This is a genomic window from Reichenbachiella sp. (assembly GCF_965233835.1).
In the GTDB taxonomy this organism is placed as follows: Bacteria; Bacteroidota; Bacteroidia; order Cytophagales; family Cyclobacteriaceae; genus Reichenbachiella.
Map to the genome: position 1 here is coordinate 2,173,357 of NZ_OZ247585.1, position 57,671 is coordinate 2,231,027.

At 40.2% G+C, this 57,671-nt stretch carries 29 protein-coding genes (2 of these 29 only partly in view); 21 read left to right on the forward strand and 8 right to left on the reverse strand.

Annotated features, from left to right (window positions below):
• Positions 1-140: the 3' end of a type III pantothenate kinase gene (locus ACO6S2_RS09360; RefSeq protein ID WP_422362237.1), read on the forward strand. Its footprint begins 622 nt before the window's first position; the window shows 140 of its 762 coding nt (coding positions 623-762); its start codon lies beyond the left edge, outside the window; it ends in the stop codon at positions 138-140.
• Here the strand turns inward: ACO6S2_RS09360 and ACO6S2_RS09365 are convergent.
• Complete coding sequence (locus tag ACO6S2_RS09365) at positions 132-1,190, reverse strand: AMP-binding protein (protein WP_422362238.1); 1,059 nt, start codon at positions 1,188-1,190, stop codon at positions 132-134. The genes ACO6S2_RS09360 and ACO6S2_RS09365 overlap by 9 nt on opposite strands.
• 149 nt (positions 1,191-1,339) lie before the next feature.
• Between ACO6S2_RS09365 and ACO6S2_RS09370 the strand changes: the two genes are divergently transcribed.
• The 4 genes from ACO6S2_RS09370 to ACO6S2_RS09385 all read left to right on the forward strand — a co-directional run bounded on the left by ACO6S2_RS09370 (position 1,340) and on the right by ACO6S2_RS09385 (position 5,969).
• On the forward strand, positions 1,340-1,888 hold the full coding sequence (locus ACO6S2_RS09370) for an RNA polymerase sigma-70 factor (protein ID WP_422362239.1): 549 nt from the start codon (positions 1,340-1,342) through the stop codon (positions 1,886-1,888).
• Positions 1,889-2,002: 114 nt separating this feature from the next.
• Positions 2,003-3,337, forward strand: coding sequence for a carboxypeptidase-like regulatory domain-containing protein (locus ACO6S2_RS09375; RefSeq protein WP_422362240.1), 1,335 nt, complete (start codon positions 2,003-2,005; stop codon positions 3,335-3,337).
• A 75-nt stretch (positions 3,338-3,412) separates the two neighbouring features.
• A complete protein-coding gene (locus ACO6S2_RS09380; RefSeq protein ID WP_422362241.1) occupies positions 3,413-4,399 on the forward strand; it encodes a FecR family protein in 987 nt (328 codons plus the stop codon).
• 76 nt (positions 4,400-4,475) lie between these two features.
• On the forward strand, positions 4,476-5,969 hold the full coding sequence (locus tag ACO6S2_RS09385) for a NupC/NupG family nucleoside CNT transporter (protein ID WP_422362242.1): 1,494 nt from the start codon (positions 4,476-4,478) through the stop codon (positions 5,967-5,969).
• A gap of 65 nt (positions 5,970-6,034) precedes the next feature.
• Here the strand turns inward: ACO6S2_RS09385 and pckA are convergent, their stop codons facing one another.
• Positions 6,035-7,654 carry a phosphoenolpyruvate carboxykinase (ATP) gene (pckA, locus tag ACO6S2_RS09390; RefSeq protein ID WP_422362243.1) on the reverse strand — a complete coding sequence of 540 codons (1,620 nt, stop codon included), beginning with the start codon at positions 7,652-7,654 and terminating at the stop codon, positions 6,035-6,037.
• Positions 7,655-8,073: 419 nt separating this feature from the next.
• On the opposite strand from pckA, the gene ACO6S2_RS09395 reads away from it, so the two are divergent.
• From ACO6S2_RS09395 to ACO6S2_RS09420, 6 genes are all read left to right on the forward strand, one after another.
• Positions 8,074-11,331: a HEAT repeat domain-containing protein gene (locus ACO6S2_RS09395; RefSeq protein ID WP_422362244.1), complete on the forward strand. Its 3,258-nt coding sequence runs from the start codon at positions 8,074-8,076 to the stop codon at positions 11,329-11,331.
• A gap of 24 nt (positions 11,332-11,355) precedes the next feature.
• The gene (locus ACO6S2_RS09400) at positions 11,356-12,852 is read left to right on the forward strand and encodes a hypothetical protein (protein ID WP_422362245.1); all 1,497 of its coding nucleotides are present in this window, start codon (positions 11,356-11,358) and stop codon (positions 12,850-12,852) included.
• Positions 12,852-16,034 (forward strand): High-affnity carbon uptake protein Hat/HatR, encoded by a 3,183-nt coding sequence (locus ACO6S2_RS09405; protein WP_422362246.1) that lies wholly within the window; start codon positions 12,852-12,854, stop codon positions 16,032-16,034. Before ACO6S2_RS09400 ends, ACO6S2_RS09405 begins: the two co-directional genes overlap by 1 nt.
• Positions 16,035-16,036: 2 nt before the next feature.
• The gene (locus tag ACO6S2_RS09410; RefSeq protein WP_422362247.1) at positions 16,037-17,173 is read left to right on the forward strand and encodes a porin family protein; all 1,137 of its coding nucleotides are present in this window, start codon (positions 16,037-16,039) and stop codon (positions 17,171-17,173) included.
• Complete coding sequence (locus ACO6S2_RS09415; RefSeq protein ID WP_422362248.1) at positions 17,166-18,494, forward strand: hypothetical protein; 1,329 nt, start codon at positions 17,166-17,168, stop codon at positions 18,492-18,494. Before ACO6S2_RS09410 ends, ACO6S2_RS09415 begins: the two co-directional genes overlap by 8 nt.
• Positions 18,495-18,728: 234 nt before the next feature.
• The gene (locus ACO6S2_RS09420; protein ID WP_422362249.1) at positions 18,729-35,516 is read left to right on the forward strand and encodes an Ig-like domain-containing protein; all 16,788 of its coding nucleotides are present in this window, start codon (positions 18,729-18,731) and stop codon (positions 35,514-35,516) included.
• Between the two features lie 114 nt (positions 35,517-35,630).
• Here the strand turns inward: ACO6S2_RS09420 and ACO6S2_RS09425 are convergent, their stop codons facing one another.
• The gene (locus ACO6S2_RS09425) at positions 35,631-36,332 is read right to left on the reverse strand and encodes a LytR/AlgR family response regulator transcription factor (RefSeq protein WP_420579756.1); all 702 of its coding nucleotides are present in this window, start codon (positions 36,330-36,332) and stop codon (positions 35,631-35,633) included.
• A 35-nt stretch (positions 36,333-36,367) separates the two neighbouring features.
• Complete coding sequence (locus ACO6S2_RS09430; protein WP_422362250.1) at positions 36,368-36,955, reverse strand: riboflavin synthase; 588 nt, start codon at positions 36,953-36,955, stop codon at positions 36,368-36,370.
• A 132-nt stretch (positions 36,956-37,087) separates the two neighbouring features.
• On the opposite strand from ACO6S2_RS09430, the gene ACO6S2_RS09435 reads away from it, so the two are divergent.
• From ACO6S2_RS09435 to ACO6S2_RS09445, 3 genes are read left to right on the forward strand one after another with little or no spacing between them, the layout of a single operon-like run.
• A complete protein-coding gene (locus ACO6S2_RS09435) occupies positions 37,088-37,711 on the forward strand; it encodes a protein-L-isoaspartate(D-aspartate) O-methyltransferase (RefSeq protein WP_422362251.1) in 624 nt (207 codons plus the stop codon).
• 5 nt (positions 37,712-37,716) lie between these two features.
• Complete coding sequence (locus tag ACO6S2_RS09440) at positions 37,717-38,241, forward strand: acyl-CoA thioesterase (protein WP_422362252.1); 525 nt, start codon at positions 37,717-37,719, stop codon at positions 38,239-38,241.
• The gene (locus ACO6S2_RS09445; RefSeq protein ID WP_422362253.1) at positions 38,234-38,749 is read left to right on the forward strand and encodes a hypothetical protein; all 516 of its coding nucleotides are present in this window, start codon (positions 38,234-38,236) and stop codon (positions 38,747-38,749) included. The genes ACO6S2_RS09440 and ACO6S2_RS09445 overlap by 8 nt, the downstream gene beginning before the upstream one ends.
• A 3-nt stretch (positions 38,750-38,752) precedes the next feature.
• Here the strand turns inward: ACO6S2_RS09445 and ACO6S2_RS09450 are convergent, their stop codons facing one another.
• The 3 genes from ACO6S2_RS09450 to alaS are packed head-to-tail and all read right to left on the reverse strand — an operon-like array spanning position 38,753 to position 44,004.
• On the reverse strand, positions 38,753-39,856 hold the full coding sequence (locus ACO6S2_RS09450) for a peroxiredoxin family protein (protein WP_422362254.1): 1,104 nt from the start codon (positions 39,854-39,856) through the stop codon (positions 38,753-38,755).
• A gap of 52 nt (positions 39,857-39,908) precedes the next feature.
• Positions 39,909-41,360 (reverse strand): Asp-tRNA(Asn)/Glu-tRNA(Gln) amidotransferase subunit GatB, encoded by a 1,452-nt coding sequence (gatB, locus tag ACO6S2_RS09455; protein WP_422362255.1) that lies wholly within the window; start codon positions 41,358-41,360, stop codon positions 39,909-39,911.
• A gap of 7 nt (positions 41,361-41,367) precedes the next feature.
• Positions 41,368-44,004, reverse strand: coding sequence for an alanine--tRNA ligase (gene alaS, locus ACO6S2_RS09460; protein WP_422362256.1), 2,637 nt, complete (start codon positions 44,002-44,004; stop codon positions 41,368-41,370).
• Between the two features lie 160 nt (positions 44,005-44,164).
• Here alaS and ACO6S2_RS09465 point away from each other — a divergent pair, with 160 nt between their 5' ends.
• The 4 genes from ACO6S2_RS09465 (at position 44,165) to dprA (ending at position 47,956) form a co-directional block, all read left to right on the forward strand.
• Positions 44,165-45,148 (forward strand): M23 family metallopeptidase, encoded by a 984-nt coding sequence (locus tag ACO6S2_RS09465; protein ID WP_422362257.1) that lies wholly within the window; start codon positions 44,165-44,167, stop codon positions 45,146-45,148.
• A gap of 123 nt (positions 45,149-45,271) precedes the next feature.
• On the forward strand, positions 45,272-46,462 hold the full coding sequence (locus ACO6S2_RS09470; RefSeq protein ID WP_422362258.1) for a CapA family protein: 1,191 nt from the start codon (positions 45,272-45,274) through the stop codon (positions 46,460-46,462).
• A gap of 4 nt (positions 46,463-46,466) precedes the next feature.
• Positions 46,467-46,811, forward strand: coding sequence for a MerR family transcriptional regulator (locus ACO6S2_RS09475; protein WP_422362259.1), 345 nt, complete (start codon positions 46,467-46,469; stop codon positions 46,809-46,811).
• Between the two features lie 38 nt (positions 46,812-46,849).
• Positions 46,850-47,956 carry a DNA-processing protein DprA gene (dprA, locus tag ACO6S2_RS09480; RefSeq protein WP_422362260.1) on the forward strand — a complete coding sequence of 369 codons (1,107 nt, stop codon included), beginning with the start codon at positions 46,850-46,852 and terminating at the stop codon, positions 47,954-47,956.
• A gap of 6 nt (positions 47,957-47,962) precedes the next feature.
• On the opposite strand, the gene ACO6S2_RS09485 is transcribed toward dprA, so the two are convergent.
• A complete protein-coding gene (locus tag ACO6S2_RS09485) occupies positions 47,963-48,814 on the reverse strand; it encodes a hydroxymethylglutaryl-CoA lyase (RefSeq protein WP_422362261.1) in 852 nt (283 codons plus the stop codon).
• A gap of 293 nt (positions 48,815-49,107) precedes the next feature.
• On the opposite strand from ACO6S2_RS09485, the gene ACO6S2_RS09490 reads away from it, so the two are divergent.
• The 3 genes from ACO6S2_RS09490 to rpsA form a co-directional block, all read left to right on the forward strand.
• Positions 49,108-53,202 carry a response regulator gene (locus tag ACO6S2_RS09490; protein WP_422362262.1) on the forward strand — a complete coding sequence of 1,365 codons (4,095 nt, stop codon included), beginning with the start codon at positions 49,108-49,110 and terminating at the stop codon, positions 53,200-53,202.
• A gap of 149 nt (positions 53,203-53,351) precedes the next feature.
• Complete coding sequence (locus tag ACO6S2_RS09495; protein WP_422362263.1) at positions 53,352-56,723, forward strand: M4 family metallopeptidase; 3,372 nt, start codon at positions 53,352-53,354, stop codon at positions 56,721-56,723.
• A 237-nt stretch (positions 56,724-56,960) separates the two neighbouring features.
• Positions 56,961-57,671: the 5' end (the start) of a 30S ribosomal protein S1 gene (gene rpsA, locus ACO6S2_RS09500; protein ID WP_422362264.1), read on the forward strand. The gene runs 1,311 nt beyond the window's last position; only the first 711 of its 2,022 coding nucleotides appear in the window; the start codon lies at positions 56,961-56,963; its stop codon lies beyond the right edge, outside the window.

A 57,671-nucleotide genomic window follows, 5' to 3' on the forward strand; every position in this document is an offset into this window, starting at 1 on the left:
TAGAAATGGGAGGAAATTCAAAGGTAATAGCAACGGGAGGACTGTCTTTTATTTTCAAACCACTACACGATCTATTTGATGAGATGGATGTTAATTTGACCTTAGATGGCCTTCGAGTGATTTTGGATCGGCTAAAATAAGTTCAGTGCTTTTTTTCTTGTTGCTTCTCGCTTTATTTTACCAGAATCAGTTCTTTCAAACTCTTTTAATTCAATTATCTGTTTAGGTACATGGTATTTTGAAAAGCTTTCAACGATGATGCTTTCAATCTCATTTTGTTTTTCTTTCTGAATTGGCTTATCCTCAATGATGAGAATGCATGCACTGCCTAATTTCGGATCCGGCCTCCAGCTAATCATAAACTCCGTAGAGAAATGTCCTTCAATGGATTTTTCCAATTGTTCTGGGTGAATTTTAATACCTCCTGAATTGATCGCGTGGTCTCTTCGACCTAGCCACCTGAATTTGTTTTTGGCAAGCATCTCCACGATATCATTGGTCTGCACTTTTTTTCCTTCGGTGACTTTACCTGTGATATGAAGGCAACCATCCTCATCCTGTCCGATCCGAATGTCAGGGAGAACTTCATAATACGCATCTGAAAAACTTTCCCTTACGGGCATCAGTGCTACATGACTGACTGTTTCCGTCATGCCATAAGTGACAAAAATATTAGTGTTGATATTAGCAAGGGTTTCGAAGCCAGATTGAGTCAAGGGAGCACCCCCAACAAGAATGTTCTCAATTTTACTTAACTGAGTGATGGTTTTATTTTCCATCATTTTATAAATTTGAAAGGGCACAAAAGAAGCAAAGCTTATTTTTTTGTCGATTGATTTTAAAGGATCAGCACTGGGTCGGGCTAAAAAACAGTCCATATCGTTAACGAGGCATCTAGCAGCCATCATGATGGATGCCACAAAGTTGGGATCCAGACAGATGAGTGCGCGATGAGATTTGTTTAACCTTAGAAAGTTACTTGTGGCCGCCACACTTGCTATAATTTGTTCTCTAGAGATATGGATTTGTTTTGGGGGTCCGGTAGAACCAGAGGTTTGAAATTGAAAACGAGTATCCCCATTGACCCAGCATTTGATGAAATGCAAAAGCCTATCTGCTTCAGGATAAGAATCCTGCAGGTCGTTGAGTGCCTTTAGCGAGTAGTTGGTCTCTTCGAAAACTATTTCCATCAATTGAGAGTATTAGTATTACTTTTGTTAGCGTCAAATATCAAAAAAAAACCATTACCAATCTTGATAATTTTATATGCGTCAAGAATGTATTATGTTTGAAATTGCAACATAAGCTCAGGGCTTATCCAGTTTGGGAAAATTAGATAATGTTAGATAATCAGGTCAATTTACTCGTAAAGAGGATAATTAATAAAGAAAAGGCGGCCTTCGAAATTGTTTTTAATGAATACTATAAAGCATTATGCAATTATGCTTTTAGGTTCTTAGACGAATACGAGGAGGCAGAGGAGATTGTTCAGGATGTGTTCGTGAAATTTTGGGAGAAATGTGACACCATAGCAGAGGACTCATCCTTAAAGTCTTATTTATACCGTTCGGTTCACAATACTTGTCTCAATCATCTCAAACATTTGAAGGTTAGGGATTCTTACCGTCAGCACATCATAGATCAGATGGAGCATGCTGAGGAGGTGAAGTATGAGGCAGATGAAGAAATGAACGTTCAGGCAGAAATCCATAAAGCTATAGATGATCTGCCGCCACAGTGCCAGAAAATATTTAAACTCAGTAGATTTGAAGGATTAAAGTATCAGGAAATTGCTGATCACATGGGGTTGTCCATCAAAACTATTGAAGTACAGATGGGTAAAGCTCTGCGTGTTCTTCGAGAAAACCTGAAAGAATTTAGACGATAAATTACCCCAAAGTAAATGACCAAACGCCTGGCATATATGTTGAGCTTTGTACTGCCTATGGTGGTTGGTCTTATTGTTACTTCTAATAACTGCTTGGCACAAAAACGAGCGGTTATGAGTAAAAAGCTTCAAATCTCCCTTAGAGAAGTTACAATAGACAGCGCACTCAATCATATCAGTTATAAAACCAACGTCTTTTTTTCCTATAGTTCGGATATTGTTGATGAACGACAGCGATTCACTTTGTCGTATGAAGAAGCAAGTTTAGAAAGCGTATTGAATCAATTGCTGTTAGGGACAGGGGTTGAATATACGACGATTAACGGTCAGGTAATTCTCTTTAAATCTAGCGCAACCACCACCACTCAGTATTTCTTTGAAAAGATAAACATTAGAGGTAACGTTAGAGATGTTGATACGGGAGAACCCATTCCAGGTGTGAATGTTTATGTTGCGGGGACCTTAAAGGGAAGTTCGACGGATATTAATGGCAATTTTGTAATCAAGGGATTTACTCCCGGAAAATATGAAATTGTGTTTTCCCATATCGTTTACACCTTGGCCCACACAATGGTTACAGTAGAGGGTGATCAACAGTTCGTTCATATTCCAATCAAACTGGAACCTAAAACTACACAACTCAAAAATATAGAAATTAGAGCCAACAGTGATGCTCAAAAGAACTGGGATCGTGGCTTTAAGATTTTTAAAGAAGAGTTTTTAGGAAATACCCAAAATGCGACCAAGTGTACCATTGTCAATCCAGACGTATTGGATATTGATTACAATAGAGACACTGGTGAATTGAAGGCTACAGCGGCCCAGCCGCTGATTATTGAAAATTTAGCTCTAGGATATAGAATCAATTATATCCTCGAACTTTTCGAGCATACGCCGACGGTGACTAGACTCCTTGGAATCTCAAATTTTGAAGAACTTCCTGTTAATAGTAATGTGGAGCGCAAACGAATTATTAGGAATAGACAGAAAAGTTATGGAGGTTCCATGACTCATTTTTTAAGAGCATTGACTAGTGGGCGGTTGAAGAAAGAGGGGTTTGTTATTGATGAGGTAGATGAACTTCCGTCCAGTATTAACAATTCATATTTCGAATTGCCGGCCAAATTACATGCCGATCGAGAACAATTTGCGTTCGACAATACACTAAAATTTACTAAATATCTGTTAGTCATCTATACCAAAGAATATGAAAGTGCGGCATATGTTTTTGATCAATTACAAATGAATAACAACAATGCTTCAGTTCACAATGGAAGTATAACAACTGCTGGACGAAATGTCGGCCAGATGTCATTTATTAAATTAAATTTACCGGTGGTCACAATCAACTCAAAGGGCTTTTTTAATGAGCCATTGGCCGTTACGACGTATGGATACTGGTCTTGGGAGCGTGTGGCAGAATATATGCCTTTTGAATATACACCGTGATGTATAAATTTGTCATTGTTTGCTATAGGGGTACTTGTTTTTGTACTTGTTAAGTAGGCGATATAAACCGTAATTATGGAAGAGAAGTTAGTAAAATATTTTTCCGGAAACCTCTCGAAGGATGAGGCTAGAAAAATTGAAGAGTGGAGAAGTGAGAGTGATAAGAATGCTTCTGAATTTCTAGAATACCACATGGCTTGGAAGTTTAGTAACAAGCAAGATGTGAATAAATCAGCTGCCCTGAGTGCTGTGATGAATAGAATTGACGCTATTGAAGGGGCTAATGAAGAACTTCAATCTGGTGGTTTCAAAGCCTATCTAAAATACGCAGCCATAGCTGTATTGGGGATTGGATTGATTTTCTTTGGGAAAGACAAAATCTTTGATACCGATAACATAGTTGCTATTGAAGCTTCTGAAAACCTTGAAATTATCACCTTACCTGATGGGTCAGTTGTGACACTGAGCCAAAATTCTGTTTTAACTTATGATGAAGTGTTTGATGGAGAGACTCGAAATGTAAGTCTTCAGGGTAAAGCATTTTTTGACATAAGAAGAGATGAAACAAAGCCATTCATTGTGAATACAGATAATTCTAAGATAGAAGTTTTAGGTACATCGTTTCTAGTGAATACGCTTGCGATGAATTCCAGTACTGAAGTTATTGTGAAAACAGGAAAAGTGGCTGTCAGTAAAAAGGAGAGCAAAGTTGAAAATACAGTTCATCTGGTTGCAGGAGAAGTTGGTCGTTTGGTAGAGGATGCTGTAGGATTTGAAAAATCATCGATAGAGGATTACAACTACCTAGCATGGAAGACCAAACTAGTGGAGTTTGACAACAAGGATTTGCAAAGTGTGCTAGGGACCCTAGAGGAGGTTTATGGAGTTAAGATAGCTGTTTCTAATGACAAAATTCATAACTGTAAAGTTTCTGCAAAATTTGACAATCAACCTATCGAATCAGTTCTTGAAATTTTAAGTAGAACTTTTAACCTTGAGTTAACTAAATCAAGTGCAAATGAATTTTCGCTTTCAGGTGAGGGTTGCATTGTGGTCCAATAGATTATTCGGCTAAAAGCCTTAGAAATTATTATATTGCAATTCCAGTCAATCCGGCTGGAATTTTTTTGTGCATTCAATGAAGAAAATTTTAGCCCTATTCAGTGTGATTATTGCCTTTTCTGGTAACGTTCATGCTCAAATCAATAGTCAGGCAGATTCAGCTATTCAATCGAGCGATACTGTCACCAATGTGGTTTTAGAAGTAGAGCCACCTGTGGTAAAGGCGGAAAATTCAGATAGTGACAAAGCTAATATTTTGACTTTAGAAGGAGATGCGGAATCAAGTATCTGGACTGTTTTGAGAGGACTTTTGGGTATGATAGTCTTGGTGTTTATTGCCTGGGTTTTTAGTACAGATAGAAGAGCTATTTCATGGAAGGTTGTAGGAGCAGGGTTAATTATCCAATTAGGACTAGCCTTATCCATATTGCATATACCTCTAGTGCGCGGTTTGTTTGAGATTGTTGGAAGAATTTTTACCAAAATTCTAGATTTCACAAAAATAGGAAGCGAGTTTCTTTTTCGCGGTTTTATGGATATTGAATCCTACGGTTTTGTTTTCGCCTTACAGATTTTGCCAACAGTAATCTTCTTTTCTGCCATTACCAGTGTTTTATTTTATTTGGGAATTATTCAACGTATAGTTTATGCTCTGGCTTGGTTGATGACTAAAGCGATGAAGTTGAGTGGAGCAGAGAGTTTGAGTGTAGCAGGTAACATTTTTCTTGGGCAGACTGAGGCACCATTAATGATCAAGGCTTACCTTGATCGCATGAATAAATCTGAAATGCTTCTGGTAATGACTGGAGGTATGGCGACCGTGGCAGGCGGAGTATTAGCGGCTTATATAGGCTTTCTTGGAGGGGATGACCCTGCTCAGCGTCTAATTTTCGCAAAACATTTGCTTGCTGCATCAATTATGGCCGCTCCAGGTGCAGTGGTTATCTCGAAGGTCTTGATTCCTCAAACAGAAGATATCAACGAAAAAGTTGAAGTAAGTCATGTTAATGTGGGTAGCAATCTATTGGATGCGATGTCTAATGGCACTACTGAAGGTCTTAAACTTGCTCTAAATATTGGAGCGATGCTTTTAGTGTTTTTTGCCTTTCTAGCTATGGTGAATTTCGGTTTGGGTGAGGTTGGCGAGCTGTTGGGTTTGAATAAACTGATAGTTAATGCAACAGGGGGTAATTACTCAGGACTGAGTTTTGAGTTTTTGTTTGGGTACACTTTTGCACCCCTTATGTGGCTGATTGGCGTGGCCTCTGAGGACATTACCCTTGTAGGGCGCTTGTTAGGAGAAAAACTAATTGCTAGTGAATTTGTGGGTTATGAGAGTCTGGCTCGGTTGAAAAGTGAAGGAGCGTTTGCTAGTAGTAGATCTATTATCATGTCGACCTATATGCTTTGTGGATTTGCCAATTTTGCTTCAATAGGCATTCAGATAGGAGGAATAGGAGGGCTTGCCCCTTCAAAACGTGTTTTGTTGTCAGAACTCGGTTTAAGAGCTTTGCTTGGGGGTACATTGGCTTCATTACTCTCAGCTACCATAGTGGGTATGTTGCTGTAATAGAGTAATAAAAAAGCCCATTCATTTCTGAAAGGGCTTTGGTGAATTAAGTCTTAATTTATGAATTAATCATACTTAGGGTTTGGAACTGGTTCTCCTCCCATAATTTCGTCATTCGCAAAATCACTGTACTTCTTGAAATTCTCTACAAACTGTCTTGCCAAGTCGTTGGCCTTTTTGTAGTACCCTTGATCATTCTTCCAAGTCTCTCTAGGACTCAATACTTCAGAAGGAACCTCTGGGCAAGTCAATGGAATTTGAACACCGAAAATAGAATGAGTTCTGAATCCTACATTGTCTAGTGTACCATTTAATGCTGCGGTGATCATTGCTCTGGTGTATTTCAGCTTCATTCTTGAACCAACACCATATGGTCCGCCAGTCCAACCTGTATTGATCAGCCAAACATTCACATCATATTTTTCCATTTTCTCACCAAGCATCTCTGCGTACTTAGTAGGGTGAAGAGGAAGGAAAGGGGCACCAAAACATGCACTAAAGGCTGTTTGAGGTTCAGTTATACCCGCTTCTGTACCTGCCACTTTCGCTGTATATCCTGATATGAAGTGATACATCGCTTGTCCTTTAGTCATTTTAGAGACTGGAGGAATTACTCCAAAAGCGTCGCATGTCAAGAAGAAAATATTCTTTGGAATACCACCTATTGATGGTACTACTGCATTAGATATGTGATTAATCGGGTATGCAGTTCTGGTGTTTTCGGTTACCGAAACATTAGCATAGTCAACTGTGCTAGTGTTATCATGAAATCTCGTGTTTTCAACGATTGCACCGAACTTGATAGCATCATAAATCTCTGGTTCTTTTTCCCTGGTGAGATCAATCACCTTGGCATAACAACCACCTTCAAAGTTAAACACATTGTCTTCGGTCCAGCCATGCTCATCATCACCAATCAATCCCCTGTTCGGGTCTGCAGATAGAGTGGTTTTGCCCGTACCTGATAGGCCAAAAAAGATGGCTGTATCATGATGTTTTTTTCCGATGTTAGCTGAACAATGCATAGACAATACTCCTCTTTCTTCAGGAAGAATATAGTTGAGCACTGAGAATATTCCTTTTTTCATTTCACCCGCATAAGCTGTACCACCTATAAGAATGATTCTCTTCGTAAGATTGATTACAGCAAAGTTGCTTTGGCGTGTGCCATCAACTTCAGGATCTGCTTCAAACTCAGGAGCACAAATAATGGTAAAGTTCGGATCGAATTCCTTGAGCTTGTATTGCTCAGGTCTGAGAAACATATTGTTGCAAAACAAGTTCTGCCAAGCCAGTGTGTTGATCACTCTTAGGTTCAGTCTGTAAGTCTTGTCAGCGCCTGCGTAGGCATCTCGAACATAAAGTTTTTTATCTTCAAGGAAAGAGATCATTTTTTGATGAAGCTTATCAAATTGATCTTCCGAAAATGGGATGTTAACGTTTCCCCACCAAACGGTGTCCTTAGTTTTCGCATCTTCGACAATAAATCGATCTTTTGGAGAACGACCAGTGAATTTACCAGTGTCGCACATTAGCGCTCCTGTATCTGTGATTCGTCCCTCATTGTTCTTGATGGCCTCTTCGACTAGTTCGGCAGGAGTGAGATTCCAGTGTATGCTTTCGGCCGTTTTAATGCCAGAAGTTTCGATACCATTTGTTGTTGGTATCAATCCATATTGCTGCATGTTTAATCAGTTTTGGGTTAACTATCTAGGCGCGAAATTAAGCTATTTATGACTGCCAAAAAATGATTTGTAAAAGATATTTAACCGAAGTATAGTCCAAATCTAAAATAGGACAATAGGAGGGAAAAATTGAACGTATCTTAGGGTAGGTATAAATACCTATTGAATAGGAGATTTCTTTTACTTGATACACCTAATTCTCCTTGCATAGTACGGTTTATTTTACTTATGTTTGGTTTTTAATTTGGTAGCTCAGGATCAAGGTTGGGTTTTTACAGAGGTGAAAAGAGCATCTTGTTGAAACTTTAAAAAGTTATATTTGACACTGGTGATTTCTTGGAAAAATCTAATTTTACTTGGAATAGGCTGGAATTCAAATTATATTAAAAAATTAAATAAACTTAAATAAACTCGGAACTTTGCTACAATCATTTCTAGCATTTCTTGGCGGTGAACCTGGTGAAGAAAAGCAAATGCTTCTCTTGCTTGGTCAAGGATTTTTTATGGGGGTTTTTATAGCCAGCTTAACGGTTGGCGCAGAAACTCTGTTTGTCGCTACAGTAGGAGAACACTATCTTGCAAGAGCAATTTTCCTTTCAGGGGTGACGGGAATACTTAGTGCTGGTTTGTATGTTCAGTTCCAGAAGAAAATTAACTTTTCAACACTTCTCCTGACAATAGCTTTTTTGGTTTTTCTATTTATTGCAGGAATTAGATTTGCCTTTTGGTATACGGAATATAAGACTGACCATTTAGGGTTTCATTATTTGCCTTTCATTCTATTCGTGATGATGGGACCATTAATATCAATTACCATACTTTCGTTTTGGGGTGTTTTTGGTCGGATTTGGGATTTGAAACAGGCTAAAAGAATTATTGGAGGTATTGATACAGGTCAGTTGGTGGCAACGATGATCGCCTTCTTTTCTATTCCAGTACTTTCAGCCATGGGATTGATCAATGAGACACACGATTTGTTGTTGATGTCTACGGTTGCTGCTTTTGGTATTTTAGTATTTGCCATATGGATTGTTAAGGATTTCAATTTGGATTCAGCGACCAAAATCCGAACCTCTGATGTGAGAAAAGTAAGAAAAGTCACGTACGTGGATTTGGTCAAGGATAAGTATTTGAGAATGTTATGCATATTTATGGTATTCTCAATGGCCTCTGCGGTTTTTGCAAATTTTGTCTACTTATCTGCAACTGAAATCATGTATCCAGATGAAAAGGAATTGAGAACATTCCTTTCATTTACTAATGGTACGGTGATGATCCTTAGTTTCCTTATTCAGAGTTTTATAAATGATATAATCATTGGTCGATATGGACTAAGAGTCTCGCTCATGGTGATGCCTCTTATTCTAGCACTCTTTACGTTGGGAGCAATATTCTCTGGTCACTTGTTTGTTTATGATGTCAAAACAGATGACTTCTTATTTTTCTTTATCTTCCTAGTAGTAGGAAAGGTATTCACCTCTTCTCTGAAGGATGCACTTGAAAATCCCGCTTTTAAACTGTTTTTCCTGCCGTTTGATGTGAAAATTCGCTTTGACATTCAGTCTAGGGTAGAAGGAGTGGTAAATGAGATTGCGGTATTGGCGGCAGGTGCTTTGCAAATAGCCTTAGGTACGTTGACTTTCTTTAAGTTGATTCACTATGCGTATTTTATCATGGTGCTGGCTGGTTTGATTATTTTGTATGCCGGCAAGTTGTATGTGGAATATAAAAAGGAGTTGAAAAAGACTTTGGAGGATCAAAAATCAAAACTGAAGGGCTCCGGTACTCGAAATGATCACAATACTGTTAATGTAATTAAGAATGAATTAAGAAAAAGAAATCCAGAGAGAATATTAAATGCATTGAAGCTCCTTGAGAGAATGGAACCAATCATGCTAGATTACTCTCTACTTGATTTCATTCGTTCTGAACACAAGCATATCAGGATATATGCCTATCGTAGATTGCATGAGCTTAAAAGCTTCAATACTCTTGAGATCTTGGCAAGGGAAATTAGAAAAGAAGAGGATGAGGATGTCAAAAGAGTAGGAATTGAGACAATCAAGGCCTTGAAGGAAATGGTGGATTATGAACTTACCGAAGTTGGTATTAAAAAATTGGTAAGATCCACAGACATTCAAGACAGAATTTATGCAGGACGAGCATTGGCAAAGCTTGAAGATGATAAGTTTATTCCCTTCTTGGTGGAGTTGTTACGAGACATTAACCCAGCAGTAAGAAAGGCAGCAATGGTTAGCGCAGGTAAGCTGAAGCGTCCTGAGTTTTGGTCGATTCTAATTGAAAACCTACACTTGCCTGCTTATAGTAATGTGGCCGATTCAGCCTTGATCTCTTCAGGCGAAACTATGTTTCATGCCATAGATTCGGCGTTTTACAAAACGGGTCAGGAGCTAGACGCCATGATCAGAATTATGCAGATCTTTGGTAAGGTGGGCGGAAAGCAGGCTACTGAGATGCTTTGGAAAAAGATTGATTTTCCTGATAAAAATATTATTTCTGAATTATTGCTTTCGCTGAGTTTTATTGGATTCGAAGCAAAAGATTTTCATGCAGCCAGAATAAAGTTAGCCATTGATAGCACGATCAGTGATTTAACGTGGAACATTAAGGCCTTGTTAGAGATTCCAAGAGATGATTTTTTTGACAGATTGGTTGTTCAGGCCTTTGAGGAAGAGAATAAAAAGAACTATGAACACTTGTTCATGCTGCTGGCTATGATATACGATGCCCAGAGTATCAAACTTGTGAGAGATAACATTGAAGTGGGAACCACGGATAGTGTTTCTTTTGGAATTGAGATGCTTGGAATTTTTGTAGATGAAATACTAAGACCTAAATTGATTGCGGTCTTGGATGATGACGAGCCAAAAGACAAACTGGTAAAGCTCCACGATTTTTACCCACCAGAAAGTTTTGAAGATTATTCAGATTTACTACTTCAGATTGTAAATAGAGATTACAACAACATCAATAAGTGGACGAAGTGTCTTGCTATGTATAAGCTGACACTCATGAGAGGACAGAAAGTAACGGATGATTTGATTGCCAATTTGTTCAATCCAGATGAAACTATGGTGCAGACGGCTGCTGCTGTAATATACAAATTGGATCAGGAGCAGTACCAGTATCATACGAAACGTCTTAAGGGGTCTGTTAAAAAGAAACTTGATAAAGCCATTGTTCCTCCTGTTTTTAAATCAACAGAAGAGAAGTTTCATCAAAAATTATTAATCATTGAAAGAGCCGTTCTTTTGAAGCAGATCCCATCCTTCATGGATATTCCTGGGGTAATTCTGTTAGACTTAGCCAAACGATTTGAAGAAATAATGGTAGAGCCAAATACTACCATCATGGAGGTAGGGGATTCAGGGGATGCACCCGTCTTTATAGTAATTAAAGGTAAATTAACGGCAACCTATGAAAATGGGGATGTTAAAAAATTAGAGAAAAAGGATATTATAGGACATAAACTTATTCTTGCGTCGGATACCTGTCCTTATTCTCTGGTCTCAGATACTGAATGTTTACTTCTTACTATTGAGAAAGGTGAGTTGTATGATGCTGTATCAAGAAACATAGAAATGGTGGATGGAATTCTGACCATTGTCAATGAGGCCGAAATTGAAGAAGAAGTAGAAGAATCAATATTCCATTAAACCAGCTAACAAAATATTGAGCCAATGAATATCGAACAGGAAATATTACTTGCCTATCACACTGCTGACGATCAACCTATTGGGGGTGGATCAAGTAAGGGCTGGGTGACTAATTTTTATAAATTCCTCACCACACTACTGGAGCAGGTTTCTGGGAAGCAACCGAATATAAAAATGGTATCAGAAAACGATAGTCATGTAGATTTATATTCGTCAAGTGGTGTTTTGGTATCTATTCTATCCAAAGACTTTCTGAATAACCCTACGCTTATCAATGGGGTGAATCTTTTTGCCAGTACCGCAAAGGAGAGTAATACACTTTCGATGGTGGGATTATCTCGACTGTTTAAGGTGATCAAGTTTCCGATTGATGTGGATGAATTTCTACCTGAATATTCAGACATACTGTCTTATGATTTCTTTCATATTGATCCTTTGACTGGGGAGCCTCAAGAGTTTAAGAGGTTTTTTGGAAATGAAGCGGAGAGAAGCTATTGGATGAAAATGGTAGACATGTCTTATGATATCTATCAAATTCAAACCAAACTTGAGGAATTAGGGACAAAAAAGAAGGAAGAAAAAGAAGTAGGCAAAGAGAAGACCATTTACTTAGCTAATTCAGGTGTTGACATGATTATTCAAAGAGATACCGTCAAAAGGGAGCTTATAAGGCATGGTTACAGAGTGTTACCGGATCAATCTTTGCCAAAAGATGTGCACGCGTTGGAACCGTTGATAAAACAAGACTTAGATAGATGTTGTTTGTCTATTCACCTGATTGGAGAAGATTATGGATATAAGCCGGCGGGTTCTGATCTTTCTGTTGTGGATATCCAAAATCAAATAGCGTCTAAACATACTCATGATATTCATGATTATAATGTAAAACACGGAGGTGGAGAGAAGTTCAGCCGATTAATATGGCTTTCGCCAGATTTAAAAAATGTTAGTGAGCGACAAAAGATTTTTATTGAAGACCTCAAAAGTGATGCGGCGTCATTAGACGAAGCAGAGGTTTTACAAATTCCTCTTCAAGAGTTGAAATCTATTATTCGAGAAGAACTGGTTACAGGCGGTAGATTCAAAGCTAAAGAGATTGAGGTAGATGAGCAATTACCAGAGGATGGTAATTTGATCTATTTAATTTGCGATCAATTAGACAGTGACGCGGTAAAACCAGTAATGGATTGCTTGAAGGAAAAGGGATTTAGCGTGGTGACCTCAATGTTTGAAGGTGATTTAATGGACTTAAGATATTTGCATCAGGAAAACTTAAGACGTTGTGATGCATCGTTGATCTATTTTGGTAAATCTTCACCAGAATGGATAAGAACAAAAATGCAGGATTTATTGAAAGCTCCAGGATTTGGACGTACTAAGCCAATGAAGGCTACTGCAATTTTCACAGAAGATAATAGTAAGGTTAATAATTTGGTCAACAACTCGGGTACCTTGGTATTAGGAGACGGGACGTTTGAGCCAAAAAAAATAGAACCCTTTTTAGCTAAACTACAAGACTAATGAGCGAAAAAGAAATAGAAGTCGGACAAGAACAACAAGCTGATATTACACAGTTTGTTGACCCATTTCCAGGCCTGAGGCCCTTTGGAATTGAGGAGAGTCATTTATTCTTTGGCCGTGAAGGGCAGAGTGATGAGGTACTTATGAAGCTCTCAGAGAATAAGTTTGTTGGTATTCTAGGAGCATCTGGTAGTGGTAAGTCCTCTTTGATGTATTGTGGTCTAATACCTACACTTTATGGTGGTTTCATGACGCAAGCTGGATCAAATTGGAGAATTGTAGTTACTCGTCCAGGAGGTGGTCCAATTGATAATTTAGCAGAAGCTTTGTTGAAGAAGGATCAGGTATACAATGATCTTGATGATGAAGAACAACTCATCAGAAAAACAATTACTTCTACTGTGCTCCGAAGTAGTTCATTAGGTCTTATTGAAGCAGTAAAACAGCTCAAATCTTCTGATCAAGAAAATGTCTTGGTTCTTGTCGATCAGTTTGAGGAGCTTTTTAGATATAAAAAATTAGAGACGTTGTCGTCCGATCTGGACGAGTCTTCTGCATTTGTAAATCTATTACTAGAAGCAGTGCATCAGTACGACGCACCAATTTACGTAGCACTTACGATGCGTTCTGATTTTATCGGTGATTGCGCAGCATTCCCTGATTTGACGCAAATGATTAACGATAGTCACTATTTGATCCCGCAAATGACTAGAGATCAAAAGAGATTAGCCATTGAAGGACCTGTAGCAGTAGGGGGTGGAAAAATAGCACCTCGTTTAACGCAACAATTGCTCAACGATGTAGGAGACAACCCGGATCAACTGCCTATTTTGCAGCACGCATTGATGCGTACGTGGCAATTCTGGAAAGAATATAAGAAAGAGGGTGAACCAATGGATCTCAAGCATTACAACGCTATAGGTACATTGAGGGAGGCACTCTCACAGCACGCCAATGAGGCGTTTGACTCATTGTCCAAACGTGAGCAACAAATCTGTGAGTCAATGTTTAAGGCTTTGACCGAAAGAGGGACGGAAACATCAGGTATTAGACGACCTACGAAGCTGGCTACCGTTGCTGCAATTTCTGGAGTGAATGAAGAAGAAGTGACCCGTGTAGTGGACAAGTTTCGTGAACCTGGAAGAACCCTTTTAATGCCACCTCATGGAATTCGGTTGGATTCTGAAACTGTAATTGATATCTCTCACGAATCCTTGATGAGGATTTGGACAAGATTGAAGTCTTGGTTGGACGAGGAATCTAGATCTGCTGAGATGTATTTGAAGTTGGCAGAATCTGCAGAGAGATTTCAGTTGGGTAGAGCAGGCCTTTGGAAAATGCCTGATTTGCAGTTGGCACTCAACTGGCAGGAAGAAAATAAACCTACGCTTGTCTGGGGTCAACGATATGACCCGGCTTTCGAGAGAACCATGGTTTTCTTGGAAACCAGTAAGAAAGCGTATGAAACTGAGCAACGAAACAAGGAATTACTCCAAAAGAGGGCCTTACAGCGTTCCAGAGTTGTGGCCATGGTACTTGGTTTTGCGATGCTGGTATGTATTTTCTTTGTGGTATTTGCCAATATTAAAGCAGAGGAAGCTACTAAGCAGACTTTATTGGCTGAGTTGAACTTAAAAAAAGCTGAGGAAAATGAAGCCAAGGCTAAGGAACAAGAAAAGAAAGCAACTGAAGCTGCGGCTCGAGCCTTGATTGAACAAAGGAGGGCAGAGGAAGAAAAGGAAAAGGCAGATATTGCTCGACAGCAAGCAGAGCTTGAAAAGCAAAAAGCAGAAGAGCAAAGACAGCTGGCAGTCCAAGCCCAAGCTCGTGCAGTCGAACAACAAAAATTAGCAGAAGAAAGTGCTGAAGAAGCAAGAAAGGCTACTTTATTGGCGGAAGCTAATGCAAACCGGGCCGAGTTGGAACGGTTGGCCGCGCAAGCACTTCGCTATCAGGCAATTGCGAACTCCATGGCGATCAAGTCTAGGGGTATAGATGATGATGTTGAACAGAAGGCATTGATCGCCAGACAAGCATGGATGTTTGATAAGTCACATGGGGTGAAGGAATATAATGCGGATGTGTACTCTGGGGTTTACTATGCGTATAAAGAGCTCTTGTTTACCGACTCCACAGATATATTTAATCATTACAAAGGACATATTCCAGGAAATGCGGTGCGTTCTGTAACGTTTGCGAATGACGGTAAGCATTTATTCTCAGCAGGCAGTGATGGTAAGCTTCTGTTCTGGGATATGACTAACGATAAAAAAAGTAGCGAAGTGTTAATAAACAACAACTTCGTAAATCGAGTAGTCGATTTGGATCCAGAAGAACGATGGTTGGCCGTTGGAAGTGATGATGATCAAATTTTACTTTACGATCTAAAGAAGAAGGGCAGCGAGCCTAAATCACTGACTGGACACTCTGGAACAGTGTTTGATTTGGCATTTTTAAAAGAAGGAAAGGGTTTTATTTCTTCTTCGGGTGATAAGGTTATTAGAATGAATAATTTTAAAACCAACACTGAAATTGCAAGGGTGGCATCGAGAGTTAAGGCACTTGCGTTGAGTCCAGATGGAAGATATTTGGCAGGAGGTAGTGAGTCTGGTAGTGTCTATTTGTGGGATTTGGAAAATGAGAATGAGGAGAAATCACTATATATAAAGGATGGAGCTCCAGTTCATGCCATCTCATTTAACAAAGATGGAAATATCATAGCCATTGGAGATGAAGAAGGAGATGTTATCCTTTGGGATATGAAAGAAGGAAAACAAATTAGAAGGTTAACTGGCCATACAGCAAAAATTACTGATTTAGAGTTTAGTGAAGATAATTCCCTTCTTGCATCCACAAGTTTTGACGGTACGGCCAGGGTTTGGGTGATGGAATATTTGAATGACTTACCACTTATTTTAGATGATCATGGCACAGGTAGAGGTAGTAAGAAATGGGTGTGGTCAGCGGCATTTTCACCTGATGGCAAAACACTAATGACTGGTGCCGGTGATGGTATCATAAGATACTGGCCAACTCACCCTGATGAAATGGCGGAAAAAATATGTGATGATCCGAAAGTGGCTCACAATTTAAGTGATAATTCATGGAGAGCCTATGTAGGAGCAGGGATTGACTATGAAGAAACTTGTGAAGGCAAACCTAAAAGAGAGGATAATCAATGATAATGACAAGATTAATATCGGCAGTTTTCTTTTTTGGAATTTTACTTTCTTGGGGCAATTGGGAGTTAAAGGCTCAACAACGTGAGTTGAACTGTACTCAAAAATTGAACCAGGCCGAAGACATGTTTGATGCGGGTAGCTTGAGTGGAATACCCGAGTTATTGAATGGAAAGAGAGTAAAGTGTTTTAATAAGGGAGGATTTTCAAAGGAAGAAAAAATTAGGGCATACAGACTTTTAGCTTTGGTACACCTTTTCAATGATAACGGACCTGAGGCCGAAGATGCGGTGATTAATTTATTGACTGCAGATCCAGAACATCCGCTTAGTCCGGACGACCCTATTGAACTAAAGTATTTGTTTGACAAGTATCGTTCAGAGCCTATCTTTAGAATAGGAGCCAAAATCGGAGTGAATCAAACGTTCATTCGTTCCATTGGAGAATTTGGATCCTATTCAAATCAAGATGAGGTATCCAAAGAGTTCAAAGCAGGAATAGGTTTTCAGGCAGAGTTAACATTTGAATATACTATTATTGATAACCTTGAAGTGCTGGGTGGATTTGCCTGGGCCCAAACAAAGTATGATATTGGGTACAACAGTATAACTTCTCTATCAGACATATATCCTGAGTCAACTAATTTTGTAGTGTCCTTAACTGAGACTCAAAGTCAAATTAAAGTTCCGTTGATGGTTAGATATGGCTACCCATTTGGAAACCTCATTCCTTATGCCACTTTGGGACTCTCTATTGATTATTTGTTGAATAGCTCAATAGCTGGTAGCAGAGCGGGTACAGCAACAAGACAATTAACAAGTCTCTCTTTATTAGACAACCAAATGCGTAAGGACTGGAATTGGTCCTACTTTGCTGGGGTAGGGGTAAAGCTTAAGAGTAAAACCAATTTTCTTTTGCTAGAAGTGAGATACAATATGGCAGGTGCTAATACGGTTAGAACTAGGTATAGATATAATAACGAGAAGTTGTTGTTTGATATGGCGCATGTGGATGATGATAAAATACTCAATAATTTGAGTGTTTCGTTTGGTTACATTATGTCTATATATAAACCTAAAAAATACTCCAATAAGAAGTTAGAAAAGAAATTTGGTAAGAAGAAAAATAAAACTGATGAATAGAAGATTGCATTTACCTCTTCTTTGTGTTTTATCCATTGCGTGCCTGTTTGGCTGCATGAGCGAAGACTCTAATAGTCTGGATCAATCTGAAATTTTCATTAAATATTATGGTTCGGAATCAGAAGAAAAGGCCATTGATTTGTTAGAGTTGAGCGATGGGTTTTTATTGTTAGGATCCAGAACTGATGTAGACAATTCTGACTATTATTTAGTTAGAACTGACACAGCTGGCAATAGGTTATGGGAAGGTGTTATTAACAATGATGATACAACTGGTACTATCGATATTCCATCAAAGATGTACTTAGATGAGACTAACCAAAAAGTGTTTATTGTAGGAACCTCATCATTTGATCGGGATGATGATAATCTTGACAAGATTCTCGTTGACCATCTTTTTCTAGTGGATGTAGATATAAGCAGCACGGGGTTTACAGTCTCTAATTCGCTTGTCTATCGATATTTTGATTCTCGTAGTTCATCTGACCTGAACTATGTGCCTCAATACAAAGAGACAAGCGGAGCGGATGTCCTACTTTCGGGCGATGATCTTATCGTATTAGGCTCCGTAGTTGCAGGATCTAATGATCCTGCAGATGCTGATAACAGCATTTTGTTAATGAAAATTTCAAGAGATTTTGCAACTACTGATTGGGAAAGAATTAAAGGTTTCTCAGAGGATGATTTTGGTAAGAGTCTTTTAGAGGCAGATGGAAGATATTTTTATATGGCTTCCATTACTTCATCTGGGAGTATCGGAGTAGGCTTAGTGGATGTAATGGTTGAGGAGTTTAATATTGTTAGCGGAAATGAAGACAACAAGGTGGAGTATGGAACCACTGATAATGATGAGGCAACGAATATTGTATATACCAACCCCGGTATTGCAATTGTTGGTACTACAGGGTCAGGAAGCAGCCAGTTTGCATTTTTGATTAGAACTACGAGAGGACTGGGAGTTGCAGATATAGAACCATTGACTTACCCGAGATCTACCTCCGAGAACTGGAATACCGTAGGTTCAGACGTGGTTCAGACGTCTAGTGGCGACTATTTCGTGGTTGGAAACGTAAATTCTTTTAGTGATGCCGATGCGGACCCTAGAGAAGATGAAATTCTTTTGATTCGTACAAATGGAGTAGGTGAGGTTTATGAAGAAGAGGTTCAAGAGTACGGAAGTGTTCAAAGCGATGCTGGTAATGCGATTATTCGTCGTGCAGATGGGACCATGGTTATAGCCGCTACTGTCCATTTTGGAGGCAGTGCTACTATGATGTCTTTAATGAAAACTAATAAAAACGGCGAATTTCTTAAAAACTAAAATATAACTATTCTAATAATCTGTTTTATTATTTGAGTGGTACTAGGTAATTATTTATATTAAAAATTGAATTAGGGTATAATGGGTAGGAATTATTTCATTAATGCTATTGCAAATTGGGAAAGTGCAATAAAGAGAAAGTGTTATTTGAATAGTTCAAACCGTTGTAGAAATGATTACACCCGTAATTTACTGATTGGAAATTGGACTTTTGTAATGTTAACACCACAAGCTATGTTTAAGAATTTACCTTCACGTGGACTGCGTACGCTATTCTTATGTCTTATACTTTTTGTCTTCGGGTCCTCAAAGTTGTTGGGGCAGGCACCTGTAATTAACGATTTAGACAATAATGACGATTTTACCTTTACGGAAGGTAATTTGGCTACGGTCATCGACGGGCCAACGACTGCAACTATTACAGACCCAGACAACCCAACGGATATCAATGGGACGACGCTGACTGTATCCATAAGCAACAACCGAGTAGATGCGGAAGACGAACTATCGATTGTTGATCAAGGCACGGGAGCTGGTCAGCTGGATTTGACAACGAATGCAGGATCTATTACGATCGATGCGACTATAGTGGCAAGTTACACAGGAGGAACGGGCACTAATGACTTGGTCATTACATTTAATGCCAACGCCACTTTGGCTACAGCTACATCTGTTGTACAGAACATCACTTATTTTAATAACAACACATCTGATCCAACTGCGACCAATCGAACAGTGAGCTTTGTTTACAATGATGGAGGCAACGATAGCAACCAAGCGGATGTGGTTGTGACTGTAGCAGGAACGAATGATACACCTGCCATAGCTGATTTAGACAATAATGACGATTTTACCTTTACGGAAGGTAATTTGGCTACGGTCATCGACGGGCCAACGACTGCAACTATTACAGACCCAGACAACCCAACGGATATCAATGGGACGACGCTGACTGTATCCATAAGCAACAACCGAGTAGATGCGGAAGACGAACTATCGATTGTTGATCAAGGCACGGGAGCTGGTCAGCTGGATTTGACAACGAATGCAGGATCTATTACGATCGATGCGACTATAGTGGCAAGTTACACAGGAGGAACGGGCACTAATGACTTGGTCATTACATTTAATGCCAATGCGACCTTGGCTACAGCTACATCTGTTGTACAGAACATCACTTATTTTAATAACAACACATCTGATCCAACTGAGACGAATCGAACAGTAAGCTTTGTTTACAATGATGGAACCATAGACAGTAATCAAGCGGATGTGGTTGTGACTGTAGCAGGAACGAATGATACACCTGCCATAGCTGACTTAGACAATAATGATGATTTTACGTTTACGGAAGGCAATTTGGCTACGGTCATCGACGGGCCAACGACTGCAACTATTACAGACCCAGACAACCCAACGGATATCAATGGGACGACGCTGACTGTATCCATAAGCAACAACCGAGTAGATGCGGAAGACGAACTATCGATTGTTGATCAAGGCACGGGAGCTGGTCAGCTGGATTTGACAACGAATGCAGGATCTATTACGATCGATGCGACTATAGTGGCAAGTTACACAGGAGGAACGGGCACTAATGACTTGGTCATTACATTTAATGCCAATGCGACCTTGGCTACAGCTACATCTGTTGTACAGAACATCACTTATTTTAATAACAACACATCTGATCCAACTGAGACGAATCGAACAGTAAGCTTTGTTTACAATGATGGAACCATAGACAGTAATCAAGCGGATGTGGTTGTGACTGTAGCAGGAACGAATGATACACCTGCCATAGCTGACTTAGACAATAATGATGATTTTACGTTTACGGAAGGCAATTTGGCTACTGTAATAGACGGGCCAACGACTGCAACTATTACAGACCCAGACAACCCAACGGATATCAATGGGACGACGCTGACTGTATCCATAAGCAACAACCGAGTAGATGCGGAAGACGAACTATCGATTGTTGATCAAGGCACGGGAGCTGGTCAGCTGGATTTGACAACGAATGCAGGATCTATTACGATCGATGCGACCATAGTGGCAAGTTACACAGGAGGAACGGGCACTAATGACTTGGTCATTACATTTAATGCCAACGCTACCTTGGCTACAGCTACATCTGTAATTCAGAACATCACTTATTATAATAATTTAACAGACCCTACAGAATCAAATAGAACGGTAAGTTTTGTTTACAATGATGGTACCATAGATAGCAATCAGGCAGATGTTGTAATAACTGTAATAAGATTTAATGCTGTTCCTGCCATCTCGGATTTAGATGTTAATGATAATTTTACATTTAACGAAGACGATCCTATTACTGTTATTGATCGATCAACACCAGCTTCTATTTCAGATGCAGACAATCCAACAGATATCAATGGTACTACGCTGACGGTATCCATAAGCAACAACCGTGTAGATGCGGAAGACGAACTATCGATTGTTGATCAAGGCACGGGAGCTGGTCAGCTGGATTTGACAACGAATGCAGGATCTATTACGATCGATGCGACCATAGTGGCAAGTTACACAGGAGGAACGGGCACTAATGATTTGGTCATCTCATTTAATGCCAATGCCACCTTGGCTACAGCTACATCTGTGGTTCAGAACATTACCTATTTCAATAATAATACAACAACACCTACTCAGAGTATCAGGACAGTGAGCTTTGTGTATAATGATGGTACAACAAACAGTAATCAGACAGATGTAGATATTACAGTAGTACAAGATGTAACACCTCCAACGCTTTCTTCCTCATTACCTATAGATGAAAGTAATAATCAACTCTGGAATGGAAACATCGAGTTGACATTTGATGACAACATGCAGGCTGGTGTTGGAAATGTTATGATTACAGGCGATGTGAGTTATTTAGAAATAATCACCGTTCCGGATGCAAGAGTGACATATCTCAATAATGTGGTAACCATTAATCCAACAGCCACTTTTGTAAAAGGAGAAAATTATGAAGTCACCATCGCCTCGGGTGCTTTGCAAGATGATGGTGGTAATGACTATGCAGGCATGGCGGCAGGGGTGTTGAATTTCACTCCTGTAGACATTGTAATTAATGAAGTAGTAACGGCTCCACAAACTGACTGGAGTACAGCTGGATTTATGCTTCCAGGCTCTGGTTCTGGAGGGTCTAACGATGAATATGTAGAGTTATACATAAACTCAGATAACGTTGATCTAACCAATTGGACTATTGATTTAATAGATGGTACAGATGTAGTAGGTGCAGATATTGATGCCGGAGGAGGAACTCCGGCCTTCGCAGTGAATGTGTTTAGCGCGGGATCAATTTCTAGCACTGTAGCTGATAGTTATTTGGTGCTAGGGAATGAAGCCATTAGTCCAATCAATAACACAGGTCTCACCATCAATCTTTATGATGCTGATGGAACGCTCGTAGATGTTTTTGTTAATGGTGGTGGTGGCGGTCAAGCGCCAGCAGGTACTTCTGCTAGTACGGGTGATGAGGCTGTTTTCAGAATTCCAAATGGAGTAGATACAGACGATAGTGCAGCAGATTTCGTGCAAGGGGCAGGAACCCCGGGGGCAGCTAATAATCAACCACCTACGGTGACTATTGCTCGACTAACACCAGCGGCTGCTTCCACAGATGCAACTTCAGTGGTGTTTAGGGTTACTTTCAACGAAGATGTTGAACATGGTGCAGATGGGTCGACGCTTGATGCTTCAGATTTCGCTAAAAACGGTACAACAACTGGTGGATCCGTGTCTGGTGTACTAGAGCAAACTACTGATCGAATATTTGATGTAACAATAAGTGGATACACGGGTGTTGGTACTGTCAATTTAGACTTTAATGGATCTCACGATATTGTAGATGTTGATGCTAAAAACAAGTTCTTTGAAGCGCTTGACATTACTAGCGAGGATGAGTACACTGTTGTGGCACCCGATAGTGATTCTGATTTTAGTGATGGAATGAACGAGGCTGTCGGCTTTGATTATACTCTTTATCAGGATGCTTCTGGTTTGGATGTGACGTTTGATACTGATCCGAGCCAGGATGCGGTCAGGGTTTGGTCTTTTAATATAAATGATCAAGGAGCACCAGGGGATAACTTACCAACCATCATTGAAACAATCACATTGGATGTTACTTCAAGTGCAGCTGCACTAGGTGAAATTAGAGCTTTGGCTATATTTCAAGGAAGCACGAATATTGGAGAGATCACTACAATTAACTCTTCCAACGTAATAGATATATCTGATCAAACTATCTTAAACGGTGCTAGTACGAGTTATGATGTGTGGGTGTCTTTTAACTCAACTGTTACAGATCAAAACCAATTTACGTTCCAAATAACAGGTGTAAGTCAACCATCAAGTAATACATCCACTATAGGATCTTTTGCTGGGCCAAGTGCGTCAGGTGGTTCCGAAAATACAATTGATGTTGTAGCCGACAGAATGATTTTGGTCGATTTTGCAGGCAGTAATGATGCACAATCTCCGAGCGGAGATAATGTGGATATTGCAGTTTCAATCAATAACCCGTTTGCCGCATCTGTTGAAGCTCAAGATGCGAATGGAAACTTGGATGTGGATTATGATATTTCTCAAGGGGCATCTTATACGGTATCGTTGACCGCACTAACACCAGGAAACTTTACCGGTGCCGCCAATAAGGATTGGACAGCTGGTGTGGCCTCTTGGACCATCCCTGATAACTTGGTTTACAACTCCTCTTTAACAAATGAAACCATGACCTTCACGGATAATCAGGGGTTGACAGCAATATCTACAGTGGCTTTCAATGTGAGTGCAGCTTCTTCTGATATCATTGAAAATACTGGATTTGACTACACTGAAGATATTGATTATACTCAGTATGATGCTACAGACATTGATTTGAGTTCTGCTGGCGATGAGTTACGAGTAGCCGAGTTTATCATCCGAGATGGAGGTGCTGGACTGGATGGAGATGGAAAGGCCACAAGAATATATGGTATTGAATTTGATATTACCAATTACGAAAACCTAAATCAATTGGCGCTGTACTTTGATGATGGTGGAGATTACGAAAGAATGGAATTGGATGTGGCAAGCAACATCGTGGGCAACACTCTTTCAATGATCTGGGGATATAATACTGGAACAGAACTAGAAGCACCGTCTGGTTTAACTAAAACTTTCTATCTCTATGCTACCTTCAAACAGGGAGCAGGCGATATAACCGATAATGAAGCCATTTCTTTTGAGGTGGTTGGAGTAGATGTGAGCCCAAGCAGATCGCAATTTGCAGACCCGGCAGCAGCAGGAGGAGCCATCACTACTTTGCCGGATCCAGGTGATAATCAAATGGAGGTAGTCGGTGACAGACTTATATTTAGTGCTAATGATCCTGTATCTGGAACTTTTGAAAGGGAAACTGGGGATTTTGATTTCACCATTCAGGCACAGGATGCCCTAGGAAATGTAGATCAAGATGAGACGTCTGAATTGCTCATCACTAGTACAGGAGGCGCAACCTTTGAAATTGATGCAGCTATAGGAACCACTTTTAATTTAGCTGCCGGAGAGGCCAGCCCAACTATATATGGGCTAACAGAAGAAAACGCTACAATAATCACCGTTGCAGACAATGATGGAACTACAGGTAGCCAGGGAACGGCCACTACTTTATCTATATCGGCGACAGCAAGCAATGTAAACATTCATGACAACACAGCTCCGATGGTGGTTGGTCCAGGAGCAGGAGGAAATAACCCAGAAGGAGTTGGGCCATTCCCTACCTCAAATATTCTTACCATTCAGTTCAACGAACAAGTGGTTGGGGTGACTGGAAAAACAATTACTGCCTATAGTACTGATAGCCCCTTTCATGCCATTTCTATTGATGCTGATGATCCGGGTGTGTCTTGTGATGCTAATGGTTTAGTGACTATTACACTTCCTTCCAGCACGAAAGGAGGAAGAACATATACCGTTAGTGTACCGGATGGAACATTTGATGATTCGCCGTTTAATGATCCAGGAGTAAATGGAGGTCCGTTTACATATACCTCTGATTTCCCTGGTACAGAGTGGCAATTTGTTACTGATGGAGACAATGTACCACCTACGGTTACCATCACAAGAAATCCAATAACCAAAGGTAGTCTAACTGCAACAAGCGATACCAACGTTTCCTTTGACATAGCATTTAATGAGGAGATGGACCCTGCTACATTTGGTGAAGTGGATATTTTGGTAACTACTTCAAGTGATTTGGCCATAGGTGGTTCCCAAACAGATCAAACTGCGGACTTATTTGCAGCCAACGATATAATTTTGACTCCTGATGGAGATAATATCAATTGGACTTTAACTATTACTTCAATTAACGCTCCAACCGAACTCAGTACACTAAACATTACTATTCAAGCAAGTGTGGACGATGAATCGGGTAACACATTAGCAGCACCTGTAGTGTCGAGTGATTTTACCTTTGATCATACCGCACCGGTACCTGTGGTAACTCCATTGAAAACTGCATTAAGTGCACCAGCATTAGCCGGTACTATTGATGATATAAATGCCACCCTGAGCTTAACCGTAGATGGTGGCAATTACAACCCTACGAACGTTGGAGATAACACCTGGACATTGGCTGCCAGCCAACCGGGAATGAACTTGAGTGAAGGTACCTTCAATGTAATTGTATCAGCGACTGACTTAGCAGGTAATGTTGGTGTAGACGTGGCAACAGGTGAATTACAAGTTGATTTAACACCACCAACGATCGTGGCCGCTTACTTATTTGACCATGATAATAGTGGAGATATTGATGAAGTCACTATTGAGTTTAGTGAAGAAGTTGATGACGCTTCCCTAGAAGCAGCTGATTGGGCTGTTGGAGGCAATACGCCGGATGGAATTATTGGAGTTGGATCAATTGATGCTTTCAATACTGAAGATCCTGATATGGCCAACGATGAATTTATCACATTGGATTTAACTACTAGTGCGATTGGAACTGAATTACAAGATGTGGTTTATGTTAAAACATCAAATGCACCTTTAGACCTTACAGATATTGCTGGTAATGAATTGGCAGATGATTCTGACATAGCAGAGTATGATTTGGCTGATCCGGTGATTTTAACGGCATGGCAGTACGATACAGACGGAGATGGCCATATAGACGAAATTGTGGTTGAGCTTAATGAGGAGGTGGACGAATCTTCCGCATCGATTGCACACTTCGCGCTAAGCAATAACTTCAAGGGAGATGCTTCTGTATTGAATGGAGTATTGCTCAGCAATGTAGCTGCTAACTCAAGAGATGCCAATGACTCGGATCAATATGTAACACTTGATGTTTCTGTGGTAGGTACAGCACCTGTGACTGTGGATTACACAGCAGGTACATTGACTGATGCCTCTGGTAACAATGCTGTTACGACTACGATTACTTCTGATGATGAAGCTAACCCTGTTTTTCTTTCTGCTACTTATTACGACGTAGAATTAGTCAATGGAAATATAGATGAAGTACTGGTTGAAATGAGTGAACCAATGGCGGATATAGTAGCTGGGCAGGAAGGAGACTTTTCTATTGCAGGTGCTACGCTAGGTTTTGTAACTGGGGCAGGTATTCATAACCCTGATGATCCAGATGTTGTTTTTGATGAGTTTTTCACTTTCGATGTTTCAGGGGCTGGAGCAAATGGAACGGCGACTTTGGTACTTAGTTATGATCCATCAGCTTCTGCAGATCCTGATTTGGCTGATAATGATGCATTACCAATAGTTTTAGATCCAAGCGTAACTGCACTAGATGCGGCTGCTCCAATTGTAACCAATGTAACAGCTTCTACTGCTGATGGTGCCTATCGTCAAGGAGATTTAATAGAAACTCAAGTAACTTTTAGTGAGAATGTGGTGGTCACTTCTGGACAACCAGCCTTAACATTGGAGACAGGGACGACAGATAGAGACGCTTTATATTCTTCAGGAACTGGAACCTCGACATTAACGTTGGCTTATTCTGTTCAATCCGGTGATGTCAGTGCTGATTTGGATTATGTTGCCACAAATTCTCTTGCGGGTAATATCGAGGATGGCTCAACAAACACCGCAGACTTAACACTTGTAGCTCCTGCTGCATCAGGTTCTTTAGGCTTTAATAAAGAGATTGAAATTGATAATGTTGCACCGACCCTAAACCCTACTACGAGCTTTGCACTCAACGGAGCTACCCTTACCAATGCAAGCACAGTATCTTTTGATATTACCTTTGATACAGATGTTGATAATGGAACCATATCATTTGAAGACTTTACTGTAATTACAACAGGAGATGTCACCTTTGATGATTTGGAGGCAGCTGACCTTTCAAATACGGGAAATGTCTATACCTTGAACGTGACTAACCTTAACCTTGATGGAACTGTTAAGATTAGAGTGGGAACTGATTATCAAGACTTGGCCGGTAATTTTGCCGCTTCACCAGTAACTTCAACGAATGCTTTTACAATAGATAATTCGGCTCCTGAGATTGATTTTACATATGGAGGGTCGGATCCAACCAATTCAAGCACCTTCGCACTAACAATAAATTTTGATGAAGGAATTAATGGCCTGGAAGACGGAGATTTTTCTGTTTCTAACGGATCAGCTGCCTTAGTAGGAACACCTCCATTATCTGGCTCAGGTCCGTTTACCTTGAACGTAACGCCATCAGGAACGCAATCTGGTACTTATACAGTTTCATTGAATAATGGAACGGTTACCGATGACGCTGGTAATAATAATGTTTTCAATGCTGGATTGGATTTTACGGTAACCTATGATAATACCGCGCCATCAATTACTGCTTCCACAGTTGTGGAAGGGCGAGATGTGGCATTGACCTCTCAGTTAAATGAGACAGGAACAATTTATTGGGGTGTTTATACAGAAGGAGCCACTCCAACTGCAGGAGATGTGGCAGCAGGTACTGGTGCTATTTCATCAGGAAGTGTGACACACAGTTTGGTGGCTAATGATATTGTTACAGATATATTACTTACAGCCGATAATACAGATTATGATTTATTCTTAGTTTCAGAGGACGACTTAAGTCCTGCAAATCAAGAGGCCGCGGCTACTAAAATTGATGTAAGGTCTGGAGGAGCTTTGATCACGGCACCTACACTGACGGACATATGTTTGGAAGGAAGTGACCTCTTGTTGGATCCTATTGTTATTGCTGAAGACATTCTAACTGATTTTAGAAGTTCTGGGAGTGCTAGAACAATTAAGCTCGAACTGCCTACAGGTTTTGAATTTGACACTGGTGCAGGAAGTGTTGCTCATTTAGGAGGTGGTGATATCACGGCATCGTCGCTATCGTATCCTTCTTCAATTGCCGTACTGATCACCTACTCTGTACCTACCCAGAATGTTGGTGTTGATCAACTCACAATCTCTGGATTAAGGGTAATGGCTGTAGGTTCAAGTGCGTATGCCACCGTTACTATTGATAGAACAGGAGGGTCAGCTGATATATATGGTGCTAGTGAGGCAGATAATAGAGTTTTTGGTACTTTGACCAGTGAATTACCGTATAACGCACCTGTAGTTGAAACTAGTGCTCCAGGAAGTCCATCAAATCCTTATATTCTCGAGAATGGAACAAATCTGGCTGCTGGAAACACCAATGGTGATTACGTTGCCTCTTACGTTTCTACAGGATTAACGGCAGCTACCTCGCCTCTAACTATTGCTGATGATAACACCTTTGATGTAACGATATATAGTGATGAAACTTTGATGACTACTGTTTATTCTGGAACTGGAGCTATGAGTTATTCTCCTACTTTGGACAACGGTGGAGCCAATGATTTTGGCATCACAGCTGCAAGCATAGGTATAACTAATTTCTGGATAACAGTTACAGATGGGTTAGGATGTGAAAGTGCAGCTACAAAATATTCGATTGCAGTAGTTAATGCAGCGAACAGCGAAGGGGAAACTACCTTTACTGTAGATAACTCTACCGGTACCACTTTAGCGATTTCTCTTCCTGGTGGATACACGGGGGCATATTCAGGCAATGGATTGACTGATTTTAATAATTCTGATAATAGTGGAACCTATATATCAGGTAATGCATATACTACTCGATTTGTACCAAGTGCAGCTGGAACGGTTGGTAGCCCACACACTATAAATTATACACTTACTGCAAGCGATGGTGTTCAAGCCACATACACTACCATTTTTGTAGTTAATGATACGCAGACTGTATTGCAAGCAGGTCAGACTAAGACTTTCTGTAATCTAAATATTGCAAATGGATTACTGATCGAAAATCCTGATCCTTCGAACGATGCCAATGTTCCTGATTTCCATGAAATCCAAGTATGGAGAGTGGAAGGGGGGATGAATGAAGAAATTACAGCAGATGTAGTTTCGGGTCCTACTCCTGATACTGACATGAATGCTGCTACATCCCTAGCAGGTTGGACCTTCAACCCTCAGGGTGGCAGTCTTTTTGGAGATGTAGATGGTGATACTTTGACATTCAGAATGATTGTGCAGAATAATACAACTGGTTTGTATACTACTTATGCAACGGAGCAGGTGATTATATATGCTCAACCGGTTATCAATACATTTGATAATGGTGATGCAGATGGAACATTTGATCGATTCTTCTGTGAGAATGAGGCTACATTTGACATTACTGGTTCTGTCACATCAGATTTGGGAACCGCAAGTGGAACTATAACTACAGGTTATACTCTAACATACTTTGGTGCGAACAACTCTTATGACGGAGGAACCGGAGATGATATAATTTATGATTTTACTGCTTCTGGAGAGTTGCTCAACGAATTCAATCCAAATGATCCTACGGATCCCGATCGAGTGACCAATAATCCGACCACTCAAACTGGGTCTTACAGAATTGAATATACTACACCAACTCTTCCATCTGTGGCTACCGGTTGCGAGGCTACCATTACTACAGATATAGCTGTACTAGATGTTCCAGATGCTCCCACTTTAGCGAATAACTATACCGGTCAGGGGGGATTTGTGGCTCCTGATTATATTGTAGAATATACGGAAGGAACGAATGTAGTTCCGGATCCATTAGTGGTTACGGGGGCAAATAACAATTCTGAAAGATTCAACTGGTATAATGATGCTGCCTTATTGAGTTCGCTATCTCTAAATACAACCTCTTTAGATTTGGATGGCACCAATGCTATTGCCAATACCAACGGAGCATTGATTAAGAATATCTATTTTACCACTGATCATTATTATGACTCATTAAGTCTTGCTGAAACATTTGAAGGTTGTGCTTCTGCTGCGAGATTACTTTCAGTGCAAGTGCATGAAATTCCAGATGAAATTACGGTTGATATTTCAGATCCTTCGGCTTTCGAATACGCCGCTGGTAACGAATATATTTTTGAATATTGCGTGACTGGTGCAGGGGTTCAAGTTGATGGAATGAGCGAAGATATTATTATTGACCTGATTGATAATCTGGACACGGATGAGCCTGCGGAATCCTATTATACTATTTATGATAATACTTCGCCTACGCCAGTAGCCATGTATACCACTACGGGTTCAACCATCGATGCTCAGTCAGATTTAATTGGACTCGGAGGGACATTCACTGGTTGGAACATGGAAGGTGGACAAACCATAACTTTTTATGTTTCTCAGACAAACCATAACAATAACTTTCCTACCCCAATAGGGGCAGAGTATAATGGCGCAGAAGGGAGTCTTCAAAAGATAACGGTTGAAGTAAATGTTATTCCGACAGCACCAGATGATTCGGATTTCACTGGAGGCGATGCGCAGTATTCTCTATGCTCAGGGGATAATCTTGATAATATAGTACTTACCAATGATTCTAATCCAAGGTTCGAATGGTATCCTGAGGATCTTGGTAGTCCAGGGAGTCCAGATTTGGGAGCTCAACTCACCATTGCAGCATTTAATGGTCGATTTGCCACACAAGCAGAATTGACCAATGATGGGATGGATGCGTCAGACTTTTCAAATGTGAACGGTAGTACTAACAATACGGCACTCGTGTACCATTATTATGTCAGACAGTATACTGATTACAATGATTTCACCTCGTATGAGGGATGTGAAAGTGCCTTTACAGAAATAACTATTACAGTTTATCCAGATCCGCCTACACCAATTTTTGACGTTGCGGGTGATCCAACGAGTTTACAAATTGATGTGTGTGAAGGTGATTTGGATAACATAATGTTTACTATGAAAACGACAGCTTTTGCTGATGGGTCGACAGTATATAATTGGTATCCTTCGAATGATGGTAGTTCATTGGCTAGTGCGACACCGAGGTTTACGGGTGCAACGGCTTCTGGCGTGGACTTGGCAATTACAACTGCTACCCAAGGGGGCTCTCCTCTGTATTTTTTGATTTCTCAAGAAAATAATAGTGGAGCATGTGAAACGGAATTGGCTAGTATGTCTCTTCTGACAATCAATGTATTGGACATCCCAGCCGCACCAGGTATTACAGATTCTGATGTGTATTATTGTGAGGCAGGAGGTGCCGTTATGACAAATCAGACTGTCACTGGTGAGGGTGGAGCTGTTTTTACATGGTATACGGATGATAATAAGGATTTATTGGGTGAAACTGTTATTCATGTAGGAGCCACCGCAACGGAAGCTAATTTAGAAATGGACATAGCCACTCCTGGCGATTCTGTTTTTTATGTCTCTCAAAATCAATTGACTGGGGTAAGTGGTACAGGATTAGATGGAGTGAGCGCGTTTGCAGGATGTACTAGTTCTCAGTCTATCGTCAATGTGCACAAATTGCCTCAGTATTCTGCTCCGGTAGTTGCAGATGCTAGTATTTGTGATCAGGATGCAATTCCGACCTTTGCTGCCACTGGAACTGAGTCGGGCGCCTTGATTAGTTGGTTCGATAATACTCCAACATTGAGATTTGAGGATGACGCAACGTTCTCTACTCTGTTTACGCCAGATGGAAGTGATGATGATGGTGTTAATACACCCTTGAGTGTGCAAGGTGGAATTGACGCTTTTGATGGTACACACATTATGAGAGTCACACAAACCACTGATTTAGAAATAGAACCTGGCTTTGCGGGATGTACTAGTCCTGAGTCTACATTCGAATTAGAGATAAGAACATTACCTACCATTCCGACTATTATCGGTAGCGCCGGTAACGGAGTGAATGATCATGACTACTGTTCTACTCAGGATGCAGTGACCACTCTGGATGTGCAAAGCCCTAATAATACATTGAAATATAGATGGTATACATCATCAACTTTAGCCAGTGGAGTTGAGATTCTTGTAGCAGATGATGAAAGTATCAACCCGGCCTTACATTCTAGCTATCCTGCTAGTGTAATTGAGAGCACAAATACCCTAATAGAATTTTTCGTACAATCTGATACTTTGGGCTGCTTGAGCAGTACGCGAGGTGGTGATGGTGTGGGTTATACCACGGTAGCTTTTGATTTTAACCCGCTTCCGGTTATTAATATTTGGAACGGAGGAACTGTTGGAACACCAATAGGAGTGCCTTCTTCTTTATCGGATCAAGAATTTTGTTATAGTGAAGATTCAAATGACGATCAAATTTTCTATGCAGATGTTACAGCTGATGGAGCTTTCCAGTCTGCGGTTTGGTCTATTAATTCAACAGGGGATTTATACGACGATGACCCAACAGATGTAACACTTAATTTGAGTGACTCTTATAGTAGTGGGACTATTGGTCGAGGAGAAGTAGACAACGGCTTGGATGAATCTTTTGATATAAGTTATACTTATACAGATGACAATAACTGCGTCAATATCTCAGTGGAAACCATGACAATAAATCCTCTTCCGTATATGACCATTGTCAATGATGCGGGGCTTACATTTGATGCGGTACCACTAACTGATGGAACACCTGTGAGAATGTGTGAGGCAGATCATAATCTTGCTGACTATATCGCAGGAGTCGAAGAGGATATAGTTAGGCTAGATGGTGAGTTTGGTAGTAATTTCATTGGAGGTTCTGGTTTATTCTCGATAGACACAGAGAGTAATACTAATGTTCCTTTGGTTACTTCAGCCAATAGTGCAACCTTTTCCTTATCTGCATTGGGTGATACCATAGAAGTGGTATCCTATCGTACTTTCGATTTGATGTTTAGTGGATCTGATCCTAAAGGATGTTCGAACAGTGTTATGCAACCATTTGAAGTTCAGGCACTACCAGAGGTGACTTTTGAAAAACTTTCTGGAGGGTGTGAAAACCCTGCGGTTGAATTTGTACCAGAAACTATATTTGATGCTACAGGAGGTACTGATGGACGAGACTTACCTTATGTCATTGCTAATGATGATTTGATACTCACTTGGGAATACTATAGAACAAATGCTGATGGAACGTTAAACGAGGCGGAGCCATATCCGCCTACTGGAATTGATCCGTACAACCCGTTTGGTACTAACGGTACGATGACGCACGATGCAACCTGGGATGGTATTACTGGTGGTTTATACAGTGTGGCAGCAGACGGAGATGGAGACGTACGTGATTTCGGTCGGACAGGTATTTCGGAGACTTTTTTGATTGCTGATACGGATGCAGAAGGGGAGACTTTTGCAGCAAGGTTGAGAGTTTACACAGATGATGCCATGCAATGTCTGAATAATTTTCAGGATCCTAACAACGTTTTTGCGACTAAATCTGTGGATATTGAAATTTCTCCTAATCCAGCATTTAGATGGGAAGATGTAGCACTTGGGGAGTCTACCAAATTTTATATGCGAGAGACCCGCTTGGAATCAGAGAAAATTGAAGATATCTATTTGTTCTGGGATAGATATGTGACATTTGATGAATTAGTAAATGATTTGGTTACGGCCAATGATACTATTAGTCAGACGGCAGCTTATACAGTTCCTATACCAACGGTAGATCTACCTGGCGAGGCGAATGATGTGTTTGAATATACCATCGACCCTACTAGTAGTGACCCGAACTTGAACCCATTCTCAGAGGCTCGTGAGTACATTGTAACCATTGCCTTTAGAACAAGTAATGATTGTTATACTGCCTTAGCCAAGCCTGTCAACATTGTACCTAGTATTGATGTGGTTGGAGATTATGGTGGAACGTATCATCAGACCTTTGGACCTGAGGGGGATGGAGTTGAATCGTTTGATCTAATAACTAGTGGGTGGTTCCCTGAAAATTTAAGGGATGATGCCTTGCTTATTGCTGATAGTACAGAGAGCATTAGACCTTATAGCTGGACTCATGGTGATCTGAATAATGGTTCAGCCAATAACTTGATTACAAGTGACCTCTATCCGCAATTTGAAGGGTCGGATGGTTATGCTTGGCATACTGCGGCACTGGATGCAACTGGAGCTACTGATACTTATAACTATCAAGTTAGTGAAGACTCTTGGATTTACAGTCCATCGTTTGATATCAGTGGTATGTCAAGGCCAATGGTGAAAGCAACAATGATTCATAATTTCGGTGCAGGTAATGAAGGTGCGGTGTTGCAGCATTCTACCGATGGGGGTGTCACATGGACACCATTAGGAAGCTACGAAACGGATACGGATATAAGTACTGGTTTAGATTGGTTTGATTTTGATAACGTACAAGCAGATCCAGGTCAGCAAACATCGAAATTTGGTTCGTTGACAGCTGTAGGATGGGCCGGAGGTGTTGATAGTGGCAAAACTGTTGAATGGTTGAGCGCAAGACATAGTCTAGATGAGATAAGAGTTTATCTTGAAACGGAGTTAGGACTCACTGACGCAGAAATTGAGGAGCGTTTGACAAATGTGAGATTTAGGTTTGCCATTGCAGCTACAAACCTTGATGACAACGACAATTACTTTGGGTTTGCGCTTGATGATTTCACCATTCAGGAAAGAACGAAAAATGTTATGATTGAGCAATTTGTGAGTGCATCGGACGATGAGGGAGGCGAAGAAGTAAATGATGCAACAGTGGCATTGAAGTCTGCTATAGATGATATCATACCTCCAGCTTCTGAGACCAATAGAGATGAAGTAATTTTAGCTTATCATTCTGATTTCGGTTTTGATGACCCTTTTAACTTGGTGAATCCTACAGGACCAAGCGCGAGATCAATATACTACAATGTGGATCAAGTGACATCTATTTTGGATGGGCAGCTTGGAGGAAATAGTTCTTCGGCAAAATCTGGTGACCTAACTTGGTCAGAAACAGACTTGAGTTTGAGCTCGTTGAAAGACCCTGGATTTGAAATTATTATTACGCCAGATCCTACGGCTGGTTCTCATGAAGTGAAAGGTTCAGTAGAGTTTGTGGCCAATCAGGACTATGCCATAGGTACAGAATTGCGTGCCTATGTGGTAATCTTGGAAGATACTGTGGTGCAAACTGTTGGTGGAATTGATGGATTTGGGCACGTGATGCGGAAGTTGCTGCCTTCTGGTTCGGGAGAGTATGTCAAACTGACCGAAGAACTAACAGCTGGTGAATCACTACCATTTGGAGATAATACTGAAATGTCAGTAGCTTGGAATCTAGCTAATATTGCAGATGATTCTAACTTGACGGCTATTGTGTTTATTCAGAATAGTACTACAAGAGAAATCTATCAATCTGTTAAGGTTCAGAAAAACACTAGTGTGGTAGCCACGAAGGCAGGCGGGACAATTACTGACGTTGCTGATCTCACAGAGGTTAAAGATTTCAATATGTATCCAAACCCAACAGATCACGAAGTGTTTATCATCTTTGATCAGGTGATTCAAGAGGATATGCAATGGAGAATTTTTGATCAAACGGGACGCGTATTTGGTCAAGGAGAAATTCATGCTGGCAAGGAAGGATTCAGCCTTCAAACAGATAGGTTCCCAAGTGGATTGTATTACATGTCCATCCAAGGTGAGAAGAAGGAGTTTGACTTCAAGAAATTGATGATCACCCATTGATAGGGGATCAAAGCAGAAACAAAAAAATAGCTCGAGGCACATGCCCCGAGCTATTTTTTTTTTTTTTTTCTAAAATTTGTAACGCTTATTTAGGTCCGATAAACGGTTTCAGTCCTATAGCATATTCAATCGTTCAAATACCTTTTCTCTATAAGATACTCCTACAGGAATATACTTTTCATTGATAACTACATTCATATCTTCAAAGTATTCGATCTTGTCATAGTTGATAATATAAGATCGATGCACTCTGCCAAAAGTACTTGCTGGAAGCTTTTTTTCGATTCCTTTCATTGTATGGTGAACGATATGTTTGCCTTTTACAGTATTGAATATGACGTAATCAGCCATCGCTTCAATAAAAAGGATGTTGTCTAGTATGATTTTATAAATTCGAGAGTCTGACTTGACGTATAGCTCATGAAAGCTTTCCGCCTTCTTACGAAGGTTTTCTAGTGTTTCATTGGCCTTGACTGCCGCTTTTAAGAATCTGCCATAGCTAAAGGGTTTGACTAAGTAGTCTGTAACATTCTTTTCAAAAGCCCGAACGGCATACTTTTCTGCAGAAGTGATCATTATTACCTGATAGTCTGCTGTCAATGATTCCATCAATTCAATACCTGACATTTCAGGCATTTCTATGTCAAGGAATATTATATCTACGTCAGGGTTATCTTTTTGAAGAAGGATGTTCGAAGCTTCAATTCCATTAGACATTTCATGTGTCATTTCAAGAAAATCAGTCTTCTCAACATATTTTCGGATCATCAGCCTAGCCAGCTCATCATCATCCACCACCATGCAATTCAGCGCCATAGTTTAAGTAAGATTAAATTGTTCGTTTTGTTAATTTACTTTTTATTTAAAAGTTTAGAAACATATTTACCAATAATATCAAATTCGAGGTTGACAACCTCACCGACCTGAAGCGTTTTGAAACTCGTGTGTTCCATGGTATAAGGGATGATAGTGACCGAAAACTGACCGTCTTGAGAATTGAAACAGGTCAGACTAATGCCATTGATGCAAATAGAGCCCTTTTCAACCGTTACGTTCCCTAAAGAATGATCATACTCGAAGTCAAATAGCCAGCTTCCGTCTCTTTCTTCTTTTCCTGTACATTTTCCTATTTGGTCAACATGACCCTGCACGATATGTCCATCAAAACGACCATTGGCGACCGTGCACCGTTCCAGATTTACAATATCACCCACTTTTAAATCACCCAAATTGGTTTTGAGAAGCGTTTCTTCAACGGCCGTAACCTTATGCCAATGCTCTGCCAATTCTGTTACCGTTAAACATACACCATTATGCGCTACACTTTGATCTACTTTTAGTTCGTGACTGATTTTACTCTGAATAGTAAAGTCAACATTTGTTCCTGACTTGTCAATAGACTGAATAACGCCAATGGTTTCTATAATTCCTGTAAACATGAGTAATAATGATCGTGAAAGAATTTAATGTAAGATTAGCTAAAATATACGGGTGATGGAATGATCAATAATTAATTTATCTCCTATTTTTGATCACTCATGGAATTAAAGGATAGCTACAAACATAAAGGGATGCGAAAATCTCTCGTAAGAAAACTGCGAGAGAAAGGAATAACGAATGAAAGAGTACTTGATGCTATTGGTAAGATTCCAAGACACTGGTTTTTTGATGATATATTCGTTGAACACGCCTATCAGGATAAAGCTTTTCCTATAGCGGAGGGGCAGACCATCTCTCAACCTTATACTGTAGCTTTTCAAACAGATTTATTGGATGTCTCTCCAGGAAAAAAGATTCTGGAAATCGGAACTGGTTCGGGCTATCAAGCTTGTGTGCTTGTGGAAAATGGGGTCGATTTAGTGACCATAGAGTATAAAGAAAAGCTTTCTGTGCTAGCTCAGAAGATGCTGAAGTTTATGGGATACACCCCTAAGTTTATTATAGGCGATGGTTCGTTAGGATGTGATAAATTTGCACCTTACGACGGGATCATAGTGACGGCCGGAGCGCCTACGGTACCTCAAGCACTAGTAGATCAGTTGAAGCCTGGAGGGCATTTGATTATTCCTGTTGGAGATAGAAATACCCAAAGAATGTTGCGTTTGACCAAACAATCGGACGGTAGGATTTCAAAAGAAGAATATAGCAATTTTAGCTTCGTACCTTTATTGGGAGATGATGGCTGGAGAAAATAATAGCGATGCGTAGAAAAAAACAAAAGACTCCATCAGAGTCAGTTGCCATAATGACGGAATTGGTATTGCCTAACGATACCAACACATTAAATAATTTGATGGGAGGTAGACTCTTACATTGGATGGATATTGCAGCGGCGATTGCGGCTCAGAAACATTCAAACCGTATTGTGGTAACTGCTTCTGTAGATAACGTTTCATTTTCTGCTCCAATCAGACTAGGGAATGTGATAACCTTAAATGCTAAAGTTACCCGATCGTTTAATTCTTCTATGGAGGTTTTCATAGATGTGTCTGCCGAAGATATTCCGGGAGGAAAAAAGGTGAGCAGCAATCAGGCTTTTTACACTTTTGTGGCAGTAGATCAGGGAGGGAGCCCAATTGATGTACCAGAAGTAGTACCTGAGACAGAAGAAGAAAAAGAAATGTACGCTGGCGCGTTACGTCGTCGACAACTGCGCTTGGTTTTAGCTAAGAAAATGAAACCAGAAGAAGCTACAGAACTTAAATCCATTTTCATCGATGAGTGAGTCAAATGAGTTTTTGAAATTCCTGATAAATGAGGATATCTATTTGATAGATAACTTGCCGGAAGCTGAAGTGACAATAGAACCTGAAAAGGAGACAGTTGCTAATTCGGAGCCTTCTCCTACAATAGTATCTGAGCCAAAGGTTACTCTATCATCCCCTCAAAAGCCTACCAATGAAATTTTGGTGATATTTGATAACCCCACAGCTAAGGGTTTGCCGACGGGTGACCTAGAGTATTTGGGGAAAATCCTTGGCGCCATTGGCCAATCGACAGAAAAAGTTGACTTTCAGAATGTCGCAGCGACTACACCGAAGCCAACGGGTTACGACTATGTAATTGCATTTACACCGAACCATCAATTGCCTGTAGCGGCTAGTACTCAGCAGTACGTATCTACGAAGCTGGGGGATGGACGGCTTATTGTAGCAGATGCGTTGAACAATATATCAGCATCTACGGATTTGCGAAAAAAGCTATGGAATGTGCTGCAGCAGGTTTTTAAATAAACCCTATCCGAAAATTTCCTTCAACTTTGCTTCGAGCTCGGCCCCTCTGAGATTTTTAGCTACTATAGTTCCGTCAGGGCCAATCAAGTAGGTTGCAGGAATAGAATTGATTTGATACAGTTGTGCTGCTTCCGACTCGAAATACTTTAAATCCGACACTTGAGTCCAAGTAAGCTGATCTTCTTGGATGGCCTTTACCCAGGCTTCTTTAGTACGGTCCAAAGACACTCCCAAAACTTCAAATCCTTTTTCATGATAAGCGTCGTATACTTTGACCACATTAGGGTTCTCCATTCTGCAAGGTCTGCACCAGGCTGCCCAAAAATCAATCATAACATATTTGCCTTTGAAGGAGCTTAGAGAGACAATCTCTCCTTCAGGATTTGGAAGAGATAACTCCGGGGCAGGAGATCCAATGGCCAATTTCCTATAAGCTTCGACTTTCTCTACCAATTCTTGGGTGTAGCTGGAATTGGGTAATTCATTTTTATATTTCTGAGCTAAACTATCAAGAAAGGCAAATTCGCTTTCTTCATCCAAAAATGATGTAGACAGAATCCCAGCGATAGAGCCATCCATCTGGTAAATTGCTGATTTGATTTTACTATCGTTAGTCGCTTTCATTTTCAAGAACCTGCTTCTGATATCTTCTAGCAGTTGCATGTCACCGCTATTTCTTGCATTCATGAATTCTCCATTCAGTGACTGAGATTGCTTTTCAAAGTCTTGTTTCAATGCAGTCAGCTGATAGATGTAGTCCATGTCTTTAGAACCAGTCACCTTGTACCCCCCTCTTGGGTCATTTTCATCTTTCACTAATTGAATATTAGTTTGGTCAAGAATCATATTCGTCACATGCCTATTGTAGAAGTTGAATCGGTAGAAGCCGGGCTCAGAGACCTTAATTGTTCGATTGTAAGCTCCGCTAGGATCTAACTGAAATGAATCAACTACTGTCAATTCATTGTTCATGATCAATTCAATTTTAACTAATTGATCTTCCAACGGATTTTCATAAGTTCCAGAAATGGTCACACCTTCCTTTTCAGTGCATGCGGCCATTAAAAGAACCAACACAAATACAAAACCTAAATTTTTTCTCATCATCTTATTTTAATGTTCTCAACAATTGGTGTCAACGAAATAGTTCTTTTGTTGTTTATTTTTCTAAAAGTTCAGCAATCAATTTGTTCGCTTCTTTAGGATTGGCTTTACCCTGTGACTTTTTCATCACTTCCCCTACAAACAAACCTAACAATCCTTTTTTACCTTTTTTGTAGGCTACTGCTTTGTCTGGCATACTTGCTATTACTTCCTCAATGGTTCGTATGAGTTCGTCTTGATCATCGCTTTGCAGCAGCTCTAGCTTTTGAGCTGTTTCTAATGCCGTTTGATTTGGAGATTGAATCAATGCCGGCAACAATCGGGTAGAGGCCATTGAAAAATTGAGTTTATCGGCGGCCACCAATTCAATCAATTCTGCAAGCAAACTTGGTTGAATGGGAAATTCTACGATTTCGATGTTAGCCTCATTTAGCGCACTCTTAATCGGCCCAATCATCCAATTGGCGATACGCTTGTAGCGCTTCGTAACTTTAGCCGTGGCATAAAAATAATCTGACAACTCCTTTTGATCCGCAATGATCTCAGCATCATAGAGGCTCAGTTCAAAGTTCTCTTGCAAGTCGGATAATACCTCATGGGGTAGCTTGGGTAGGGTGGACTTTACGTGAGAAATCCACTCCTCACTTACCTGTATAGGTAGTAAGTCAGGGCATGGGAAGTAGCGGTAGTCATTAGCTTCTTCTTTGGTCCTTTGACCGGTGGTTTCACCCGTTTCATCGTTAAAACCACGAGTTTCCTGAAGTACAGTTTGACCGGCATCCAACAACGCTGATTGTCTTTCTATCTCATGATTGATAGCACGCTGCACATTTCGAATGGAGTTCATGTTTTTGATCTCCACTCTTTTGCCCAGTTGTTCTGACCCTTTGGGTTTGAGGGAAATATTGGCATCACATCGTAAGGAACCTTGCTCCATATTGCCGTCACCGACGTTGATGTATCGGACAATCTTACGGATCTCGGTCAGGAGATTCCCAGCCTCTTCAGCTGAGTTGATGACTGGCTCAGTTACCATTTCGATCAGAGGCGTACCTGCTCTATTGTAATCAAGCAAAGACCCTTCATGCTCAGCGTCATGAGAAGATTTACCTGCGTCTTCTTCTATATGAATTCTATTGAAATTGACACGTTTGATGCTGTTACCACTTTTTACATCAATATACCCACCTCTACAGATCGGGTGTTGATCCTGCGTGGTTTGATAGCCTTTCGGTAAATCTGGGTAGAAATAATTTTTACGATCGAAGGTGGTGTATGCAGCAATGTCACAGTTGATCGCCAAACCCATTTTGATGGCATGGCTAATGACGGATTTGTTTGGTTTGGGCAAAGTGCCCGGGTGAGCCAACGTGATAGGACTCACATTGCTATTGGGAGCATCGCCAAAACTGTTCTTGTCCGATGCAAACAGCTTGCTTTCCGTGTTCAACTGCACATGAATCTCCAGTCCTACAACCAGATCGTATTTTTCTAATATGTTTTTCAAAACCTATTTAATGATTCGTTTTTTCATCGATTAGTGCTTTGGCCTTAGTCACTACGTTCGGCAAACCACTGATGTCTTTGCCACCAGCAGTTGCATAAAACGGTTGACCACCGCCGCCGCCTTTGATTTCCTTTGCCAGTTCCTTAATCAAGTTGCCAGCATGAAGATCGAGTGATTTTACCAGCTCTTCAGAAATCATAATTGAAATTTGTGGTTTGCCAGCGATATCCGCTGCCACTATCATTATCAGGTTATCTACTTCGTTTTTGAGCTCGAAGGACAGCTTTTTCAACCCCTCGGCATCCGGTAATTGTGCTTCTGAGATCAAAACATTATATCCATTGACAGACTGAATGGCATTTTGAAGTACCCCTTTTTGAGCGCCCGCTTTTTCAGCGTTGATTGACTCAATGGTCTTAGAAAGCTCCTGCTTTTCCTTAACCAAGGCCTCAATGGCTTTTAATGTGTCTTTTGGATTATTCAGCAGCTCGTTGACTTGAGCTACCAACTCATTTTGTTTGTTGTAATATTCTTCTGCTTTGTCCGCAGTAATAGCTTCTATTCTACGTACGCCAGCAGCTACTGACCCCTCAGATACGATTTTGAGTAAACCAATGGTGCCTGTAGCAGGCACATGTGTACCCCCACAAAGTTCTACTGAGTAGTCCTTGTCGAAGGTGATGACACGTACAAAGTCGCCATACTTTTCACCAAAAAGCGCCATAGCACCCATTTCTTGGGCTTGGCCAATCGGTACATTTCTTTTTTCGTCAAGCGGAATGTTTTCACGAATCTTTTGGTTCACTATTTTCTCGACTTGAGCGATTTCTTCATCTGTCATCTTGGAGAAGTGTGAAAAGTCGAATCGTAGAACTTTTTCATTTACTAAAGAACCTTTTTGCTGCACATGTGTACCCAATACTTGGCGCAAGGCAGCATGGAGTAGGTGAGTGCCAGAGTGATTATTTTCCGTAAGTTTTCTTTTCTTACTATTTACAACCGCATCGAACTCAGCCTCCAAGTTCTGTGGTAGTTCGGTTGAGAAGTGAACGATAAGGTTGTTTTCTTTTTTGGTGTTGACTATGCTTATTTTCTTGTCACCATCAGCGATATATCCTGTGTCGCCTACTTGTCCGCCGCTCTCAGCATAGAAAGGGGTCTGGTCTAAAACTATCTTGAAAAGTTTTTTTCCTTTTTCTTCTACTTCCTGATATTTTACAATGTTCGCCTTGGAAGTCAATGACTCATAGCCCAAAAATTGAACCTCTTCTATGGGCTTTAGTTCTACCCAGTCACCAGCTGAAGTTTCAGCATCCTTCTTGGATCGGTTTTTCTGAACCGCCATCTCTTTATTAAAGCCTTCTTCGTCTACACTTAGGCCGTTTTCACGAGCGATAAGCGAAGTCAAGTCAAATGGGAAACCATAGGTGTCATACAATTCAAAGACAGTTTTTCCATCAATGATTTTACTACCATTTTTTACCTCATTGGTGATCACATCCAATTTAGAAAGCCCTTTGTCTAAGGTTCTCAAGAAGGAAGATTCTTCTTCTTTGATCACTTTGCCAATGAAATCTTTCTGAGCGATCAGCTCAGGGAATACACCATCAAATTGCTCTGCCAATAAAGGAACCAATGAATGGATGAATGGCTCTTTAAAGTTCAAGAAAGTATAACCATAGCGTACTGCTCTTCTCAATATTCGACGAATGACATAACCGGCTTTGTTGTTAGACGGTAATTGTCCATCAGCAATAGCAAATGAGATGGCTCTAACATGGTCAGAGATTACACGAAGTGCTATATCTGTTTTCTCATCATTTCCATATTTCACCTGCGCCTGATCAGCAATGAAGTTGATCAAAGGAGTAAACACGTCGGTGTCATAGTTGGACTTTTTGCCTTGGATGGCCATGGCTAGTCGTTCGAAGCCCATACCGGTATCTACATGCTGTGCAGGTAGTGATTTTAAAGACCCATCAGCCAGACGGTTGAATTGCATGAAAACTAAGTTCCAAACTTCCACCACTTGTGGATGATCCATATTGACCAAGTCTTTACCGGGAACTTTAGCCACCTCTTCATCGGATCGCAAGTCGATATGAATCTCAGAACAGGGTCCGCACGGTCCTGTATCCCCCATTTCCCAAAAGTTGTCTTTTTTAGACCCATTGATGATGCGATCTTCTGGAATAATGGCCTTCCAGTAATCATAAGCTTCTTGATCCAAGGCTAGTCCGTCAGCTTCATCTCCTCCAAAGACAGAAGCATACATTCTGTCCTCAGGAAGGTTAAATTCTTTAGTGAGCAACTCCCATGCCCAGGCAATGGCTTCTTTTTTGAAGTAGTCCCCAAATGACCAGTTTCCCAACATTTCAAACATTGTGTGGTGGTAGGTATCCATACCCACCTCTTCCAGATCATTGTGCTTTCCTGAGACTCTGAGGCATTTTTGCGTGTCCGTTATTCGATTAGAGGAAGGTTCAGAGTTTCCTAGAAAGAAGTCTTTGAACTGGTTCATGCCAGCATTAGTAAACATCAACGTAGGGTCATTTTGTACCACCATAGGGGCTGACGCCACTATTTCGTGCTGTTTTTTCTTAAAGAACTCTAAAAACCGTTTTCTTATTTCTTTCGATTCCATCTAATCTATTGATATTCAATCGTTTAAAATTGAATTTATTTGTTATTTAAAAAATTGTATTAAATTGCGAGCAGAATTGTAATGCTAACAAGCCGTAAAAATAGAAATATTAGCAACCACCCGAAAAACGAAGCACAAAGTTAGGATATTCTGATTTAATATGGCTAGAATAAAATACTATTACGATACCGAATCTTGTAAGTACGAACGTGTTAAAGTTTCTACTTGGGATATTGTTCTCAACTCACTAGGGTTTCTTTCTTTTTCTTTGATTTTGGCTGTAGGAATTTTCTATACCTATAATCTTTATTTTCAATCTCCAGTAGAGGCGAGGTTGGAAAAGGAAAATGAAGAATTGAAGTACTATTATGAGTTACTTCAAGGCGAAATGACGGAAGCTTCTGATATGCTGTCTTCGCTTCAAGAACGAGATGATAATGTCTATAGAGTGATTTTTGAAGCTGAGCCGATTCCTGCCTCTATCCGAGATGCAGGGGTAGGGGGAACCAATCGATATAGAGAGATTACCAATAAGAACTTAGAAAGAGAGGGTTTGATAATTGATATTCATCAAACCTTGGATAAGCTGAAGAAACAGATGTATATCCAAACCAAATCTTATGATGAACTCTTGGATATGGCCGCTAATAAAGAAAAATTCTTTGCAGCTATGCCTGCCATTCAACCCGTTTCGAATAAAGAATTGAAAAGATTGTCTTCGGGATACGGAGTGCGTATTGACCCTATATTAAAGACAAAGAAAATGCACCATGGAGTTGATTTTAGTGCGCCTAAAGGAACCCCAATATATGCAACTGGAGATGGTACTGTAAAAATGGTTCGTTCAAGTTTAGGTGGCTACGGGCGTCAGGTAGAAATAGATCACGGCTACGGATATGTAACCAAATATGCTCACATGGAAATGTACAATGTAAAAAAAGGGCAAAAAGTAAAAAGAGGAGAGTGTATAGGTTATGTGGGCAACTCTGGAAAGTCCACCGCACCGCACTTGCATTACGAAGTACATAAAGACAATAAGAGAATTAATCCTGTTCATTATTTTTACCAGGATTTGAATTCCTCTGAATACGAAGAAATATTGAGATTAGCCTCAATAGAAAACCAAGCACTAGGATCTTATTAATCATTGGAAGCAAGAACTTCAAAACCTGACCAATTAGTCAGGTTTTTTTGTGTCTGTGCATGTAATGTGGAAAACTTCTGACTCTCTTATGAGGACGAAGTCAAGTGTCAATTCTAATTTTGAATGATGCTTAGAAATCTGTTCTACATTTTTTCATTTGCACTACTAATCGTAGCATGTAAATCACAAAAGGTAGTGCCATCACTTCCGGTGGATGCTGACGTGCAGGCTGTGGACTCTGTGCTTCTTGAACCTGAATATTGGGTGACAGCGGATTTAGATACTCTTTATTCCTTGGATGAAGAAGTAGAGATAGCAATTACTCGAGTTATTAAAGATACGCTCACTCTTATAGGAGTAGGAGATATTATGATGGGAACCAATTTTCCTTCAGAAAGTTATTTGCCGGGAAATGACGGGAGAGACTTATGGGTTGAAGTTTCGGATACGTTGAGTCAGGCTGATGTAACATTTGGTAATCTAGAGGGAGTGATTTTGAATGATGGTGGCGACCAAAAAAAATGCAGAAACCCTAAGGTGTGCTATTTGTTTAGATCGCCTGAATCTTACTTGACCAACCTCTTAGATGCAGGTTTTGATGTGGTGAGTTTGGCTAATAATCATGCTGGTGATTTTGGTCAGCCTGGACGTGAGAATACAATGAAATCTTTAGACTCTCTTGGGATTAATTATGCTGGTTTGTTGACTGCGCCAACAACTATTTTCATGATTGATGGGATGCGCTATGGGATGGTGGCTTTTTCTCCAAACATAGGGACCGTAAGCATTCATAATGAAAAGAGAGCCATTGAACTGGTGGAGCAGTTGGATTCACTGGTAGATGTGGTCATTGTATCATTTCATGCAGGAGCAGAAGGCTCCAAACATGAGCATGTAACCCGAAAAACCGAAATGTTTTATGGAGAAAATAGAGGAAACGTTTACGAGTTTGCCCATATGCTGATTGATCATGGTGCAGATGTGATATTTGGTCATGGGCCGCATGTGTCTCGAGCTATAGAGGTGTATAATGAACGATTTATAACCTACAGTATGGGAAACTTTTGCACCTATGGAAGGTTTAATTTAAGAGGAGTGAATGGTATAGCACCAATTGTGAAAATAGAAACTAATTCGGAAGGAAAGTTTCTTCAAGGTCAGCTGATTCCTATCTATCAACCGGGAGCAGGAGGGCCGAAAATTGACTCCAAAAAACGAGTGATTTCAAAGATCAGGGAGCTCACCAAAAAAGATTTTCCCGAAAGTAATTTATTGATTGACGATTCAGGTTTTATTACCTATCTTAACCGCTAGAACCGTGCCCTACAAAGAAAAGGAAATAACGAAACGATATTACACCATTGGCGAAGTGGCCGATGATTTAGGTGTAGCTACTTCACTCATTCGCTTTTGGGAAACGGAATTTGATATAATCAATCCGAAGAAGAACCGCAAAGGTAACAGACAGTTTACTCCAGAAGATATCAAGAAAATAAAGATGATTTATCATCTTGTAAAAGAGAAAGGGTATACCCTTCATGGGGCAAGAGATTTTATAAAAAACGATGCCAACGCAGCTATGGAGAAGATTGATATGATTCAATCGCTTAAAAGTATTCGCGGGTTTCTTGCCGAACTACGCGACAGCATTCAGAGAAGTTAATTGACTAAATTTTGTTGAATTCTTAATTTTTTCATTCTATGAATGAAAACGAAAATTGCTATGTCTTGGCGTTGAAACTAACGCCAGGTATAGGTGATGTTTTAGCTAAACAATTGATCAGCTATTGTGGGTCAGCATCTGCTATTTTTAAAGAAAAGAAAGGAGCGTTACTCAAGATTCCTAGTATTGGGGAGAAGACTTTGAAGGCCTTGACTTCGTCCAGCTATCTTAAAGAAGCCGAAGGTATATTGGCCAATTGCGAAAAATATCAAGTTTCAGCAATTCCTTATTATCATGCCGATTTTCCAGAGAGGTTGAAGTCTGTAAATGATGCGCCACTCCTGATCTATACCAAAGGAAAAACAAGTTTCAAAAACTCAAAAACAATTGGAGTAGTAGGAACTCGAAATGCCACGAATTATGGTAAACAAATCACAGAGAAAATAGTTGAGGAGTTGAAGACTCATGAGGCGGTTGTTGTGAGTGGACTGGCTTATGGTATTGATATAGCGGCACACCGCGCGGCACTCAAGCATAATTTACCAACAGTTGCTGTTTTGGCTGGAGGGTTGGATAAAATTTATCCTTCAATTCATGAAAAAAGTGCACAAGAAATGTTGAAAAATGACGGCGGTTGGATCAGTGAATACCCACCGGGCACAAAACCAGAAGCTCATAACTTTCCTTCTAGAAACAGGATTATTGCAGGAATGGCAGAGGCACTTATTGTGGTGGAAGCAGCTAATAAGGGAGGTGCTTTGATTACAGCCAATATTGCTTATTCCTATAATCGTGAGGTGTTTGCGGTGCCTGGTGACCTTGATAATAAGTACTCAGAAGGTTGTAATGCTTTAATACGTTCGCAAAGGGCAAATATCTATACTGGATTAAAAGATTTGGAATATTTGCTAGGGTGGGAGAAGGGTGAATCTAAGCCTGTAAAGCAAATGATTGATTTAAGTAGCTATGGAGAATCGGAGCGCAAAATCATGTCTGTGCTTGAAGAATTTAAAACAGGGTTACATCTGGATGAATTGAGTTGGAAAACCCAAATCAACGTGAATGAAACAGTAAGTCACCTGTTGACTTTAGAATTTGACGGATTAGTTAAGTCGTTGCCTGGGAAGCGGTATGTCAGGGTCTAGTACCTTTTATCTTCCCAAAAACACTTCAGGAGCCATATTTAGCGCATGCTGAAATACTTTTTTATCGTACTCGATGTCAATGCTGTGTTGCTCGAAGTAATTGAGTATAGTTTCAGTAGCAATGTTACCTACTAATTTGTCCTTAGCCATTGGGCAACCTCCGAAGCCATTGATGGCTCCATCGAATCTGCGACAACCTGCCTTGTATGCGGCATCAATTTTCTCAGTAGCAGTATCCAAGTCAGAATGAAGGTGAACACCAAATTCAATCCCTCCAAATTCTTCTGTAATACCCTTAAACAATGTGGTAATGTTTTTAGGGTTTGAAACGCCAATGGTATCTGCAAGCGAAACGATTTTTATATCCATTTCTTTCAACTTGGAAATAAATTCTGAGACATAGGGCATCTCATATGGGTCTCCATACGGATTCCCAAAACCCATAGATAAATAGGTAACTAAGGTCTTATTATGATCATGGCAGAGATCTTGAATAATATTAAGTTGTTCAAAAGCTTCCGCAATACTTTTATTGGTGTTTCTCTGCTGAAAAGTCTCAGATAAAGAAAGTGGAAATCCTAAGTAGTCTATTTGACTGTGTTCACAGGCATCATGGGCTCCTCTGGTATTTGCAACAATCGCTAGCAGTTTAGATTTGGAATGTTCTAAATCTAAATGGGCTAAAACTTCAGCAGTGTCTTTTAATTGAGGGATAGCCTTAGGCGAAACAAAACTTCCAAAATCAATCGTATCGAATCCTACTTTAAGTAATTCATTAATGTACTTCACCTTGAGTTCAGTGGGTACAAATTCATGCAATCCTTGCATGGCGTCTCTAGGGCATTCGATTATTTTCATAGGAAACATGGTCAAGAGACATTTCGGTGGTCAATGTCTAATGCAAGTTTAACATACTTTTTGAAATATGTCCAAACAGTATTGATTTCAGGTTATGTACTTGTAAATAGTCATTTTACTCTAAATAATAGTAAGATTGAAGAATAAAATTCTGAATTGGTCTCTTTGGTTGAAATAATGATAGGTTTTTTGAGATTTTGATTATCTTTTAAAGTTGTACGATTTTAAGTTTAAGGCAAATACCTGACTCTTGAAATCTAATTTTTACGTGCATATTCAATGCTTTTTCAACCATGCAGCAGCTCAAAATTGTACCTAAAATATTTATATGCCTTTTTCTGATGAGTTCGTCTGTAGTACGAGCGCAAATGGATCTTTCATGGGAAGAAATTAAAGAGCCAAATGGCTTGCTGTCAAATTATACCTATAGTTTGGAGTCTACCCTAGAGGGATTCCTCTGGATTGGAACCGAAAATGGTATTTCTGTATTTGACGGGTTTAGAACTAGAGATTTATTTGACGAGGCAGATACCGTTAAGTTCAATATACCCACTTACTATCTGAAACGGGCTAAAGACCATATGTGGATGTCCACTCGGTCAGGTATTCATATTTATGACTTAGTACAAAACAAGTTTTTAGATGTGAAGATAGGAGAGCCAAGAACAACAGAGGATATCTATTTTTTGAGTGATACCAAAGTGTTAGTCTCTTATTATTTGGGGTTTTATGAAATAGACCTAGATTCTGATGGCTTACCAATAAACATTATAGATCACCCTCTCACTGATCTGTTGGATACAGGCGGAGCAATTGTTAATGAATTTTTCCTGGACAGTAAAAATCAACTGTATATTTCTGTAGCTGGTCACGGGGTACTCTATGGTAATATTAAAAATCTAAGCAGTTGGAGTTCTTTTTCATTAGTAAATGGCTATACCGGATCAAAATCATACGCTTTCAAACAGTGTATTGCCATTGCCGAAACTGATAGCAATAGAATATTACTTACCTATATCAATGAAGGAGTTTTTGAGTTAAATTCTGAGTCTGGTGAAATGAGTCCATTTGAGACGTTGTCAATATTGGATGCTGGATTTACTCCAGTTGTATCTGCTAGTTTGAATAATGATTACCTCATAATAGCGCAATATGGAGAAGGTTTAGTTTGCGGTGAAGTGGATAGTTTTGGATCCTCCAAAACATCTTACAGTTTTAGCTCATTGCCAGATTTCAATCCTTTGGATAATCAAGTTACCTCAATCAAAGTGTTTGGTAATTTTGTATGGATAAGCACGCTTGGCGACGGAGTTAAACATGGTCAACTGAGTGGAACTGTGATTAGGTTATTTTCTTTGGAAGACTACGTAGATAAGAATAGCTCCATTTATTCAGTAAAAGCTGATGACGATGATCAACTTTGGGTAGCAACGAATGGAGACGGAGTATTGAAAGTCAAAGTTGATGAATCAGACTTTGTTGATATATCTCAATTTAATACTAAAAACAATCTCTTAGGTCTTCCAACAGATTCAATTAATGAAATTCATTTAGCTAAGGATGGTTCATTATGGATAGCTACTAGTCAAGGTGTAGTCAACTACTCTGACTTACATGAAGTAAGTCGAAAACTAGATCGAAAGTTGGTAGTGCCACCTCGAAGACATTGGAGAAATACATCGGACTCCTCTTCTATCTCTTCCAATATGATTCATGATTTATTTGAAGATGTTGATGGAAATATATTTATGACCAGTCTTTCCGGTATGAATATCATCAACACTGATGGAAAGGTGCTGAGTCATAGAAATCACAATGAGATTCCTTATTTAAAAGAAAATAGACCAATCTATTTTGGCGAATTTTTATCTGATAGCTCAATCATAATGAATGGACCTTGGATAAATGCAATCTATCAAAGAAATGAATTGATGAACTACAATGAAATTTTCCCCCTCGAAAAATCATTGTACGTACAGCATCTTGCTCATGGAGAGAGGTATGACTGGATAGGGACTACTAGAGGACTGTTCAAGTATGACCCTAAGGATGGGAGAGTGGTTGAGTTTGAAGGTCAGGAGTTTTATAGATCTTTTAAATTGAATGCTGTAAGTGTAAGTAATGATGTGGTTTGGATGGGAACCAACCATGGTTTGTATTCATACGATATCAAGAATCACAAGGTCGAAAGTTTCCCGATATCCACGGGAACTGGTAGCCCCTATTACAATTTAGGTAGTGTTACGAAAAACAGTAAAGGTCAATTGTTTTTTGGTACAAGCAAAGGAATTGTCATGGTCGACCCAGGACACTCTGGAGTGAATAATACGAGTTGTTTGAATAATTGCCAACTTACCGTTTCCGGTGCCTATTTGAATCAGAAAAGGATAGAATTGTCCTCATTTAAAGAGAAAGAGAGGTTGAGTTTTGATAAAGTGCAAATAGGAAAGGGTGATTTACTCGAGTTAGAGTTAGGTTTTCCCATTTATCATATGCATGAAGATTTGAAGATAGAGTACACTTTGGATGGTCAACAGTGGTTAAAGACAACCGGGCAATCTCCCAATGTGGTGCTTTATCAGCTTTCACCAGATTTTTACGAACTGAAGGTCAAAGCTACTTCTCGAGCAGGTAAATCAATATCCTCTATCATAATCCCTATAGATGTACTTCGGCCGTGGTATGCCAGATGGTGGGCTTATTTGATCTATATTTTGATTCTAGGGTTGATGGTATATGTGCTAATAAAGATTAAAATCAACCGAATGAGAGAAATTCAACACTGGGAGCTGGAACACGCAGATTTAAGGCAGCGACAGGAAGTGAATGATCTGAAGTTCGAGTTCATTTCCAACATCTCCCATGAATTACGCACGCCGTTGACACTTTTGCTCAATGAGATATCTGGGGTGGAAAATCAGGTGGTATCAGGAGATGCCATGAAAAAAATACAAAGCCACGCTCAAAGATTAAAGCGTTTGGCCAACGAAATGCTTGATCTAAAAGGGGTAGGAGACAAAGAACTCAAGTTGACAGTAGGAGAATATGATGTAGTGTCGTTTGTAAAGGATAGGCTGGACTTGTTTCAAGAAATGGCTTCAAGACGCGAAATCACCCTTTCACTTGAGAGTCAAAAACCCAAATTATTCTTGTGGTTCAATCCACACCAATTTGAGAAGGTTGTAGTCAATCTGCTTTCTAATGCCATCAAATTCACTTCTTCTGGTGGAGGCGTTCAGATAAAACTTTCAGTGAATAAAGGGCAGTTTGATCATGCGAAGCTGAACGGAGACGTTGACTTTGTGAAAATAGAAGTATCAGACTCAGGCTGTGGTATTGCCGAAGAAGCCATGGCTAAACTGTTTTTTAGTGATTATTCTGCTCCACCAGTGGAGGACGAAACGTTTGATAGTGCAGGTATTGGATTGTATTTGTGTAAAAAGATAGTTACCCTCCATTACGGTGATATCTCAGTAGAAAGCGAATTAACCAAGGGTACCACTTTTGTTGTAAGAATGCCAATGGGTCATTTTCATTATGCTGATGAGCAACTTGAGAGGATTAAATCAGAAATGACACCCTCAGCATTGTACATGATGAAGCCACCGATTATACCTAAAACATCGTCAAAGAAAGTGCCTGTGATTTTGACGGTAGAGGATAATTTGGAAATCATTGAGATCTATAAGAAAATATTTGCTAAAAATTATAGACATCATATTGCTAAAAATGGTATCGAAGGAATTGAACAGGCCAAAACATTAACTCCTGATATCATCATTACTGATTTGTCTATGCCAGGAAAGAGTGGAATGGCTTTGATTCATGCCATTAGAAACGATGAGTTTTTGAGCCATATTCCTATAATAGTTCTGACTTCATTTGCATCAGATGAACAAAGAATTAAAATACTGAATCAGGGAGCTGATGCATTTATCACCAAACCATTCGATGCCGAGGTGTTGAATGCTCGGGTTCAAAACCTATTGTCTTTACGCTTACAGTTGAAAGAAATGTTTTCGGATAAGGCAGTCAGTTTTGGTGACCTGGTTAAGCAATCACCAGATTCTGATTTGTTGAAGCGAATCATTTCTGTGGTAGAGAAGCATATGACAGATCCGGATTTTGATGTGGGGATGTTGGCTGATCAGTTGAAAATGAGTAGATCTCTTCTTTATCTTAAACTATCTAACCTAACCAATTATTCACCCAAGGAGTTTATCCATATCATGCGTGTACGCAAAGGAGCCAAGTTGTTAAAGTCAGGAACTTTTCGGGTAAAAGAAGTGGCCTATTACGTAGGCTATAATTCCCAAAAGAATTTTAGGAAGTATTTCAAAAATTACCATGGAGTAGCACCATCAGATTATGCTCGCCAACAAGTTTGATTGGACGTTTAGTACCCTTTTGAACAAAACAACCCCTTCTTAAACAAAATGGCCCTACTTATTAGGACATCTCACACAACGGTTCAGGGACTGTAAACATAGATTTGGAAATAATACTTAATCTATTTAAAAACCTAAACCTTATGATTATGAGAAGAATCTTTACGATTTGCCTGGTGGTTTTAATGAGCTTGCAAGCGCTTGCTCAGGATGTCACTAGTTATCAATCACTCGGGCTATTTCCGCATACAGTTACGTATGCAGCCCATGCCAACGTCCCATTTGATGGACCGGAAATTTTTGTTCAATCACACTTTGTTACGGATGTCGCCTACGGAGTGAAGATATTGAATGTAGAACAAGACAATCTTGGTTTCACACACTACAGGTTGCAACAAACGCTGAATGGCCGACCCATCGAAAAATCGATGCTGTTGGTGCACGTCAGAAACGGAAAAGTAGTATCCACTAATGGCGAATGGTTCAAAACTTTGCCGGGAGTTCAAATGCCTGCATTAAAGTCTGAAGCAGCGTTGTCAAAAGCCTTGAACAAGGTAAAAGCGAAAGCCTACATATGGGAGACCGATGAGGCTAAAGACCGTGCAACCATGCGCCTCAAGGAGACAGGAGAAGTGAGTTTTGAGAAGCCAAAAGGCGAGTTGGTTTATATGAATGTAAACAACGAACTAAGCGCTGCATCACTAAAATTGGCCTATAAGTTCGACATATTTGCTGTTGATCCTTTTGCTCAGCAGGATGTGTATATCGATGCCACGAGTGGTGATGTGATCTTTTCCGTTTCGAGAATGCATCAGGCCAACACCAATGGCACGGCTCAAACAGGATATTATGGAGCCAAATCCATTACGGTAGACCACAGTGGAAACTATTATGCTCGTCAGAGCGGCACACGACGGATCGAACTTTACAACATGAATGGAGCCACGGTGCCTCAAAATGGTTCAAGACCTAGTGGCTCTACAGTTGTCAGTTCCTCATCCAATTTTTCCTTTTCAGGAAATGCCAGATACTATATGGATGCGTATTGGGGAGCAGAGGTTACGTTCGACCTATTTCAAGAAAAATTCAATAGAAATAGCTACAACAATGCCGGTGGTAAGATTGACATGTTTGTGAATGGAAGTGGACAAGGAGCAAGCAATAATGCTTTCTGGTTTGGATCCTTTGCTTACTTTGGTAACTCTACTAGCGGCACCCCTTTCACTTCTTTGGATGTTGTATCTCACGAAATCACCCACGGTGTGACTGGAAACTCAGCGCGATTAGTTTATCAGGGTGAGTCCGGTGCGCTCAATGAAGCCTTTTCCGATATTTTTGGATGTTATGCAGAGCACTATGCTGGAGTTGGGCAGAAGTGGATCATGGGAGAGTACATTTCTTTTCAGCGATCTATGAGTAATCCTAACCAGCACAGTCAGCCTGATACCTATCGAGGGTCTTATTGGGCCAGCACTACTGGTGGTGACAATGGTGGTGTTCATACCAATAGTGGCGTAATGAATTACTGGTTCTATCTAGTGTCAGAAGGAGGAAGTGGTTCTAATGACAACGGAGCATCCTTTTCAGTAGATGCAATTGGAATTGAGAAAGCATCACAAATAGCTTACCGTGCCTTAACTAGCTACTTGACTTCTTCCTCTGGATATAGTGCGGCACGTACAGCTGTGATCAATGCGGCAAGGGACCTTTACGGCAACAATTCTTGTGAAGTAGCTGCAGCCACAGACGCCATGCACGCTGTGGGAGTTGGCAGTGCCTTTAGTGGTAATTGTTCAGGGCAAGAATGTAGTCCTCTAACAGGGCTTTCTGTGAGCGGTGTTTCTAATTCTGCTGCTACCGTTTCGTGGAATGCGGTTTCAGGAATTTCTAGCTATACTGTAGAGTATAAACCTACTACGAGTTCATCTTATACTTCTTTATCAGCTAGTTCAAATTCTCGTACTTTGAACGGATTGAGTGCAAATGCAGCTTATGATGTGAGAGTAAGATACACTTGTTCTAATGGCACTACAGCTGATTACGCAAGTACCACATTCACCACCCAAAGTGGAGGTTCTTGCAGTGCAGTGGCAGGCCTTTCTGTGTCGGGAGTTACTACATCCGGTGCTACTGTTTCATGGAATGCTGTTTCTGGTGTTTCGGCTTATAGCGTAGGGTACAAATTGGCTACTAGCTCTTCATACACTACAATCACGGCCAATGGATCTACCACTTCACTGAGTGGTCTTAATGCTGGGCAAAACTATGACGTAAGAGTAAATTATACTTGTTCTAATGGACAGTCGGCGCCTTATGCATCATCTTCGTTTACTACATCTACCACGGGTGGCGGAGATTGTGATGGATTACCTAGCTGGACAGGTAGTGCCTATTATTATCAAGGTGATCAAGTAGTTTACAACAATAGTATTTACGAAGCGCTTTATTTTATTTACTACTATCCCCCAACAGATACTCGCTATTGGGCCAAAATCAGTGACTGTGGGAGTGGAGGTAGTTGTGATGCACTTACGGGATTAAGCGTAAGCAGCATAGGACAAACTTCAGCAGTAGTTTCCTGGAGTGGAGTTTCAGGTATTAATAGCTACAGCGTTGAGTATAAATTAGCATCAGCAAGTAACTATACAGCAGCAAGTAGTAGCTCATCCTCAATTTCTTTAACCGGATTAACCCCTAATTCAACCTACACCGTGAGGGTGAGATACACTTGTTCCAATGGTCAAACCGCACCTTATTCGAGTACCTCGTTTACTACTGATGAAGACACAGGAACTGGATGCGATGCGGTTACCGGGCTTACAGCAACTTCCATCACTGAAAATTCAGCACAGTTATCTTGGAATGGTGTGTCTGGAGTATCAAGTTATACACTTGATTATAAGGCGACAGCAGATGCAAACTATCAATCAGCCACTATAAATGAGACTTCAGAGCCTTATACTGGTCTTTCTGCTAATACTTCTTATTCCATTAGAGTAAGCTATACGTGTAGTAGTGGTCAAACCTCGCCGCTGGCAACACATCAATTTACAACCACGGGTTCTACCGGTGGAGGATGTAGTGGTGTGGAGACTTACCAGTCTGGTAAGTACTACCATACTGGTGAGCAAGTAGTTTATCAAGGTAATTTGTATGAAGCACAAGCGGATTACATCTATTGGCCTCCATCTTATGGCTGGTGGACAAACTTAGGCCCGTGTCAAGGAGTCACATCTTTTTACGGTATTACTGAAGATAGCTCAAACCCAAATGGAGAAATGTCAACTTTCAATATATATCCGAACGCTACTAGAGAGCGTGTAAATGTGCAATTTGTGGGAGAACAAGATGATGCGCAGAGCACTATTCGGTTGATTGATACGTCAGGTAACTTGATCCTGTACCAGGAGCTTAATACGCATAAAGGTCTAAATCAAGTCACAATTGATTTGCCATCGGTCGATCCAGGTGTATATTTCATTCAGCATAATGGCGAGATTAAAAGGATTTTAATCAAGTAATTTGTTTAGTTGATATAAACGTTGAGTGAATAGAAGTAGAAGGCCCTAGTTGATAGGGCCTTTTTTAATTTATTGCTTTGTTTCTAGGCCTGTACATAGGTCTTTCTATTATCTAATTAATTACCTATCTTTGCGCTCCATTCGAGTGAATGGGTCCCGGTTAGTCGGGAAAAACACAAACAAAATGGCGCATTTTCCGAGTCCGGAATGACGCTGTAAATCAGGGCTCACATTATAATGGAAAACAAAGAAGAATTAGAAAATCAGTCAACTGAAGCAGCTAAAGAAACTGCAGTAGAAGAAACAGCTGCTGCGCCTGCTGAAGAGGTGAAAGAAGAAGCACCTAAGGCTGAGAAAAAAGCAACAAAGAAAGCTCCTAAGAAAGAAGCTGTAGTTGTAGAAGAGGAAGAAGAGTTTGACTGGGACAACGTTCAGCCAAAAGGATTCGGAGACGGATACAACAAGAAGGAGAAAGAAGAGCTTGAAGCACTTTATGGCGAAAGCTTAAATACTATCGAAGAAAAGCAGGTAGTAGAAGGAACTGTTGTGAGTATGACTTCAAGAGACGTGATCTTAAACATCGGATTCAAATCTGATGGATTGGTATCTGCGTCAGAATTCAGAGATACACCGGATCTTAAGCCAGGTGATTCTGTAGAAGTTTACATCGAAGAGCAAGAAGACAACAACGGTCAGTTGGTACTTTCTAGAAAGAAAGCAAAGATTGTTGGAGCTTGGGAAAAAATCCAAAAGTCTGCCGACGAAGATTTGGTTATCGACGGTATGGTGAAGAGAAGAACCAAAGGTGGTTTGATCGTAGATATCTTCGGAATCGAAGCGTTCTTGCCAGGTTCTCAAATCGACGTGAAGCCAATCAGAGACTTCGATGTATTTGTAGATAAGAAAATGGAAGTGAAAGTTGTGAAAATCAACTACACTAACGATAAC

Bases quoted from the DNA above. Each gene is read 5' to 3' on its own strand.
- ACO6S2_RS09370 (WP_422362239.1), top strand. From the start codon at position 1,340: ATGTTAGATAATCAGGTCAATTTACTCGTAAAGAGGATAATTAATAAA.
- ACO6S2_RS09385 (WP_422362242.1), top strand. From the start codon at position 4,476: ATGAAGAAAATTTTAGCCCTATTCAGTGTGATTATTGCCTTTTCTGGT.
- ACO6S2_RS09435 (WP_422362251.1), top strand. From the start codon at position 37,088: ATGCGAAAATCTCTCGTAAGAAAACTGCGAGAGAAAGGAATAACGAAT.
- ACO6S2_RS09365 (WP_422362238.1), bottom strand. From the start codon at position 1,190: ATGGAAATAGTTTTCGAAGAGACCAACTACTCGCTAAAGGCACTCAAC.
- ACO6S2_RS09405 (WP_422362246.1), top strand. From the start codon at position 12,852: ATGAGCGAAAAAGAAATAGAAGTCGGACAAGAACAACAAGCTGATATT.
- ACO6S2_RS09430 (WP_422362250.1), bottom strand. From the start codon at position 36,955: ATGTTTACAGGAATTATAGAAACCATTGGCGTTATTCAGTCTATTGAC.
- ACO6S2_RS09425 (WP_420579756.1), bottom strand. From the start codon at position 36,332: ATGGCGCTGAATTGCATGGTGGTGGATGATGATGAGCTGGCTAGGCTG.
- ACO6S2_RS09450 (WP_422362254.1), bottom strand. From the start codon at position 39,856: ATGATGAGAAAAAATTTAGGTTTTGTATTTGTGTTGGTTCTTTTAATG.
- ACO6S2_RS09420 (WP_422362249.1), top strand. From the start codon at position 18,729: ATGTTTAAGAATTTACCTTCACGTGGACTGCGTACGCTATTCTTATGT.
- ACO6S2_RS09490 (WP_422362262.1), top strand. From the start codon at position 49,108: ATGCAGCAGCTCAAAATTGTACCTAAAATATTTATATGCCTTTTTCTG.
- ACO6S2_RS09485 (WP_422362261.1), bottom strand. From the start codon at position 48,814: ATGAAAATAATCGAATGCCCTAGAGACGCCATGCAAGGATTGCATGAA.
- ACO6S2_RS09400 (WP_422362245.1), top strand. From the start codon at position 11,356: ATGAATATCGAACAGGAAATATTACTTGCCTATCACACTGCTGACGAT.
- ACO6S2_RS09410 (WP_422362247.1), top strand. From the start codon at position 16,037: ATGACAAGATTAATATCGGCAGTTTTCTTTTTTGGAATTTTACTTTCT.
- ACO6S2_RS09380 (WP_422362241.1), top strand. From the start codon at position 3,413: ATGGAAGAGAAGTTAGTAAAATATTTTTCCGGAAACCTCTCGAAGGAT.
- ACO6S2_RS09440 (WP_422362252.1), top strand. From the start codon at position 37,717: ATGCGTAGAAAAAAACAAAAGACTCCATCAGAGTCAGTTGCCATAATG.
- ACO6S2_RS09415 (WP_422362248.1), top strand. From the start codon at position 17,166: ATGAATAGAAGATTGCATTTACCTCTTCTTTGTGTTTTATCCATTGCG.
- pckA (WP_422362243.1), bottom strand. From the start codon at position 7,654: ATGCAGCAATATGGATTGATACCAACAACAAATGGTATCGAAACTTCT.
- alaS (WP_422362256.1), bottom strand. From the start codon at position 44,004: ATGGAATCGAAAGAAATAAGAAAACGGTTTTTAGAGTTCTTTAAGAAA.
- ACO6S2_RS09470 (WP_422362258.1), top strand. From the start codon at position 45,272: ATGATGCTTAGAAATCTGTTCTACATTTTTTCATTTGCACTACTAATC.
- ACO6S2_RS09375 (WP_422362240.1), top strand. From the start codon at position 2,003: ATGAGTAAAAAGCTTCAAATCTCCCTTAGAGAAGTTACAATAGACAGC.
- dprA (WP_422362260.1), top strand. From the start codon at position 46,850: ATGAATGAAAACGAAAATTGCTATGTCTTGGCGTTGAAACTAACGCCA.
- ACO6S2_RS09445 (WP_422362253.1), top strand. From the start codon at position 38,234: ATGAGTGAGTCAAATGAGTTTTTGAAATTCCTGATAAATGAGGATATC.
- ACO6S2_RS09495 (WP_422362263.1), top strand. From the start codon at position 53,352: ATGAGAAGAATCTTTACGATTTGCCTGGTGGTTTTAATGAGCTTGCAA.
- ACO6S2_RS09465 (WP_422362257.1), top strand. From the start codon at position 44,165: ATGGCTAGAATAAAATACTATTACGATACCGAATCTTGTAAGTACGAA.